At 60.2% G+C, this 56,265-nt stretch carries 54 protein-coding genes, 3 tRNA genes and 1 pseudogene (1 of these 58 only partly in view); 30 read left to right on the plus strand and 28 right to left on the minus strand.

All coding sequences use genetic code 11. The features are described 5' to 3' along the window. The 5 genes from ACQRBT_RS05245 to rluD all read right to left on the minus strand — a co-directional run bounded on the left by ACQRBT_RS05245 (position 1) and on the right by rluD (position 4,845). A tRNA-Pro gene (locus ACQRBT_RS05245) sits at positions 1-77 on the minus strand. 9 nt (positions 78-86) lie between these two features. After that, positions 87-162 (minus strand) — tRNA-Asn (locus tag ACQRBT_RS05250). 303 nt (positions 163-465) lie between these two features. Further along, positions 466-3,030, minus strand: coding sequence for an ATP-dependent chaperone ClpB (gene clpB, locus ACQRBT_RS05255; RefSeq protein WP_060754863.1), 2,565 nt, complete (start codon positions 3,028-3,030; stop codon positions 466-468). Positions 3,031-3,160: 130 nt separating this feature from the next. Beyond that, a complete protein-coding gene (gene pgeF / locus ACQRBT_RS05260; RefSeq protein ID WP_412046995.1) occupies positions 3,161-3,886 on the minus strand; it encodes a peptidoglycan editing factor PgeF in 726 nt (241 codons plus the stop codon). After that, positions 3,883-4,845: a 23S rRNA pseudouridine(1911/1915/1917) synthase RluD gene (rluD, locus tag ACQRBT_RS05265; RefSeq protein WP_090366858.1), complete on the minus strand. Its 963-nt coding sequence runs from the start codon at positions 4,843-4,845 to the stop codon at positions 3,883-3,885. Before rluD ends, pgeF begins: the two co-directional genes overlap by 4 nt. A 149-nt stretch (positions 4,846-4,994) precedes the next feature. Here rluD and ACQRBT_RS05270 point away from each other — a divergent pair, with 149 nt between their 5' ends. Next, a complete protein-coding gene (locus tag ACQRBT_RS05270; protein WP_090366860.1) occupies positions 4,995-6,020 on the plus strand; it encodes an outer membrane protein assembly factor BamD in 1,026 nt (341 codons plus the stop codon). A 126-nt stretch (positions 6,021-6,146) separates the two neighbouring features. Further along, positions 6,147-6,380 carry a PP0621 family protein gene (locus ACQRBT_RS05275; protein ID WP_060754859.1) on the plus strand — a complete coding sequence of 78 codons (234 nt, stop codon included), beginning with the start codon at positions 6,147-6,149 and terminating at the stop codon, positions 6,378-6,380. Here the strand turns inward: ACQRBT_RS05275 and thiO are convergent. The 5 genes from thiO to pilV form a co-directional block, all read right to left on the minus strand. After that, the gene (gene thiO / locus ACQRBT_RS05280; protein ID WP_412046994.1) at positions 6,367-7,476 is read right to left on the minus strand and encodes a glycine oxidase ThiO; all 1,110 of its coding nucleotides are present in this window, start codon (positions 7,474-7,476) and stop codon (positions 6,367-6,369) included. The two genes, ACQRBT_RS05275 and thiO, sit on opposite strands and share 14 nt — an antisense overlap. A gap of 62 nt (positions 7,477-7,538) precedes the next feature. Then, a complete protein-coding gene (locus ACQRBT_RS05285; protein ID WP_412046993.1) occupies positions 7,539-7,940 on the minus strand; it encodes a type IV pilin protein in 402 nt (133 codons plus the stop codon). A 12-nt stretch (positions 7,941-7,952) separates the two neighbouring features. Further along, positions 7,953-8,483 carry a pilus assembly PilX family protein gene (locus ACQRBT_RS05290; protein WP_412047024.1) on the minus strand — a complete coding sequence of 177 codons (531 nt, stop codon included), beginning with the start codon at positions 8,481-8,483 and terminating at the stop codon, positions 7,953-7,955. Between the two features lie 7 nt (positions 8,484-8,490). After that, the gene (locus tag ACQRBT_RS05295) at positions 8,491-9,198 is read right to left on the minus strand and encodes a PilW family protein (RefSeq protein ID WP_412046992.1); all 708 of its coding nucleotides are present in this window, start codon (positions 9,196-9,198) and stop codon (positions 8,491-8,493) included. Continuing rightward, on the minus strand, positions 9,195-9,680 hold the full coding sequence (gene pilV, locus ACQRBT_RS05300) for a type IV pilus modification protein PilV (protein ID WP_411985245.1): 486 nt from the start codon (positions 9,678-9,680) through the stop codon (positions 9,195-9,197). Before pilV ends, ACQRBT_RS05295 begins: the two co-directional genes overlap by 4 nt. A gap of 203 nt (positions 9,681-9,883) precedes the next feature. Between pilV and ACQRBT_RS05305 the strand changes: the two are divergent. Next, positions 9,884-10,463, plus strand: a pseudogene (locus ACQRBT_RS05305) (GspH/FimT family pseudopilin). On the opposite strand, the gene ispH reads toward ACQRBT_RS05305, so the two are convergent. The 6 genes from ispH to murJ all read right to left on the minus strand — a co-directional run bounded on the left by ispH (position 10,417) and on the right by murJ (position 17,932). After that, positions 10,417-11,364 carry a 4-hydroxy-3-methylbut-2-enyl diphosphate reductase gene (gene ispH / locus ACQRBT_RS05310; RefSeq protein ID WP_060754852.1) on the minus strand — a complete coding sequence of 316 codons (948 nt, stop codon included), beginning with the start codon at positions 11,362-11,364 and terminating at the stop codon, positions 10,417-10,419. The pseudogene ACQRBT_RS05305 and the gene ispH sit on opposite strands and share 47 nt — an antisense overlap. A gap of 178 nt (positions 11,365-11,542) precedes the next feature. Continuing rightward, positions 11,543-11,980, minus strand: coding sequence for an FKBP-type peptidyl-prolyl cis-trans isomerase (gene fkpB, locus ACQRBT_RS05315; RefSeq protein ID WP_412047023.1), 438 nt, complete (start codon positions 11,978-11,980; stop codon positions 11,543-11,545). Positions 11,981-11,987: 7 nt separating this feature from the next. Continuing rightward, entirely contained in the window at positions 11,988-12,497 is a 510-nt protein-coding gene (gene lspA / locus ACQRBT_RS05320; protein WP_060754850.1) for a signal peptidase II, read from the minus strand. Next, positions 12,490-15,321, minus strand: a complete 2,832-nt coding sequence (gene ileS, locus ACQRBT_RS05325; protein WP_412046991.1) for an isoleucine--tRNA ligase — start codon at positions 15,319-15,321, stop codon at positions 12,490-12,492. The genes lspA and ileS overlap by 8 nt, the downstream gene beginning before the upstream one ends. Before the next feature lie 14 nt (positions 15,322-15,335). Further along, positions 15,336-16,274: a bifunctional riboflavin kinase/FAD synthetase gene (gene ribF / locus ACQRBT_RS05330; RefSeq protein WP_060754848.1), complete on the minus strand. Its 939-nt coding sequence runs from the start codon at positions 16,272-16,274 to the stop codon at positions 15,336-15,338. A gap of 119 nt (positions 16,275-16,393) precedes the next feature. Beyond that, positions 16,394-17,932, minus strand: a complete 1,539-nt coding sequence (gene murJ, locus ACQRBT_RS05335) for a murein biosynthesis integral membrane protein MurJ (protein ID WP_090366879.1) — start codon at positions 17,930-17,932, stop codon at positions 16,394-16,396. 253 nt (positions 17,933-18,185) lie between these two features. Between murJ and rpsT the strand changes: the two genes are divergently transcribed. Beyond that, complete coding sequence (rpsT, locus tag ACQRBT_RS05340; RefSeq protein ID WP_060754846.1) at positions 18,186-18,464, plus strand: 30S ribosomal protein S20; 279 nt, start codon at positions 18,186-18,188, stop codon at positions 18,462-18,464. A 181-nt stretch (positions 18,465-18,645) separates the two neighbouring features. Here the strand turns inward: rpsT and ACQRBT_RS05345 are convergent, their stop codons facing one another. After that, entirely contained in the window at positions 18,646-19,131 is a 486-nt protein-coding gene (locus tag ACQRBT_RS05345; RefSeq protein WP_060754845.1) for an FKBP-type peptidyl-prolyl cis-trans isomerase, read from the minus strand. Between the two features lie 14 nt (positions 19,132-19,145). On the opposite strand from ACQRBT_RS05345, the gene ACQRBT_RS05350 reads away from it, so the two are divergent. The 3 genes from ACQRBT_RS05350 to ACQRBT_RS05360 are packed head-to-tail and all read left to right on the plus strand — an operon-like array spanning position 19,146 to position 22,499. Further along, positions 19,146-19,439, plus strand: coding sequence for a DUF3565 domain-containing protein (locus ACQRBT_RS05350; RefSeq protein ID WP_081087021.1), 294 nt, complete (start codon positions 19,146-19,148; stop codon positions 19,437-19,439). A 60-nt stretch (positions 19,440-19,499) separates the two neighbouring features. Then, a complete protein-coding gene (gene pta / locus ACQRBT_RS05355) occupies positions 19,500-21,599 on the plus strand; it encodes a phosphate acetyltransferase (protein WP_060754844.1) in 2,100 nt (699 codons plus the stop codon). Beyond that, on the plus strand, positions 21,600-22,499 hold the full coding sequence (locus ACQRBT_RS05360; protein WP_412046990.1) for an acyltransferase: 900 nt from the start codon (positions 21,600-21,602) through the stop codon (positions 22,497-22,499). Between the two features lie 100 nt (positions 22,500-22,599). Here the strand turns inward: ACQRBT_RS05360 and cysN are convergent, their stop codons facing one another. From cysN to ACQRBT_RS05375, 3 genes are all read right to left on the minus strand, one after another. Beyond that, complete coding sequence (gene cysN, locus ACQRBT_RS05365) at positions 22,600-24,498, minus strand: sulfate adenylyltransferase subunit CysN (RefSeq protein WP_412046989.1); 1,899 nt, start codon at positions 24,496-24,498, stop codon at positions 22,600-22,602. Between the two features lie 9 nt (positions 24,499-24,507). Further along, positions 24,508-25,425, minus strand: a complete 918-nt coding sequence (gene cysD, locus ACQRBT_RS05370) for a sulfate adenylyltransferase subunit CysD (RefSeq protein ID WP_060754841.1) — start codon at positions 25,423-25,425, stop codon at positions 24,508-24,510. A 226-nt stretch (positions 25,426-25,651) separates the two neighbouring features. Further along, positions 25,652-26,410, minus strand: coding sequence for a Nif3-like dinuclear metal center hexameric protein (locus tag ACQRBT_RS05375; protein WP_412046988.1), 759 nt, complete (start codon positions 26,408-26,410; stop codon positions 25,652-25,654). 103 nt (positions 26,411-26,513) lie between these two features. Between ACQRBT_RS05375 and algW the strand changes: the two genes are divergently transcribed. The 3 genes from algW (at position 26,514) to ACQRBT_RS05390 (ending at position 30,607) form a co-directional block, all read left to right on the plus strand. After that, entirely contained in the window at positions 26,514-27,668 is a 1,155-nt protein-coding gene (gene algW, locus ACQRBT_RS05380; RefSeq protein ID WP_104995472.1) for a Do family serine endopeptidase AlgW, read from the plus strand. A gap of 110 nt (positions 27,669-27,778) precedes the next feature. Continuing rightward, the gene (locus ACQRBT_RS05385) at positions 27,779-29,875 is read left to right on the plus strand and encodes a TonB-dependent siderophore receptor (RefSeq protein WP_412046987.1); all 2,097 of its coding nucleotides are present in this window, start codon (positions 27,779-27,781) and stop codon (positions 29,873-29,875) included. A 12-nt stretch (positions 29,876-29,887) separates the two neighbouring features. Beyond that, positions 29,888-30,607 (plus strand): DUF4198 domain-containing protein, encoded by a 720-nt coding sequence (locus tag ACQRBT_RS05390; protein WP_161548306.1) that lies wholly within the window; start codon positions 29,888-29,890, stop codon positions 30,605-30,607. Positions 30,608-30,613: 6 nt separating this feature from the next. Here the strand turns inward: ACQRBT_RS05390 and hemH are convergent, their stop codons facing one another. Both hemH and ACQRBT_RS05400 read right to left on the minus strand, forming a co-directional pair. Continuing rightward, positions 30,614-31,636, minus strand: a complete 1,023-nt coding sequence (gene hemH / locus ACQRBT_RS05395; RefSeq protein ID WP_412046986.1) for a ferrochelatase — start codon at positions 31,634-31,636, stop codon at positions 30,614-30,616. 14 nt (positions 31,637-31,650) lie between these two features. After that, positions 31,651-32,550, minus strand: a complete 900-nt coding sequence (locus ACQRBT_RS05400; RefSeq protein WP_060754835.1) for a TIGR01777 family oxidoreductase — start codon at positions 32,548-32,550, stop codon at positions 31,651-31,653. Positions 32,551-32,776: 226 nt separating this feature from the next. Here ACQRBT_RS05400 and ACQRBT_RS05405 point away from each other — a divergent pair, with 226 nt between their 5' ends. From ACQRBT_RS05405 to ACQRBT_RS05455, 11 genes are all read left to right on the plus strand, one after another. Further along, positions 32,777-33,763: an NAD(P)/FAD-dependent oxidoreductase gene (locus ACQRBT_RS05405; RefSeq protein WP_060754834.1), complete on the plus strand. Its 987-nt coding sequence runs from the start codon at positions 32,777-32,779 to the stop codon at positions 33,761-33,763. A 112-nt stretch (positions 33,764-33,875) separates the two neighbouring features. Continuing rightward, positions 33,876-34,835 carry a YbgA family protein gene (locus ACQRBT_RS05410; RefSeq protein ID WP_412046985.1) on the plus strand — a complete coding sequence of 320 codons (960 nt, stop codon included), beginning with the start codon at positions 33,876-33,878 and terminating at the stop codon, positions 34,833-34,835. Between the two features lie 5 nt (positions 34,836-34,840). After that, positions 34,841-35,770 carry a MerR family transcriptional regulator gene (locus ACQRBT_RS05415; protein ID WP_060754832.1) on the plus strand — a complete coding sequence of 310 codons (930 nt, stop codon included), beginning with the start codon at positions 34,841-34,843 and terminating at the stop codon, positions 35,768-35,770. Further along, entirely contained in the window at positions 35,771-37,213 is a 1,443-nt protein-coding gene (phrB, locus tag ACQRBT_RS05420) for a deoxyribodipyrimidine photo-lyase (RefSeq protein ID WP_412046984.1), read from the plus strand. Continuing rightward, on the plus strand, positions 37,206-37,628 hold the full coding sequence (locus ACQRBT_RS05425) for a nuclear transport factor 2 family protein (RefSeq protein ID WP_412046983.1): 423 nt from the start codon (positions 37,206-37,208) through the stop codon (positions 37,626-37,628). Before phrB ends, ACQRBT_RS05425 begins: the two co-directional genes overlap by 8 nt. Beyond that, the gene (locus ACQRBT_RS05430; protein ID WP_060754829.1) at positions 37,625-38,407 is read left to right on the plus strand and encodes an SDR family NAD(P)-dependent oxidoreductase; all 783 of its coding nucleotides are present in this window, start codon (positions 37,625-37,627) and stop codon (positions 38,405-38,407) included. The genes ACQRBT_RS05425 and ACQRBT_RS05430 overlap by 4 nt, the downstream gene beginning before the upstream one ends. After that, positions 38,404-39,651: an NAD(P)/FAD-dependent oxidoreductase gene (locus tag ACQRBT_RS05435; protein ID WP_412046982.1), complete on the plus strand. Its 1,248-nt coding sequence runs from the start codon at positions 38,404-38,406 to the stop codon at positions 39,649-39,651. Before ACQRBT_RS05430 ends, ACQRBT_RS05435 begins: the two co-directional genes overlap by 4 nt. After that, positions 39,648-40,457 (plus strand): DUF1365 domain-containing protein, encoded by an 810-nt coding sequence (locus tag ACQRBT_RS05440; protein WP_412046981.1) that lies wholly within the window; start codon positions 39,648-39,650, stop codon positions 40,455-40,457. The genes ACQRBT_RS05435 and ACQRBT_RS05440 overlap by 4 nt, the downstream gene beginning before the upstream one ends. Beyond that, entirely contained in the window at positions 40,444-41,715 is a 1,272-nt protein-coding gene (locus ACQRBT_RS05445; protein WP_090366905.1) for an SAM-dependent methyltransferase, read from the plus strand. The genes ACQRBT_RS05440 and ACQRBT_RS05445 overlap by 14 nt, the downstream gene beginning before the upstream one ends. Then, positions 41,708-42,199 carry a DUF2878 domain-containing protein gene (locus tag ACQRBT_RS05450; RefSeq protein ID WP_060754825.1) on the plus strand — a complete coding sequence of 164 codons (492 nt, stop codon included), beginning with the start codon at positions 41,708-41,710 and terminating at the stop codon, positions 42,197-42,199. The genes ACQRBT_RS05445 and ACQRBT_RS05450 overlap by 8 nt, the downstream gene beginning before the upstream one ends. Positions 42,200-42,253: 54 nt before the next feature. Next, entirely contained in the window at positions 42,254-42,559 is a 306-nt protein-coding gene (locus ACQRBT_RS05455; protein ID WP_060754824.1) for a YkgJ family cysteine cluster protein, read from the plus strand. Positions 42,560-42,809: 250 nt separating this feature from the next. On the opposite strand, the gene ACQRBT_RS05460 is transcribed toward ACQRBT_RS05455, so the two are convergent. From ACQRBT_RS05460 to hemA, 6 genes are all read right to left on the minus strand, one after another. Next, positions 42,810-43,328, minus strand: a complete 519-nt coding sequence (locus tag ACQRBT_RS05460) for an acyloxyacyl hydrolase (RefSeq protein ID WP_060754823.1) — start codon at positions 43,326-43,328, stop codon at positions 42,810-42,812. Between the two features lie 113 nt (positions 43,329-43,441). Beyond that, on the minus strand, positions 43,442-44,236 hold the full coding sequence (gene murI, locus ACQRBT_RS05465; protein ID WP_090366911.1) for a glutamate racemase: 795 nt from the start codon (positions 44,234-44,236) through the stop codon (positions 43,442-43,444). Further along, the gene (locus tag ACQRBT_RS05470) at positions 44,229-44,984 is read right to left on the minus strand and encodes a molybdopterin-synthase adenylyltransferase MoeB (RefSeq protein WP_104995459.1); all 756 of its coding nucleotides are present in this window, start codon (positions 44,982-44,984) and stop codon (positions 44,229-44,231) included. Before ACQRBT_RS05470 ends, murI begins: the two co-directional genes overlap by 8 nt. Then, on the minus strand, positions 44,978-45,808 hold the full coding sequence (gene prmC / locus ACQRBT_RS05475) for a peptide chain release factor N(5)-glutamine methyltransferase (protein WP_412046980.1): 831 nt from the start codon (positions 45,806-45,808) through the stop codon (positions 44,978-44,980). Before prmC ends, ACQRBT_RS05470 begins: the two co-directional genes overlap by 7 nt. Continuing rightward, positions 45,809-46,891: a peptide chain release factor 1 gene (gene prfA / locus ACQRBT_RS05480; RefSeq protein ID WP_060754819.1), complete on the minus strand. Its 1,083-nt coding sequence runs from the start codon at positions 46,889-46,891 to the stop codon at positions 45,809-45,811. Next, entirely contained in the window at positions 46,888-48,177 is a 1,290-nt protein-coding gene (hemA, locus tag ACQRBT_RS05485; RefSeq protein WP_060754818.1) for a glutamyl-tRNA reductase, read from the minus strand. The genes prfA and hemA overlap by 4 nt, the downstream gene beginning before the upstream one ends. Before the next feature lie 182 nt (positions 48,178-48,359). Here hemA and ACQRBT_RS05490 point away from each other — a divergent pair, with 182 nt between their 5' ends. The 9 genes from ACQRBT_RS05490 to ACQRBT_RS05530 all read left to right on the plus strand — a co-directional run. Beyond that, on the plus strand, positions 48,360-50,084 hold the full coding sequence (locus ACQRBT_RS05490) for a tetratricopeptide repeat protein (RefSeq protein ID WP_090366918.1): 1,725 nt from the start codon (positions 48,360-48,362) through the stop codon (positions 50,082-50,084). Between the two features lie 4 nt (positions 50,085-50,088). After that, positions 50,089-50,706, plus strand: a complete 618-nt coding sequence (gene lolB / locus ACQRBT_RS05495) for a lipoprotein insertase outer membrane protein LolB (RefSeq protein ID WP_104995457.1) — start codon at positions 50,089-50,091, stop codon at positions 50,704-50,706. Positions 50,707-50,755: 49 nt separating this feature from the next. Beyond that, positions 50,756-51,559, plus strand: coding sequence for a 4-(cytidine 5'-diphospho)-2-C-methyl-D-erythritol kinase (gene ispE, locus ACQRBT_RS05500; protein ID WP_412047022.1), 804 nt, complete (start codon positions 50,756-50,758; stop codon positions 51,557-51,559). Positions 51,560-51,596: 37 nt separating this feature from the next. Then, positions 51,597-51,671, plus strand: a tRNA-Gln gene (locus ACQRBT_RS05505). Between the two features lie 46 nt (positions 51,672-51,717). Continuing rightward, positions 51,718-52,659, plus strand: a complete 942-nt coding sequence (locus ACQRBT_RS05510; RefSeq protein WP_003171603.1) for a ribose-phosphate pyrophosphokinase — start codon at positions 51,718-51,720, stop codon at positions 52,657-52,659. 137 nt (positions 52,660-52,796) lie between these two features. Beyond that, positions 52,797-53,393: a 50S ribosomal protein L25/general stress protein Ctc gene (locus tag ACQRBT_RS05515; RefSeq protein ID WP_060754814.1), complete on the plus strand. Its 597-nt coding sequence runs from the start codon at positions 52,797-52,799 to the stop codon at positions 53,391-53,393. 166 nt (positions 53,394-53,559) lie between these two features. Beyond that, positions 53,560-54,144, plus strand: a complete 585-nt coding sequence (pth, locus tag ACQRBT_RS05520; protein WP_003171596.1) for an aminoacyl-tRNA hydrolase — start codon at positions 53,560-53,562, stop codon at positions 54,142-54,144. 22 nt (positions 54,145-54,166) lie between these two features. Further along, positions 54,167-55,267: a redox-regulated ATPase YchF gene (gene ychF, locus ACQRBT_RS05525; protein WP_060754813.1), complete on the plus strand. Its 1,101-nt coding sequence runs from the start codon at positions 54,167-54,169 to the stop codon at positions 55,265-55,267. Positions 55,268-55,593: 326 nt separating this feature from the next. Beyond that, positions 55,594-56,265 carry the 5' portion of a sigma 54-interacting transcriptional regulator gene (locus ACQRBT_RS05530; protein WP_412046979.1) on the plus strand. 243 nt of this gene lie beyond the right edge of the window, so the window shows 672 of its 915 coding nt (coding positions 1-672); its start codon is at positions 55,594-55,596; its stop codon lies beyond the right edge, outside the window.

Consider the following 56,265-nt stretch of genomic DNA (forward strand, 5'->3'; position numbering starts at 1 on the left):
TGGTCGGGGTAGGGGGATTCGAACTCCCGACATCCTGCTCCCAAAGCAGGCGCGCTACCGGACTGCGCTATACCCCGATTTTGAAATGGCTCCGTGACCAGGACTCGAACCTGGGACCCAATGATTAACAGTCATTTGCTCTACCGACTGAGCTATCACGGAACTGCGTATTTCAAATTTACAACTTTTACTGCGATGTAACCTTCTCTTCGATCTGTCCGTATCGCTACGTTCATGTCTCTGAGGCGCGCTATTCTACAATCTTAAAAACCCCTGTCAACCCTTTAAATTGCTTTTAAGACAATGATTTGCGCTTCTTTCTGATTTCTTCTTGGGGAGAAGAAACCCTTGGGCTGACGTTGTTGCGGGGCGCACTTTACAAGCCTTTGCCTTACAGTTCAACGCCCTATCGAAAAAAAAGGCTCCGCAATGCGGAGCCTTCTCTTATTAACGTACTCGCCAAGCTTAATGGAAGACGATTTCGTCGTTCTCCACCGTGGCCTCGACGCTGGTCCCCGGCATAAAGCGGCCCGACAGGATCAACTGAGCCAGCGGGTTTTCGATCCAGCGCTGAATCGCACGCTTCAACGGCCGTGCGCCATACACCGGGTCGTAACCCACCGCGATCAGTTTGTCCAAGGCCTCGCCGCTCAGATTCAGGCCCAGCTCGCGCTCGGCCAGGCGACCCCGCAGGCGACCCAACTGGATCTCGGTGATGCCCGCGATCTGATCCCGCGCCAGAGGCTCGAAGATCACCACCTCGTCTACCCGGTTGATAAATTCCGGACGGAAGTGGCTGGTCAACGCATCCATGACCGCAGCACGCTGCGCCTCACGATCACCCACCAACTCCTGGATCTGTGCCGAGCCCAGGTTGGAGGTCATCACGACCACCGTATTGCGGAAGTCCACGGTACGTCCGTGGCTGTCCGTCAGGCGGCCGTCTTCCAGCACTTGCAGCAGGATGTTGAACACATCCGGGTGCGCCTTCTCGACCTCATCCAGCAGGATCACCGAGTAAGGCTTGCGCCGCACGGCCTCGGTCAGGTAACCGCCCTCCTCATAGCCCACGTAGCCTGGTGGGGCGCCGATCAAGCGAGCCACCGAGTGTTTCTCCATGAATTCGGACATATCGATCCGGACCATGGCTTCTTCCGTATCAAAGAGGAACTCGGCCAACGCCTTGCACAACTCCGTCTTACCCACGCCAGTCGGACCGAGGAACATGAATGAGCCGCTCGGACGGTTCGGGTCGGACAACCCTGCCCGGGACCGCCGTACGGCGTTGGCCACCGCGACCACCGCTTCTTCCTGGCCGATGACGCGCTGATGCAACAGACTTTCCATTTTCAGCAGCTTGTCACGTTCGCCTTCCAGCATCTTCGACACGGGAATGCCGGTCCACTTGGAGACCACTTCGGCGATTTCTTCCTCGGTCACCTTGCTGCGCAACAGCTGGTTCTCGCTGTGGCCGTGCTGGTCAACCATCTGCAGGCTGCGCTCCAGGTCCGGGATCACCCCGTACTGCAATTCGGCCATGCGGTTCAGGTCACCTTTGCGACGCGCAGCTTCCAACTCCTGCCGCGATTGCTCGATCTTTTGCTGGATCTGGGCAGAACCCTGTACTTCGGCTTTTTCCGAGGTCCAGATTTCTTCAAGGTCCGAATACTCACGTTCCAGGCGGACGATTTCTTCCTGGAGTTTTTCCAGGCGTTTCTTCGCCGCGTCATCCTCTTCCTTCTTCAGGGCCTGGGACTCAACTTTCAGTTGAATCAGGCGCCGATCCAGACGGTCGAGCACTTCCGGCTTGGAGTCGATCTCCATACGGATGCGGCTGGCGGCCTCGTCGATCAAGTCGATGGCCTTGTCCGGCAACTGACGATCGGTGATGTAGCGATGGCTCAATTTGGCCGCCGCAATGATTGCACCGTCAGTGATCGCCACCTTATGGTGGACCTCATAGCGCTCTTTCAGGCCACGCAGGATCGCGATGGTGTCCTCTTCGCTCGGTTCTTCCACCAGCACTTTCTGGAAGCGACGCTCGAGGGCCGCGTCCTTTTCAATGTACTGGCGGTACTCGTTGAGAGTGGTCGCGCCAACGCAGTGCAACTCACCCCGGGCCAAAGCCGGCTTGAGCATGTTGCCGGCGTCCATCGAGCCTTCGCCTTTACCGGCGCCGACCATGGTGTGCAGCTCATCGATAAATAGAATGATCTGCCCTTCCTGCTTCGACAGTTCGGTGAGCAGGGCTTTCAGACGCTCTTCGAACTCGCCTCGGAACTTGGCGCCGGCGATCAACGCGCCCATATCCAGGGACAACAGACGCTTGCCCTTCAGGCCGTCCGGCACTTCACCGTTAATGATGCGTTGGGCCAGGCCCTCGGCGATCGCGGTTTTACCCACACCGGGTTCACCGATCAGCACCGGGTTGTTCTTGGTGCGACGCTGCAGGACCTGGATGGTGCGACGAATCTCATCGTCACGACCGATCACCGGGTCAAGCTTGCCTTCCTCGGCACGCTTGGTCAGGTCGACGGTGTATTTGTCCAGGGCCTGGCGCGACTCCTCGTGGTTGGGGTCGTTCACCGCGTCGCCGCCACGCAGGTTGTTGATGGCATTTTCCAGGGCTTTCTTGCTCACGCCCTGGCCGAGCAACAACTTGCCGAGCTTGCTGTTCTCATCCATGGCCGCGAGCAGCACCAACTCGCTGGAGATGAACTGGTCACCTTTCTGTTGAGCCAGACGGTCAGCCTGGTTAAGCAGGCGCGCCAGGTCCTGCGACATATTGACGTCGCCGGTGGGATTCTGGATTTTCGGCAGTTGGTCGAGCTCTTTGCTCAACTCCTTGCGCAGGCTGTTGACGTCAAAACCGACCTGCATCAGCAAGGGTTTGATAGAACCACCTTGCTGCTCCAGGAGCGCCTGCATCAAGTGCGCAGGCTCAATGGCCGGGTGGTCAAGGCCCACCGCCAACGATTGGGAATCAGATAAAGCCAACTGCAATTTGCTGGTTAAACGATCAATACGCATTAGTCACCTTCCTTTTGAGCAGGCCGGAGCTATAAACACATCCTGAATGAAGAAACCTGCCAGATACCCAGTAGATGGGGTGAATTCTGGAAGATTCAAGCTACGAACAGTTGACGTAAGTCAGGAGAGTCTAGCGCTCAAGCCAGATAAGGGAGGCAAATCGACCGGTGCGTGGGCTGCGGCGATAGGAGAAGAAGCGTGGGTCGGTCACCGTGCAGAAACCGCCACCATAGACAGCGGTAACGCCCTGTAGGGCCAGGCGCAGGCGCGCCAGCTCATAGATGTCGGCCATGTACTTGCCAGGATTGCGGCTGGGTACAAAAGCCTGGGCGGTCATCGGCAGCTGCTGCATGAAGGCTTCACGCACTTCCGGGCCGACCTCGAAAGCTTGCGGACCAATGGCAGGGCCGAGCCAGACCAGGACGTCGGCAGGCTCGGTATCCAGGCTTTCGAACGCCGCCTCCAACACCCCTGCCGCCAACCCGTGCCAACCGGCATGGGCAGCCGCGACGCGAGTGCCTGCACGGTTGCAGAACAACGCCGGCAGGCAGTCAGCAGTCATTGAGGTGCAGGCAATGCCTGGAGTACTGGTCCAACTGCCATCAGCTTCGGCAACGCGGCCGGGATCGGCCTCGACCACGCTCACGCCGTGGACCTGGCGCAGCCAGGCCGGCTGAATCTTGAAGGTCTCGGAGAGACGACGACGGTTTTCAAGGACGGCCTCCAGGCTGTCCTCGACATGATCGCCCAGGTTGAAGCTGTCGAACGGCGCCAGGCTGACGCCGCCCGCACGGGTGGTGACGCAGGCTTTCACCTGAGCCGGCGCGGGCCAGTCAGGAATCAGCCAGTCACTCATCCGATAAACGCCTCGCGATCCTGCTTGAGCAGCGACAACAACCACACCAGGTCGTCTGGCAGAGGCGATTCCCAACTCATGCGCTTACCGCTCGTCGGATGATCCAGCTCCAGGAAGCGGGCATGCAGCGCCTGGCGCGGGAAGTTTTTCAACGATTCAACCATGGTTGCACTGGCCGCCGGCGGAATGCGGAAGCGGCCACCGTAGGCAGGATCTCCGACCAACGGGAAGTTGATGTGCGCCATATGCACGCGAATCTGGTGAGTACGACCGGTTTCCAGCTTGACCCGCACGTGTGTGTGGGAGCGAAAACGCTCCAGTACGCGGTAATGGCTCACGGCCTGCTTGCCGCCTTCCATCACCGCCATACGCTGGCGCTGCTGGCCGTGGCGACCGATTGGGGCGTTGATCTTGCCACCCGCCACCACGACGCCGATCACGATGCACTCGTAGATCCGGCTGACGCTGCGGCTCTGCAACTGGGTGACCAACTGCGTCTGCGCCTGAATGGTCTTGGCCACCACCATCAAGCCGGTGGTGTCCTTGTCCAGACGGTGCACGATGCCGCAGCGCGGGACATTGATGATGTCCGGGACGTGATGCAACAGGGCGTTGAGCAAAGTGCCATCAGCGTGCCCGGCAGCCGGGTGAACCACCAGCCCTGCGGGTTTGTTGATGACCAGGATGTCGTCGTCTTCATAGACGATGTCCAGCTCGATGTCCTGGGCAACCCATTCTCCCTGGGCTTCCTGCTCGGCAGTCAGCTCAAGAATCGCACCGCCATGAACTATGTCTCGCGGGCGGATAACCGCTCCATCCACAGTCAGGCGGCCGTCTTTGATCCAGGCGGAAAGGCGCGAGCGCGAGTGCTCAGCGAATAATTGTGCGGCGACTTGATCGAGGCGTTGGCCACCCATTTCGGACGGCACCTCTGCGCGAAGTTCAATTTTATCGGACATGCTCAGACTAGGCGTGGCACAGCCTTTGGTTTCGGCTGCGCGCTTGTGGTTAAATACGGCGTCTTTTGCCCCGAGGCTTTCAACGGGGCGCTCATCATAACAGGACGGCCCCGCCCAAGACAGCGGCCGTCATAGGGACGCAAGCCGCCATGCAAGTGAAACACCTGCTGCTGATCGCCATCCTCGCCATGACTGCTGCTTGCTCGTCAACAAAGGACGTCGTCGACGAAAACCTGAGCGAAGTCGAGCTTTACCAGCAAGCTCAGAAAGACTTGGACAATAATAGCTACACCAGCGCCACAGCGAAGCTGAAGGCCCTGGAGTCGCGTTACCCGTTCGGGCGCTACGCCGACCAGGCCCAGCTCGAACTGATCTACGCCAACTACAAGAACTCCGAGCCGGAAGCCGCGAAGTCCGCCGCAGAGCGTTTTATCCGCTTGCACCCGCAGCACCCGAACGTGGATTACGCCTACTACATGAAGGGCCTGACCTCGTTCGACCAGGACGTCGGCCTGCTGGCGCGTTTCCTGCCGCTGGACATGACCAAGCGTGACCCGGGCGCTGCCCGCGACTCCTACAACGAGTTCGCCCAGCTGACCAGCCGCTACCCCAACAGCCGCTATGCCCCGGATGCCAAGCAACGCATGATCTACCTGCGTAACCTGCTGGCGTCCTACGAGATCCACGTAGCCCACTACTACCTGACCCGTCAGGCGTACGTGGCCGCTGCCAACCGTGGCCGCTATGTGGTGGAAAACTTCCAGGAAACCCCATCCGTGGGTGACGGTCTGGCGGTAATGACCGAGGCTTACCAGCGCCTGCACCTGGACGCCCTGGCGAGCACCAGCCTGGAAACCCTGAAGCTCAACTACCCGGATCACCCGAGCCTGAAAGACGGCCAGTTCGTGCCTCAGGTTGCCGAAGCGGATAACCGTTCATGGCTGAGCAAGTACACCTTGGGCCTGATCGAATCCCGTCCACCGCTGCCGCCGGGCGAAACCCGCGCCAACCAGGACGTGATCAAGCAGTTCCAGGACGCGAAAGACGCCATTCCTTCCGACCTCAAGCCTCATGACGAAAACGGCGATGTGATCGAAGAGCAGGCACCACAAGCCGCTGGCAGCAAGGAAGATCGTTCGTGGTTCAGCTACATGACCTTCGGTATTTTCGACTGATCGGTCCAGGCAATCAGAGAAAGGGAGCCCTATGGGCTCCCTTTTTTGTGGGTGAGCATTATTGCGCTGTGCGCCTGCTGCGTCCTTGGCTAAACTGGCGCATTCCTTGTCGAGAAGCTGCTTACCATGGTTCGTCTACTGTTCTGGATTGCCGTCATTGCTGCCGCAGTATGGTTCTGGCGCAAATTCAAAAGCCCGGCCGCCAAACAGCAACGGTCCAGTGAGCCCGATGCCACGCCGATGGTGCGTTGCGCGCACTGTGGCGTACACCTGCCGCAGGATCGCGCACTGAGCGTACGCCAAGAGTGGTACTGCACCCAGGCGCACCTGGAACAAGGTCCGAAGCCTAGCCAGCGCTGAGACGACCAGCCGGCGCATAAGGTGCCGGCTCGATGATCGGCGCACGGCCCAGCAGCAAGTCAGTGAACAACTGACAGGACGCGGGTGCGAGCACCAGGCCATTGCGGTAATGCCCACAATTGAGCCACAGCCCGTTGAAGCCGGGCACTTCGCCAATGTACGGCACACCTTCCGGCGAGCCAGGCCGCAAGCCCGCCCAATGCCCCACCACCTCAGCGCCAGCCAAGGCAGGAATCAATTCCACTGCCGAAGCCTTGAGGCTTTCCAGCGCGGTTTCGGTCGGTGTCTTGTCGAACCCCTCATGCTCCAACGTGCTGCCAATCAATATGTGGCCGTCACGGCGTGGGATCGCATAACGTCCTTTTGCCAGGACCATGCTCGACAAAAAGTCCGAGGCGCATTTGTACAAGATCATTTGGCCTTTGACCGGCTCAACAGGCAGCGCCAGACCCAACGTGCCCAGCAGCTCCCCACTCCAGGCTCCCGCCGCAAGCACGATCTGATCGCCGAGCACCCGGCCAGCCGTCGTTTCGACGCCCACTACGGTATCGCCCTCCAGGACAAAACCGGCCACTTCACACTGCTCGTGAATCGTCACACCCGGCAATGCCTGCAACGCCGCCTTCAAGGATTTGACCAGGCGAGGGTTGCGAACATTGGCCACATCAGCCATGTAAATGGCCTGGGAATAGCCGCGCCCCAGCACCGGCACGGCATCGTGCGCGGCCGACACATCCACCTTGCTCAGCGGCCGTCCCTCGCGAGCAGCCCAGGCCAAAGCCTCGGCTTCATCGTCCAGATCAAGCCAGTACAAGCCCGTGGTATGCACCTCTGGATCAACCCCGGTGGCGGCAAACAACCGCTGCGCCAGCTGTGGGTAAAAGTCCTGGGACCAATGGGCCAAAGCGGTCACTGCCGGGCTGTAGCGCCATGGGTACAACGGTGAAACGATCCCGCCCCCGGCCCACGAAGACTCTTGCCCAAGCCCCGCACGCTCCAGCAGTACCACCGACTGCCCCTGGGTGGCCAGGTTGAACGCCGTCAACAACCCGATTACTCCGCCGCCGACAATCACCACTCGCTGTTGCTCTGCCATCATTTGATCCAGCCGATATATAGGGGTTGGCGCACACAGCGCCCATTCATCCAGCACTCTCATCACTGCCCCCAGCACGTCTTGCGCGACATTTCCGGCCTGGCTCCCGGGTTGCTTCGCACGCCGGTACTGCTCAAGCTGAATTCACCGCATGCGTCGTCCGCCATGACTGAATAGACGGAGGGCGTGGCAAGCAGGGCAAAATCCTGGGCACTCAATACAGCGCTGATTCTATAGTGATCATTACCCGCACTGACGTCCCCTGCATCAATAAAAGTGCCGTTCCTGGCGTAAAAGCGTTCCAGGTACTGGGCCTGCTCGGTCAACAGTACGGCAATCTGACTGCGATAGACCTTTTTCACATGCCCGGTATATCCGGGATAAGCGACCGTGGCCAACACCGCAATGATTGCCATGGCAATCAGTAACTCGATCAGGGTAAATCCCTGGCTATCCGTGCTCATCCGTTTGCTCCTTTACTGAAGTTGCCGCCACAGGATTCGTTGAAACCGCGCCCGCCCTCCCTCGTCCACCTGGGCATACACGCTCTCCAGGACCGTGCGCGATTGGCCCCCTAGCCCGATGGCCGTCACTCGAAACAGCCGCGCCGCGGTTTGCGCCGGCAAATGCGCCAGCCCCAAGCCCTCGCCTATGGATTGAATGCCATAGAACCCCGCGTCGAAGGCAACCCAGGTAACCGCCGAGACCGGATTCGTCCCGGCCCCCATCAACGTAAACGCCTCCTCAGGTGGCGAGCATGTGATGATCGAGTGACATTCGGGCAGCCCACCGCCAACGCGCTTTACCGCCAGCTCCCCCAACCTGAGGCCGCTTTCGGCGCTTTGAAAAGATTGGTTGCGATGCCACAAGCTGCCCGCGACTTTTTGCTGGGATATCGCACCTTGCATCGATGACAAACCAACCAGTGACAACAGCAGCAGGAATACCAGGCTGATCCACAACACCATCCCTGCCTGACGCCAATGAATACCGCCACTTATCTTCATCACGGCCCTACCCCTGGCGATTTCGCAGCGCAGCCACAACGCTGTAGGTCTGGTCCCTGACACGCCCTGTCGGGTCTTGCAATGTCATGAGGATGCGCACACTGCGTATCAACGACTCGTCGGCAGGGTTGCTGTCGTAACGCACCACGCTTGTTGATGCGGGCTTGGCCGCCATGCCAAAACTGATGTCGAACGCCCGCACGTTATCCACAAGCACCGCTTTGGCCGGCGCCGCCGGGGTGCTGACTTTCAGTTGGCCGGATTCAAAGGTGTAGGTGAGCTGGCGCAGCGCAAAGCGGATCTGCCCAGGCGCCGGCGCGGGTGATGCTCCAGCATATGCCCGGGCAACCGTCTTGCAGTCGGATACCACCGTCCAATCAGGCTTGCCTCCCCCACTACCGACATCCGCAGTGACCAGGGTCAGCGACGTCGCATTCCCCGAGGTACTCCACCCCAACGGTCGCTCCAGGGCGTCGGGGGCTTCGTCGATAAATGCGCTGGCCAGACAACCAAACATGCCCGCCTGGCGAATATCCTGCGTCAGCTTGCCCAGTACAAATCGTGCATCGTCTTGCAGGACCATTGCCGCCAATTGACTGGCATGCGTCATCCGTGTGCTGATGACCACCTGGCTTGCGCCCTGCACCAACACGAGCCCAACGGCCAACGCCACCAGCATTTCCACTAGGCTGAATCCGCGCACAAGACGGCTCATTGCAACGCGCCTTGTTCATCGACCATGCGACTGGTGAGAACGAACGTCTCCCTTGCTTCCGGGCCGCCTGCGCCCCTGCCCGCCTGCCAACTGATGGTGATAGTGACCTCAGGCCCGCTGGTCGATACCGCTCCTTTGGCATCTGCGCCGGCAAAACCCAGGATATTGGCCTCGAAATCATGCAGGTCCAGATCACGCACGCTGGCGGTCGGGACATTGGCCATCGAAGGTCCAGCTCGCGACCACGAATAATCGATCCCGGGATTGGAGCGAATTCGATCAAGCATGTCGTAGGCAATGAAACTGGCCTGGCTGGTCATCCTGGCGCTCTCGGTGTACTTGAGCGCATTGAGCTGGAGGGCCGAAGCGCCCAACAAACCGACAGCCAGAATCAACACCGCCACCAACACCTCGATCAGGGTCATGCCGGTTTGGCGCCACTGGACGGCGCGAAGAAAAAACCTGTGTGTACGGATTAGCATCACCGTCGTCATCCATGTCGAGGGGCGGAAAACAGGCAAAACCTGTTGTGCGACCCAAGACTAGCGCCGGTTTTTAATCGGTGTCGCTTGCGGAACAAAGGGAAATACTTTGGACATAAAGGCCATCATCCAACCCTGGCATCCGCTGGCTATACCTGTCTCTACCCGCTGGATTACCAGCTGCGTCCACGGAGGGACGGCATATGACAGAACGAGGCTTCACCCTGATCGAGTTGCTATTGGGCCTGATGCTGAGCGGCCTGCTGGCGCATTTGGCGGTGCCCAGCTTCAAAGGATTGCTCGACGCACACCAGCAACACAGCGCAGCCGAATCACTGGCGCAGGGCCTGCGCTTCGCCCGCAGCGCAGCGCTCACACGCAATCGCGCGGTGATTGTTCATGCATTGGAGGACGATTGGAGCCTGGGCTGGCGAGTCATCGAGGATGTCAGCGGGCGCGGTCATATGGACGAAGACAACCCGATACTGTTGGAGCGACAGGACAGCGGGCGTGCAACGCTGGTCGGCAATGGGCCGGTCAAGAGCCAAGTGCGCTTCAGCGGATTGGGCGAGCCGGTATTTACGGGGGGAGGCTTCCGTGCCGGCACCGTGCACATATGCGACACGGGCCAGGCACAAAGCCTGCATCAGGTGGTGCTGGCCCCCAGCGGTCGCATCAGCCTGCGCAGTGATAAAACCGAGCAGGCGTTATGCCGGGACTGATCCAGCACCAGGGCTCAGAGCAACGAGCGAACCCGCAGTTCCTTGGGCATGGAGAACGTGATGTTCTCTTCACGGCCGGCCAACTCATCGGCGCCGGTCGCGCCCCAAGCCTGCAACTGTTGGATCACGCCCCGCACCAGCACTTCCGGAGCCGAGGCTCCCGCCGTGATACCGATACGCTCAACGCCATCGAACCAGCTGCGCTGCATGTCTTCAGCACCGTCGATCAGGTAGGCCGGTGTGGCCATGCGTTCAGCCAGCTCGCGCAGACGATTGGAGTTGGAGCTGTTCGGGCTGCCGACCACCAAAACCACGTCGCATTCGTTGGCCAATTGCTTGACCGCATCCTGACGGTTTTGCGTGGCGTAGCAGATGTCATCCTTGCGCGGACCGCCAATGGCAGGGAAACGCGCGCGCAAAGCGTCGATAACGCGGCTGGTGTCGTCCATGGACAAGGTAGTCTGGGTCACGAAAGCCAACCGATCAGGATTGTGTACCTGCAAATCGGCGACGTCCTTTTCATCTTCCACCAGGTAGATGGCACCGCCGTTGCTGGCGTCATACTGGCCCATGGTGCCTTCAACTTCCGGGTGGCCGGCATGACCGATCAGGATGCATTCACGCCCGTCGCGACTGTAGCGTGCGACTTCGATATGCACCTTGGTGACCAATGGGCAGGTGGCATCGAATACTTTCAGGCCACGGCCGGCAGCTTCGGTACGCACGGCCTGGGAAACGCCATGCGCGCTGAAAATGACGATAACGTCGTCCGGCACCTGGTCGAGCTCTTCAACAAAGATGGCACCGCGTGCGCGCAGGTCTTCGACCACGAACTTGTTGTGGACAACTTCATGGCGCACATAAATCGGCGGCCCGAAGACTTCCAGGGCGCGATTGACGATTTCGATCGCCCGGTCCACGCCGGCGCAGAAGCCACGGGGGTTGGCGAGTTTGATTTGCATGCTGTGCCTCGTGTCTTGCAGCCACTTGGGTTCAAGCTAGACGCTAACCCACCTGACAATAGAGATCAAAGGTGGGAGCGGGCTTGCTCGCGAAAGCAGTGGGCCAGATAACACATGTGTTACTGATAGACCGCTTTCGCGAGCAAGCCCGCTCCCACATTTTTAACCGCGTCGTTGATCAGATCGCTTTAACGTCGATGATTTCAACATCAAAGGTCAAGGTTTTACCGGCCAACGGGTGATTGAAATCGATGGTCACTTGCGAGTCATCGAAGGTTTTCACCACACCCGGCAGTTCGGTATTCGCCGCATCGTTGAAGATCACCAGCAAACCTTCCGACAGGTCCATGTCCTGGAACTGCGAACGCGGGATGACCTGCACGTTTTGCGGGTTGGGCTGGCCAAAGGCATTTTCCGGCAGGATCTGCAGGTTGCGCTTGTCGCCAGCCTTGAAACCGAACAGCGCGGCTTCGAAACCCGGCAGCAGGTTGCCATCACCGACTTTGAAAGTCGCGGGGGCCTTGTCGAACGTGCTGTCGACCGTGTCGCCATTTTCCAGGCGCAGTGCGAAATGCAAAGTGACTTCCGTGTTCTGGCCGATACGTTGTTCAGCCAATACCTGATCAGTCATTGACGGTCTCTCCGGTTTTCTTGCTTTTGAACATGTCCAACGCCAGCATGATCGCACCGACGGTGATGGCGCTGTCGGCAAAGTTGAACGCCGGGAAGTACCAGCGGTTCTGCCAATGCACCAGGATAAAGTCGATCACATGGCCCAAGGCAATGCGGTCGTAGAGGTTGCCCAGCGCGCCGCCCAACACAAGGGCCAGGGCGATAGCCAGCCAGGTGTCATCGCGGCCAAGACGCTTGAGCCAAACTACCAGCACCGCACTGACTACCACGGCAATCAGGGCGAACAGCCAGCGCTGCCAGCCGCCGCTATCAGCCAAAAAGCTGAAAGCGGCGCCGGTGTTGTAGGCCAGGGTCCAGCTGAAGTAGTCCGGGATCACCACGATCTGCTGGAACATCTGCAGGGAGCCTTCGAAATGAGCCTTGCTGACCTGGTCGATGACCAGCACCAGCACACTCAGCACGAGCCAGCCCAGACGTCCGAAACGACTGGTGTTAGGCATAGTGGCGAACCTCACCAGCACCCGAGATGTTGTCGACGCAACGACCACAGATTTCCGGATGCTCAGGGTTCACACCGACGTCTTCACGGCAGTGCCAGCAACGGGCGCACTTGGCGAAGGCCGACTTGACCACTTTGAGCTTGAGGCCTGGCACTTCGGTGGCGACTGCATCCGCCGGGGCCTGGGCGAATGGCGCCAGGCTCGCGGTGGAGGTAATCAGCACGAAACGCAATTCGTTGCTCAGCTTGGCCAGATCGGCAGTCAGGCCTTCTTCGGCAAACAGAGTGACTTCGGCTTGCAGGTTGCCACCGACGGCCTTGGCCGCACGCTGAACTTCCAGCTCCTTGTTCACCGCAGCCTTGACGGCCATCACGCCTTCCCAGTACTCGCGGCCCAATTCGAAATCAGCCGGCAATTCGGTCAGACCTTCGTACCAGGTGTTGAGCATCACCGATTCGTTGCGCTCGCCTGGCAGGTACTCCCACAGCTCGTCGGCGGTGAAGGCCAGGATCGGCGCGATCCAGCGCACCAGCGCCTCACTGATGTGGTACAGCGCGGTCTGCGCCGAGCGACGGGCCTTGCTGTTGGCGCCGGTGGTGTACTGGCGGTCCTTGATGATGTCGAGGTAGAAACCACCCAACTCCTGCACGCAGAAGTTGTGGATCTTCGAGTAAACGTTCCAGAAGCGATATTCGCCGTAATGCTCCTGCAACTCGCGCTGCAGCAACAGGGTACGGTCCACGGCCCAACGGTCCAGGGCGAGCATGTCCTCGGCCGGCAGGATGTCGGTGGCCGGGTTGAAACCGGTCAGGTTCGACAGCAGGAAGCGTGCGGTGTTACGGATACGGCGGTAGGCGTCGGCACTGCGCTGCAGGATCTGCTCGGACACAGCCATCTCGCCCGAATAATCGGTCGAGGCCACCCACAGACGCATGATGTCGGCACCCAGGGTGTCGTTGACCTTTTGCGGCGCAATCACGTTGCCCAGCGACTTGGACATCTTGCGGCCGTTTTCATCCACCGTGAAACCGTGGGTCAACAGCTCGCGGTACGGAGCGTGGTTATCGATGGCGCAACCGGTCAGCAAGGAAGAGTGGAACCAGCCACGGTGCTGGTCCGAACCTTCCAGGTACAGGTCGGCACGAGGACCGGTCTCGTGGCCCATCGGGTGCGAACCACGCAGCACGTGCCAGTGGGTGGTACCCGAGTCGAACCACACGTCGAGGGTATCGCTGATCTTGTCGTACAACGGTGCTTCGTCGCCCAACAGTTCGGCGGCGTCAAGCTTGAACCAGGCTTCGATGCCTTCCTGTTCAACGCGTTGGGCCACGGCTTCCATCAGTTCAACGGTGCGTGGGTGCAGCTCGCCGCTTTCCTTGTTGAGGAAGAACGGGATCGGCACGCCCCAGTTACGCTGACGCGAGATGCACCAGTCCGGGCGGTTGGCGATCATCGAGTGCAGGCGCGCCTGGCCCCAGGCCGGGATGAAGCCGGTGTCTTCGATGGCCTTGAGCGAGCGCACACGCAGGGTGTCGCCGCTGGCCGGCTCTTTGTCCATGCCGATGAACCACTGCGCGGTGGCGCGGTAGATCAGCGGGGTCTTGTGACGCCAGCAGTGCATATAGCTGTGTTTGATGGTGTCGGACTTTATCAACGCACCGACTTCGCCCAGCTTCTCGATGATTGCGTGGTCGGCCTTGAAGATGAACTGGCCGCCAAAGAACTCCAGCGATGACACATACACGCCGTTGCTTTGCACCGGGTTGATGATGTCATCGTTGGTCAGGCCGTATTTCTTGCAGATCACAAAGTCGTCCACGCCATAGGCGGGCGAGCAGTGGACCACGCCGGTACCCGAGCCCAGCTCGACGTAGTCAGCCAGGTAAACCGGCGACAGACGGTCATAGAACGGGTGGCGGAAATTGATCAACTCCAGCGCGGAACCGGTGGTGGTGGCAATCACCGAACCCTGCAGCTCGTAACGGGCCAGGCAGGCTTCAACCATTTCCTCGGCCAGCACCAGCAGGCGGTCACCAACGTCCACCAAGGCGTAGGTGAACTCCGGGTGTACGTTCAGCGCCTGGTTGGCGGGGATGGTCCACGGGGTGGTGGTCCAGATCACGATGGCCGCTGGCTTGCCCAGGCTCGCCAGGCCAAAGGCCTCGGCCAGCTTGGCGTCGTCCGCGATCGGGAAGGCTACGTCGATGGTCGAGGACTTCTTGTCTTCGTACTCGACCTCCGCCTCGGCCAGGGCCGAACCGCAGTCGAAACACCAGTTCACGGGCTTGAGCCCCTTGAACACGAAGCCACCCTTGACGATCTCGGCCAAGGCACGGATTTCACCCGCCTCGTTCTTGAAGTCCATGGTCTTGTAGGGGTTGGCCCAGTCACCCAATACACCCAGGCGGATGAATTCGGACTTCTGCCCTTCGATCTGCTCGGTGGCGTAGGCACGGCACAGTTCGCGGGTTTTATCCGCGCCCAGGTTCTTGCCGTGGGTCACTTCGACCTTGTGCTCGATCGGCAGGCCGTGGCAGTCCCAACCCGGGACATAAGGCGCGTCGAAACCCGAAAGGGTCTTCGAGCGGATGATCATGTCCTTGAGAATTTTGTTCAGCGCATGACCGATGTGAATCGTGCCGTTGGCATAAGGAGGGCCGTCGTGCAGGACGAATTTCGGACGATCCTTGCCAATTTCGCGCAACTTTCCGTACAGGCCAATACTGTCCCAGCGCTGCAGGATCTGCGGTTCGCGCTGTGGCAGGCCGGCCTTCATTGGGAAGGCGGTGTCCGGAAGGTTTAGCGTGGCTTTATAGTCGGTCATTTAAGGCTCTTCGGTTAGCGATGGGCGCTAGGTGCGGCTAGTGCACGGGCGGCGGCGACATCCGCATTGATCGCCGTTTTCAACGCCTCAAGTGAGGCGAAACGCTGCTCTTCACGCAGCTTCTGGTGGAAAACCACCGTCAAACGCCGGTCATACAGATCACCGGCAAAATCCAAAAGGTGTACTTCCAGGTGGGCCTTGCCATCACCTGCAACCGTGGGCCTGACGCCTATGTTGGCGACTCCCGGCCACGATTGGCCGTCGATGTCGACGCTCACCAGGTAAACCCCGGTCAGCGGCACACGGCGGCGTTTGAGTTGCACGTTGGCGGTCGGCGTGCCCAGTTGGCGCGCCAGCTTCTGGCCGTGCAATACCCGTCCGGCAATGCGGAACGGACGACCGAGCAGACGCTCGGCCAAGGCGAAGTCGGCAGCGGCCAGTGCATTACGCACCTGGGTGCTGCTGACGCGCAGCCCGTCCAGTTCGACGGTTTGCGCGGCTTCGACGGTAAAGCCCTGGTTGACGCCGGCCTGTTGCAGGAAATCGAAATCCCCGACACGGTCGCAACCGAAACGGAAGTCGTCGCCGACCTCCAAGTGTTGCACACCCAGGCCATCCACCAGGATACGGTCGACGAATTCGGCGGCGCTAAGGCTTTGCAAACGCTGATTGAAGGCCAGGCAGAGGACTCGGTCCACGCCCTCTTCAGCCAGCAGTTGCAGTTTGTCGCGCAAGCGGGCCAGGCGGGCCGGCGCCGTTTGCGGGGTGAAAAACTCCCGCGGCTGTGGCTCGAAAATCACCACACAGCTGGGCACACCCAACTCGACCGCTCGCTCACGCAGCCGGGCCAGGATAGCCTGGTGACCACGGTGAACACCGTCAAAGTTGCCAATAGTGGCGACGCAGCCCCGATGCTGGGGGCGCAGGTTGTGGAGACCTCGAACCAGCTGCATAACGCGCTTCTTGCTCATAAAGTGGTCGATTATAACCACACCCGGCCCCGGACGACAGGCAACAGCGCAGGCCAAGTGGGTTGATTCGATAAAACACCGGTTTTATTGAGGCAAAGTCCCTAGTTCAGGGACTTGCGATTGAAATCCCGCAGCCGGAAGCCCTGCAGCAGCAACATGCCGAAGTAAACCACAACGCCCGCGACCACCAGCAGGCCCAGGCGCAGGAAGCGTTCCAGCATATGCCCTTCATCCCAGGCGGGCATGAAGTGCATCAAACCCAAGAGCACCGCCGACATCGCGCCCACCGCAACCACCAGCTTGAGCGCAAACAGGCCCCAGCCCGGTTGCGGCTGGAACATCTGCTGCTTGCGCAATTGATAGAACAGCAGGCCGGCATTGATACAGGCGCCGGCACTGATGGCCAGGGCCAGCCCGGCGTGCGCCAGCGGGCCGATGAATGCAAGGTTGAGCAATTGCGTGACAATCAGCGTGAAGATCGCGATTTTCACCGGCGTACGGATGTTTTGCTGAGCATAGAAGCCCGGCGCCAACACTTTGATCACGATGATGCCGAGCAGACCCACCGAATAGGCAATCAATGCGCGCTGGGTCATGGAGGCGTCAAACGCGCTGAATTGGCCGTACTGGAACAACGCCACCGTCAGCGGTTCAGCCAGGATTCCCAGGGCCAGGGCACAGGGCAGCACCAGCACGAAGCACAGGCGCAGCCCCCAGTCGAGAATACGCGAGTACTCCTGGCGGTCCTTACTGGCATAGGTGCGCGACAGGGTCGGTAGCAAAATCGTGCCCAGGGCCACACCGAGCACGCCGGACGGCAACTCCATCAGGCGATCGGCGTAGTACATCCACGACACCGAACCCGACACCAGCAACGAGGCGAAGGCAGTGTTGATGATCAGGGAAATCTGGCTGACCGATACCCCCAGGATCGCCGGCAACATGTTGCGCATCACGCGCCAGACACCGGTGTCCTTCAGGTTCAAGCGCGGCAGAACGAGCATGCCGATCTTTTTCAGGTGCGGCAGTTGGTACAACAACTGCGCCAGGCCACCGGCCAGCACCGCCCAGCCCAGAGCCATCACGGGTGGATCGAAGTACGGCGTGAGGAATACTGCGAAGATAATCATGCTCACGTTGAGCAAGGTCGGCACGAACGCCGGCACCGAGAACCGGTTCCAGGTATTCAGGATGGCGCCGGCCAGGGATGACAGCGAGATCAGCAATATATAAGGAAAGGTCACCCGCAGCAGATCAGTGGTCAGCGCGAATTTTTCCGGCGTATTGGCAAAACCCGGCGCCGTGGCCCAAATCACCCAGGGTGCAGCGAGCATGCCGGCAATGGTGACCAACATCAAAACCAGCGTCAGCAGGCCCGAGACGTAGGCAATGAAGGTACGGGTTGCCTCCTCGCCCTGCTGGGTCTTGTATTCCGCCAGGATCGGCACGAAGGCCTGGGAAAATGCGCCCTCGGCGAAGATCCGGCGCAGCAGGTTGGGCAGTTTGAAGGCGATAAAGAAGGCGTCCGTGGCCATGCTGGCGCCGAAAATGCGCGCCAACAGAGTGTCACGCACAAACCCCAATACCCGGGAGATCATCGTGATAGAGCTGACCGCAGCCAACGATTTGAGCAGATTCATCGAAAGAGTTTGCGCCTATAGATAAACAGCAGGCGAACAAAGCGCCCACTTATGCGATACTGCGCGCCTGCAACAGCACAGAGCCAAAGCTCGCGAGTTTACAGGTCAAGCGCCGGAAATAAATCACCCGCCTCTTCAGATCGACCACTCAGCAGTTCGCATCAGCCGCCCTTGACAACCCAACAAGTCATCGGCATGATTCGCGGCCTATTTTGTTTGCTATTTCCTAAAAAGTCTTTCGAGGAGCTCGACGGTGGCCAACACACCTTCCGCCAAAAAACGTGCAAAACAGGCTGAGAAGCGTCGCAGCCACAACGCCAGCCTGCGTTCCATGGTTCGTACCTACATCAAGAATGTAGTTAAAGCCATCGACACCAAAGACGCTGCAAAAGCTCAAGCTGCTTACGTTCTGGCTGTGCCTGTTATCGACCGTATGGCCGATAAAGGCATCATCCACAAGAACAAAGCCGCTCGTCACAAGAGCCGCCTGAATGGCCACATCAAGGCTCTGAACGTAGCTGCTGCTGCCTAAGTGGTAACAACTGCAACGCTGGTTTACCGGCGTAACAGTTAAGAAATGCCCCGTACCGAAAGGTCCGGGGCATTTTTGTTTGTGCCTGAAAATCATAGAAACCCGCCCACCATGAAATGCAGGCAAAAAAACGCCCCGAACCAGTCGGGGCGTTTTTGCTACCAGCCGATCAATGCATCAATCAGTGGTGATGACCGCCTTCACCGTGGACGTGACCGTGAGCCACTTCTTCCTGGGAGGCGTCGCGAATGGCAACGATCTTCACTTTGAAGTTCAGGCGCTGGCCAGCCAGAGGGTGGTTACCGTCGACAGTCACGTCATCGCCATCCAGATCGCGGATAGTGACGATCTGCATTTGGCCGTCCGGTGCGGAGGCGTGGAACTGCATGCCCACTTCCAGCTCGTCGACGCCTTCGAACATGCTGCGGCTCAGGGTGCTGACCAGCTCGGCGGAGTATTCGCCGTAGGCATCTTCAGGTTCAACGGCAACGGTCAGCTCATCGCCGACGCTCTTGCCTTCCAGGGCCTTCTCCAGGCCCGGGATGATGTTGCCTGCGCCTTGCAGGTAGACCAGCGGCGCGCCGCCGGCTGAGCTGTCGATGACCTCACCAGCGTCGTTGGTCAGGGTATAGTCGATGGAGACAGCCTTGTTAGCGGCGATCGTCATGGGGGCGAGACCTTTTGCATAAGAATGAAGAACGGACAAGTCTAAACAAGGATTTGCCCGAAAGCGAACAGAACCCGGACCAACGGGACCGACCAACGGTATCCCTAATCATCGGGTTCCACCAGGATGACGATCAGCATTGGGTCGCCGAGCTCTCCTGCGGCCACACCCAGCACCTGCGCCACCAGCCACCCTGGCAGTCCCGAGGCTGGGTACTCGATACCACGCAACGCCTTGAAAAAATAGGCCAACCCTTTGCCTGCGGCTGGTGTGCGCAAGGGTCGAATAACGATAATCTTGATGCCTGATTCCCGGCAGGTGCTCAACCATAGAGCACCACCGAAGCCATGCACCTCCAGAGAATTCGCATGCAGACTTTTTTTATCGCGCCCACCGATTTTGGTGTGGGTCTGACCTCCATCAGCCTCGGGCTGGTGCGTACCCTTGAGCGAGCCGGACTGAAAGTCGGCTTCTTCAAACCGATTGCCCAGCCGCACCCTGGCGACACGGGCCCCGAGCGCTCCACCGAACTGGTGGCGCGCACCCACGGCCTGAAACCACCCCAACCCCTGGGCCTGGCCCACGTTGAGCGCATGCTTGGCGACGGCCAGCTCGATGAGCTGCTCGAGGAAATCATCACCCTGTATCAGCAAGCCGCCGTGGGCAAGGACGTGTTGATCGTCGAAGGCATGGTGCCGACCCGCAGCGCCAGCTACGCGGCGCGAGTCAACCTGCACCTGGCCAAAAGCCTCGATGCCGAGGTGATCCTCGTGTCCGCCCCGGAGAACGAAGTACTCACCGAGCTTTCCGGCCGGGTCGAATTGCAGGCGCAACTGTTCGGCGGCCCGAAAGATCCGAAGGTACTGGGCGTGATCCTCAACAAAGTGCGCACCGACGAAAGCATGGAAGCCTTCTCGGCGCGCCTGAAAGAACATTCGCCGTTACTGCGCAGTGGGGATTTCCGCCTGCTCGGCTGCATCCCCTACCAACCCGAGCTCAACGCTCCGCGCACCCGCGACGTCGCCGACCTGATGGGCGCGCAGATCCTCAACGCCGGCGACTATGAAAGCCGGCGCATGACCAAAATCATCATCTGCGCGCGCACCATGCGCAACACTGTGGAACTGCTCAAGCCTGGCGTGCTGGTGGTGACGCCAGGTGATCGCGACGACATCATCCTCGCCGTCAGCCTCGCGGCGATCAACGGCGTGCCCCTGGCCGGGCTGCTGCTGACCAGCGACACCCTGCCCGACCCGCGCATCATGGATTTGTGCCGTGGCGCGCTCCAGGCCGGGCTGCCGGTGTTGTCGGTAAGCACCGGTTCCTACGACACGGCGAACCTGCTCAACAGCCTCAACAAGGAAATCCCGATCGACGACCGCGAGCGCGCCGAGATCATCACCGATTTCGTCGCCAGCCACCTGGATGCACGCTGGCTGCACCAACGTTGCGGTACGCCACGGGAAATGCGCCTGTCGCCGGCGGTGTTCCGTTATCAGCTGATCCAACGCGCCCAGACCGCCAACAAGCGCATCGTGTTGCCCGAGGGCAGCGAACCGCTGACCGTACAAGCAGCCGCCATCTGCCAGGCCCGCGGCATTGCGCGCTGTGTGCTGCTGGCCAAGCCTTCGGATGTGGAGGCCGTCGCCCGCGCCCAGGGTATCGAATTGCCCGAGGGCCTGGAGATTCTCGACCCGGACCTGATACGCCAGCGCTACGTCGAACCCATGGTTGCGCTACGCAAGAGCAAAAGCCTCAACGCGCCGATGGCCGAGCAGCAACTGGAAGACAACGTGGTGATCGCCACCATGATGCTCGCGCTGGATGAAGTGGACGGCCTGGTGTCCGGCGTCATTCATTCCACCGCCAATACCATCCGCCCGGCCCTGCAGCTGATTAAGACCGCGCCGGGCTGCACGCTGGTGTCGTCGGTATTCTTCATGCTGTTCCCCGAACAGGTGCTGGTGTACGGCGACTGCGTCATGAACCCGCACCCGAGCGCGGCCGAACTGGCCGAGATCGCGCTGCAAAGCGCCGACTCGGCCGCCGCGTTCGGCATCACCCCGCGCGTGGCGATGATCAGCTACTCCAGCGGTGATTCAGCCAGCGGCGAGGAGGTGGAAAAAGTCCGCGAAGCCACCCTGCTCGCCCACGAACAGCAAAGCTCGCTGCTGATCGATGGCCCGTTGCAGTACGACGCCGCCGCCAACGAAACCGTCGCTCGGCAACTGGCGCCCAATAGCCAGGTCGCCGGTAAAGCCACCGTCTTCGTGTTCCCGGACCTGAACACCGGCAACACCACGCACAAGGCCGTGCAGCGCAGCGCCGACTGTGTGAGCCTGGGGCCGATGCTCCAGGGCTTGCGCAAACCGGTGAACGACCTGCCACGCGGCGCTCAAGTCGACGACATCGTGTACACCATCGCACTGACTGCGATCCAAGCCGCCAACCGCCCCATGGATATTTAAATGCTGGATTTTCTACCTGCCGCCGTGCGCGGGGTCATTGCTTCGCTGCTGCTGGCGCTGAACACGATCCTGCTGTGTTCGTTCCTGTTTATCGTGGCCCTGTTCAAGGCGCTGCCGTTTGCCAAGCGCTTCAGTGAGTGGCTGATGAACCACACCCATGAAGCCTGGGTCACCAACAACAAAGGCTGGATGAACCTGGTGCAGCGTACTCGCTGGCACCTGTCCGGCCTTGAGGGCCTGGACTACCAACACTCCTACCTGGTGACCAGCAACCATCAGAGCTGGGTCGACATCATGGTGTTGCAATACGTGCTCAACCGGCGGATTCGCCCGTTGAAATTTTTCCTCAAGCAGGAGCTGATCTGGGTACCGGTGATTGGCCTGGCGTGGTGGGCGTTGGGCTTCCCGTTCATGAAGCGCTACACCAAGGCTTACCTGGAAAAGCACCCGGAGAAGAAAGGCAAAGACCTGGAAACCACCCGCAAGACCTGCGCGAAGTTTCGTGACAACCCCGTGGGCATCTTCAACTTTGCCGAAGGCACACGGTTTACCCCTGGCAAGCACGCGCAGCAGAATTCACCCTTTCGCTACCTGCTCAAGCCTAAAGCCGGTGGGATTGCGTTTGTGCTGGATGCGATGGGCGAGCAACTGAAGTCACTGGTCAACGTCACCATTCATTACCCGGCCGGGAGCCCGGGGTATTGGGACTTGCTCTGCGGAAATTTGAAGGACGTGGTGGTGCAGTTTGAAGAAGTGCAGATCCCCGCCGCGTTCATCGGCAAGAACTACGAGCAGGATGGGGAGTATCGAACCGCATTCCAGGGCTGGATCAACCAACTCTGGAAGGACAAGGATGCGCTGCTGGACAAGCTGCACACAGAGCACCCAGGCAAAAGGTAATCAAACCTGTGGCAGGGGGCTTGCTCCCGATAGCTGTGGATCAGCCACAAATGGTAATGGCTGATGTACCGCTATCGGGAGCAAGCCCCCTCCCACATTTTTAGATCGCGCCGCGCTGACGCAACAGCTCCAGCACTTGCTTGACGCTCTCTTCCAGCGACAGGGCCTGGGTGTCGATCACCAGATCGGCGTTCAACGGCACGTCATACGGGAAGGATTCGCCAGGGATATTATCCCCACCGGCAGCGTACAAACCTTGCGGATCACGCTCGGCGCACACCAGCGGCGACGCTTGCACATAGACGGTCAGCAGGCGGTCGGCGCCGATCAGCGCCTTGGCCTGTTCACGGCCTTCGGCATCCGGCGCAACGAACGCGGCCAGGGTCAGCAGGCCGGCCTCGTTGAACTGGCGCGCCACGTGGGCGGCACGCCGCCAATTTTCAGTGCGACCGGCACGGTCCTGCGGCAGCCCTTTGTTTAGGTCGTGACGCAGGTTCTGGCCATCCAGCACGAACACTGCACGCCCCATGTCGAACAGCTTGCGCTCAACCGCGTAGGCCAAGGTGCTTTTGCCGGCGCCCGACAGGCCGCTGAACAACACGGTGGCCGGCTGTTGGCCGAAGCGCAACGCACGCTCTTCGGTAGAAACATGCGCCAATTTGCCGTGCTGCGCCGCACCGCCATGACCCACCGGCGGCGCGATGATCATGCCGGCAGCCACGGTGCCATTGGTCAAACGGTCGATGACGATAAACGCACCCGTGGTGCGGTTGCTGTCGTAGCCGTCCAGGGCAATGGCGGCGTCGAGGCTGACCTTGACCCGGCTAATCTCATTGAGTTGCAGCGAACTCGCCGGGCCTTCGGCCAGGGTGTTCACGTCCACGCGGTGCACGATGCTGGTGATGGAACCCGGCACATAGCTGGTGGCGCGCTTGATGTCGTATTTCTTGCCCGGCAGCATCGGCTCTTCAGCCATCCAGACCAGCATGGCGTCGAAGGCGTCGGTCACTTGCGGCACGTTGTCGGCATGTACCAGCAGGTCGCCACGGGAGATGTCGATCTCGTCTTCCATGGTCAGGGTCACGGCCTGGCCCGGGCCTGCGTGCTCCAGCTCGCCTTCGAAGGTGACGATGGATTTGACGCGGCTGCTCTTGCCCGAAGGCAGCACCACCACTTCGTCGCCCTTGTGCACAATGCCGCTGGCCAGGGTGCCGGCAAAACCACGGAAGTTCAGGTTCGGACGGTTGACGTACTGCACCGGGAAACGTAAATCGGTGTAGTTGCGGTCGTTGGCGATCTCGACGGTTTCTAGGATCTCCATCAGCGACTGGCCGGTGTACCAGGGCGAACGCTCGCTCTTGTTCACCACGTTGTCGCCCTTGAGCGCGGACATCGGCACGAATGCCAGGGTGCTCGGCTTGAAGGCGATACCCTCGGCGAACTTCAGGTAATCGGCCTTGATCTGCTCGAATACACCTTGGTCAAAGCCATTGATGTCCATCTTGTTGACGGCCACCACGATGTGTTTGATCCCCAGCAACGAGGCGATAAAGCTGTGGCGACGGGTCTGGGTCTGCACGCCGTAGCGCGCATCGATCAGAATGATCGCCAGATCACAGGTGGATGCACCGGTGGCCATGTTGCGGGTGTACTGCTCATGGCCGGGAGTGTCGGCGATGATGAATTTGCGCTTGGCGGTGGAGAAATAGCGGTAGGCAACATCGATGGTGATGCCCTGCTCACGCTCAGCCTGCAAGCCGTCGACCAGCAAGGCCAGGTCGATGTCGTCACCGGTGGTGCCGACCTTCTTCGAATCGCGGGTGATGGCTTCCAGGTGATCTTCGTAGATCATTTTGGAGTCGTGCAGCAGGCGCCCGATCAGGGTGCTCTTGCCGTCGTCGACGTTGCCGCAGGTCAGGAAGCGCAACATTTCCTTGCGCTCGTGCTGGCCCAGGTAGGCGAGGATGTCCTCGCTGATCAAATCAGATTGATGCGACATGACAGCCCCTTAGAAATAACCTTGACGTTTTTTGTCTTCCATCGAGCCGGCACCATCGTGGTCGATGACACGGCCCTGGCGCTCGGAAGTTCGCGTCAGGAGCATTTCCTGAATGATGTCCGTCAGCGTCTCGGCTTCGGACTCCACCGCGCCCGTCAACGGGTAGCAGCCAAGGGTACGGAAACGTACTTTCTTTTTGACGATTCGGGCCTTCTCTTCGTCGGAGAGGTGCTCAAGGATGCGGTCGTCGTCGATCATGATCAACGTGCCGTTCTTCTCGATCACATCGCGTTCGGCGGCGAAATACAGCGGCACGATCGGGATGCCTTCCAGGTAGATGTACTGCCAGATGTCCAGTTCGGTCCAGTTGGACAGCGGGAACACACGGATCGACTCGCCCTTGTTGACGTTGCCGTTGTAGACGTTCCACAGCTCGGGGCGCTGGTTCTTCGGGTCCCAGCGGTGTTTGCTGTCGCGGAACGAGTACACGCGCTCTTTGGCGCGGGATTTCTCTTCATCGCGACGGGCACCGCCAAAGGCTGCGTCGAAACCATGCTTGTCCAGGGCCTGCTTGAGGCCTTCGGTCTTCATGATGTCGGTGTGCTTGGCGCTACCGTGGGTGAATGGGTTGATGCCCTGCGCCACGCCATCCGGGTTGACGTGGGTGATCAGTTCCAGGCCAAGCTCTTGGACCATTTGGTCGCGGAACTTGTACATCTCCTGGAATTTCCAGCGGGTGTCGACGTGCATCACCGGGAACGGCAGCTTGCCCGGAAAGAACGCCTTGCGCGCCAGATGCAGCATCACGGCGGAGTCTTTACCGATCGAGTAGAGCATCACCGGGTTGTCGAACTCGGCGGCGACCTCGCGGATGATGTGGATGCTTTCCGCCTCCAGCTGTTTCAGATGCGTCAGTTTGTCGACCATGGTTACTCACGGAAAAACGATCTTATGGACGGCCAGCGGGCCGTGTTCGAGCGAGGCATGCTAGCACAGCACCTTCTTCTATTCAGGGCGCCAACTAGATCGAAACGATATATGAATATACCCCCAGGTTTGGCCTGTGGGAGGGGCTTGCTCCCGATAGCGGCGGCTCAGCCACCCTTCTCAGACTGACACACTGCCAGCACCGGCAAGCCCCCCGTCGAATGACTCAAATCGGGTTCGGGCAGTCAATGAACAAATGTTCCAGGGCGAACCGCCGCGCCAGGTAATCACCCAACGCCTGCACCCCGTAGCGCTCGGTGGCGTGATGGCCGGCGGCGATGAAGCTGATGTTGTTTTCCCGCGCACTGTGGAAGGTCTGCTCGGACGCTTCGCCACTCAGGTACAGGTCGACACCCGCAGCAATCGCCTGGTCGATGTAGCCCTGGCCACCGCCGGTACACCAGCCGACACGGCGGATCATTTCACTGCCTTCGATCAGCAGCGGCTCGCGGCCCATGGCGTCCTGCACACGGCGCGCGAAATCACGGGGCGACAAGGGCTCGACGAGGGAACCGACCAGACCGACGACCTTGGGGTTGCTCGGGTCCAGCGGGCCTTCGACGGTGATGTCGAGTTGGCGGGCAAGCTGCACGTTGTTGCCCACATCCGGGTGCAGGTCCAGCGGCAGATGGTAGGCCAGCAAGCTGATGTCGTGTTTGAGCAGGGTTTTCAGGCGGCGCTGCTTCATGCCGGTGATGCACGGGCTCTCACCCTTCCAGAAATACCCGTGATGCACCAGCACCAAGTCAGCCTCGGCTTCGACGGCAGCATCCAACAGGGCTTGGCTTGCGGTCACGCCACTGACGATGCGCCGCACTTGCGGGCGACCCTCCACCTGCAGGCCATTGGGGCAGTAATCGGCAATTTTTGCGCTGGCAAGGTAGCGGTCCGCTTCCTCGACGAGGGTGGTAAGGGGGACGGCCATATAAAGACTCCTAAATATCCCGTTCCGAGGCGCTCGCAGCCTCGTATAATGCGCGACATTATGGGCGCTCTCCCGCCCCCTGCAACCTGTCAGGACTTACTTGATGCTCAAGGCACTGCGTTTTTTTGGATGGCCATTGTTGGCTGGCGTGCTGATCGCGATGCTGATTATTCAGCGTTATCCCCAGTGGGTGGGCTTGCCCAGCCTTGATGTCAACCTGCAGCAGGCGCCGCAAACCAGTTCGGTGGTGCAAGGCCCGGTGACTTATGCGGACGCTGTCGTCATCGCCGCGCCTGCCGTGGTCAACCTGTACACCACCAAGGTCATCAACAAGCCGGCGCATCCGTTGTTTGAAGACCCGCAGTTCCGCCGTTACTTCGGTGACAACGACCCCAAGCAGCGCCGCATGGAGTCGAGCCTGGGTTCCGGGGTGATCATGAGCCCCGAAGGCTACATCCTTACCAATAACCACGTGACCAGCGGCGCCGACCAGATCGTCGTGGCCCTGCGCGATGGCCGTGAAACCCTGGCCCGCGTGGTCGGCAGCGACCCGGAAACCGACCTCGCGGTGCTGAAGATCGATTTGAAGAGCCTGCCCTCGATCACCATCGGCCGCTCGGAAGGGCTGCGCGTGGGTGATGTGGCATTGGCCATCGGCAACCCGTTCGGCGTTGGCCAGACGGTAACCATGGGCATCATCAGCGCTACCGGGCGCAACCAGTTGGGGCTCAACAGCTACGAAGATTTCATCCAGACCGACGCGGCGATCAACCCGGGCAACTCCGGCGGCGCGCTGGTGGATGCCAATGGCAACCTGACCGGCATCAATACCGCGATTTTCTCCAAGTCCGGCGGCTCCCAAGGCATCGGTTTTGCGATCCCGGTAAAACTGGCGATGGAGGTGATGAAGTCGATCATCGAACACGGCCAGGTGATTCGCGGCTGGCTGGGGATCGAAGTCCAGCCGTTGACCAAGGAACTGGCCGAATCCTTTGGCCTGACCGGTCGCCCCGGCATTGTCGTGGCGGGGATCTTCCGCGACGGCCCGGCCCAGAAAGCCGGCCTGCAATTGGGCGATGTGATCCTGAGTATCGATGGCGAGCCGGCCGGTGATGGTCGCAAATCGATGAACCAGGTGGCACGGATCAAACCGACCGAGAAGGTGACGATCCAGGTCATGCGCAACGGTAAAGAGATCAACCTGTCGGCGGAAATTGGCCTGCGCCCGCCGCCCGCGCCGATGAAGGAAGAGGGATAAGTCACATCGCAGGTGCCCGTTCGCGGGCACCTGTAAACGAATGTTTCAAAGCAATTCATTCTCATTAGGCATGTTATATTGTTTCAATATCGCTATTGGAACGCTCTACCATGTCGTCTCGAAAGTTTGTGCCCTTGGCCGGCCTGGCCCTGGGTTTGCTGCTGGACCCCGCCTACGCCGAAGACACTACCGTTGAACTGGATGCCATCAGCGTCACCACCGACGCCTATGAATCCGCCACAGGTCCGGTTGAAGGCTATCGCGCCACGCGCTCTGCCAGCGCGACCAAAACTGACACCGCGATTCGCGACATCCCCCAATCGATCAGCGTGATTCCTGCCACGGTGCTCAAGGACCTGGGCAGCCACAGCGTTGAACGCGCCCTGGAATATGCAGGCGGCGTGTCCAAGCAAAACAACTTCGGCGGCCTGACGCTCTACGAATACAGCGTGCGAGGCTTCACCACCTCCGAGTTCTACCAGGACGGTTTCAGCGCCAACCGCGGCTACCCAAGCACACCGGACACGGCCAATATCGAGCGCATTGAAGTGCTCAAGGGCCCTGCAGCCAGCCTGTATGGGCGTGGAGACCCGGGCGGCACCGTCAACATCGTCACCAAGAAACCTCAACCGGATGCCTTCACCACCCTGCAAACCAGCGCCGGCAGTTGGGACCGCTACCGTACCGCCATAGACGTCAATACGACGCTGGACAGCGAAGGCAACCTACTGTCGCGGGTCAACCTGGCGGTGGAGGACAACCACAGTTTCCGCGATCATGTGGATGCAAAGCGGGTGTTTGTCGCACCGTCCTTCAGCTTTCAACTGACGCCAGACACCCACCTGCTGGTAGAAAGTGAATTCGTACGCCACAGCTCGACATTCGATCGCGGCATCGTCGCCAACACCGGCATGTCCCGCTCCACATTTCTCGGCGAACCCAACGACGGCAATATCCGCAACCACAACAATCGGATCCAGGCCGCTATCGAACACACCCTCGACGACACTTGGCAATTGCGCCTGGCCAGCCATTACAAACAAGGCAGCCTTTGGGGCGATGCCTCGGAAAGCCGGGCACTGAACGCCGACGGCCAAACCGTCAACCGCCGTTACCGTGAGCGCTCCACCGGCTGGCACGACAGCATCACCCAACTGGAACTGCGCGGCCGGTTCGATATCGGCAGTTGGCAACACGAACTGCTGATCGGTACCGAGTACGAGGACTACCGCAAGAAGGAACGTGTCACCGCGATTGCCGGCAGCCCTTACGCCATAGACGTCTTCCACCCCGTGTATGGCCAGCCCAAACCCAACGGCACGCGCTCCGGCACAGACGTCTATGAACAAGTCAAAAGCCAGGCGCTGAACCTGCAGGATCAGATCGTCTTCACCGACCGCCTGCGCGGCATGCTTGGCGCGCGCTTGGAGCATGTGGAACAAAGCACCGAGGACTTCACGCGCAACCACGCCAAGAGCCGGCAAACCCATGACGCCCTGACCCAGCGCGCCGGCCTGCTGTACCAACTCACACCGCAAGTCGGCCTGTTTGCCAACGCCTCGACATCGTTCAAACCCAATAATGGCCTGGATGCCGGTGGCAAATCCTTCAAGCCGGAAGAAGGCGTGGGCTATGAAGTGGGTATCAAGAGCGAGCTGTTCGACGACCGCCTCAGCACCACCCTTGCCGCCTTCCATATCGACAAGGAAAACGTCCTGGCCCTGGACCCGGCCACCGACACCCAGCGCGCCATGGGCAAGGCCCGCAGCCGAGGTTTTGACCTGCAAGCCAGCGGGCAAGTGAGCGACGCCGTACGAGTCATCGGCGCCTTCGCCTACATCGACGCCGAAGTCACCCAGGGTGATAAAGCCATTCCAACCGGCAGCCGCATTCTCGGCGTGGCCAAGCGCAGCGCCAGCCTGCTGGGCGTGTACGAATTCCAGGATGGCGCGCTGCGCGGTTCGGACCTGGGCGCGGCATTCACCTATGTCGGTGACCGCTCCGGGGAAGCGGGCAGCCACTTCGAATTGCCGGCCTATCACACCGTCGACCTGCTGGCCCATTACAAGGCCAGCGAGCAGGTGACCGTGGGCCTGAACCTCAACAACCTGTTCGATGAAAAATACTACGAGCGCTCCTACAGCACCTACTGGGTCACACCCGGCGAGCCGCGCAACCTGACCCTGAGCTTGACCCTCAACCTGTAAAAGGACATCACCATGCATCCGTTCAAACCCCTCGCCCTGCTTGGCCTGCTCTTCGCCACTCAGGTATCGGCCCATGGCCTGTGGACCGAAGAACGTCGCGGCAACATCGAAGTGATCTACGGCCATGGCGCCGAGGACAACGCTTTCAAGGCCCAGAAAATCAGCGGCGCCTGGGCCTACGACGCCAGCGGCAAAATGATCCCGGTGACTGTGCAGCGCCTTGACGATCACGCACGCCTCAAGCCGCTCAAGGCACCGGCAGTATTGGCAGTGGCGCTGGATAACGGCATGTGGTCGCAAACGGCGGATAAACAGTGGATCAACAAAGGGCGTACCCAGGTGCCTGGAGCCATTGAGTCGACGCAGACCTTCAAGTACAGCCTGGCGATCTACACACCTGGCGCCAAGCTGCCCAAGCTGGACGCGCTCAAGTTGCTGATCCTGCCGGAAGCCGACCCGCTGACTGTCGGCCCGGGTCGATCATTGCCCGTGCGAGTGCTGCTCGACGGCAAGCCGGTGGCCGGGGTCAAGCTGGTGGGCGATTATCGCAACGCACCGAACACCTTGAGCACCGAAACCGATAAGGACGGACGTGCCCAGGTGCTGGTGCGCAATGAGGGCTTGAACGTGATCGCCGCGCAGGTGGTCGTGCCGCTCAAGGACAACCCCGACGTGGCAACACGTGGGTTATTCACTTCGCTGACGTTCCTCGGCGAACCTCACCACGAGTGAGGGTGTTCAGAGGTCCAACGGCGCTCTTTCGCACAACGTGTTGAGCGCCACTGCCCATTGCGGGTCGTCATTGAGGCACGGCACCAACACCAACTCCTCGCCCCCCGCTTCGCGGAATTGTTCCAATCCGCGATCGCCGATCTCTTCCAGCGTCTCGATGCAATCAGCGACAAACGCCGGGCACATCACCAGCAGCTTTTTAACCCCCTGCTGAGCCAGGGTCTCAAGGCGCGCCTCGGTGTAGGGTTCGATCCACTTCGCCCGGCCGAGCCGCGATTGAAAAGCCACCGACCACTTGCCATCGGGCAGCCCCATGCGCGCGGCAAACTCCCGCGCCACACTGAAGCACTGGCCACGGTAACAAGTCGCCCGCACTTCGGGTGACGCGTTGGCACAGCAGTCCGTGGCACCATCAAAGGCATGGCTTGGGTTGAGCTTCTTCAAGTGCCGCTCCGGCAGGCCGTGAAAACTGAACAGCAGGTGATCGTAGTCCTGCTGCAGATGCGGCTTGGCACTGGCGACCAAGGCATCGAGGTATTCGGGCTGGTCGTAGAAGGGCTGCAGGATGGCAAGGCGCACGTCGAGCTTTTTGTCCCGCGCCACACGCCGCGCCTCTTCCACCACGGTGGTTACGGTGCTGTCGGCAAACTGCGGATACAGCGGCGCCAGGGTGACGTTGCGGATACCTTGACTGGCCAGCCGGGTCAACACGCTTTCAATCGAGGGCTCGCCGTACCGCATGGCCAGCTCGACCGGGCCTTGGGTCCATTGCGCAGTCATCTGCTGCTGCAGGCGACGGCTGAGCACTACCAGCGGGGAGCCTTCTTCCCACCAGATCGAGGCATAGGCGTGGGCCGATTGCTCGGGCCGCTTGATCAGGATCAGCGATACCAGCAAACGCCGCACCGGCCACGGCAGGTCGATCACGTAGGGGTCCATCAGGAACTGATTGAGGTAGCTGCGCACATCGGCCACCGAAGTGGACGCCGGTGAGCCCAGGTTGACCAGTAACAACGCGTGATCCGTCATGCAACATCCTATCTCTAGAGGCGGCTGGACACATCTTCCAGGGCCGCGTGCAAATCAGTGAACTGAAAAGTGAAACCGGCGGCCAGTAGCCGTTCGGGGACGGCCTTCTGCCCGCCCAGCAACAACCCGGACAACTCGCCCAAACCAACCTTCAACGCCAAGGCCGGCATCGGCATGAATGCGGGGCGGTGCAGCACCTGGCCCAGCGTCTTGGCAAACTCGCGGTTACGCACCGGGTGAGGGGCGCAGGCATTATAAGGACCACTGGCGTCAGGCTTGTGCAGAAGAAAATCAATCAGGGCGATTTGATCTTTGATATGGACCCACGGCATCCACTGCCGACCATCGCCGATCGGCCCGCCCAACGCCAGCTTGAACGGCAGTAGCAGCCGCGACAAAAAGCCGCCCTCGGCTGCCAGCACCAGGCCGGTGCGCACCAGCACCACGCGCAGGCCCAATGCTTCGGCGCGCAATGCCGTTTCTTCCCAGGCGATACACAGCTGGCTGGGAAAATCATCCTGCACCGGACCGCTCGCCTCGCTCAGCTCGCGCTCGCCGCCATCGCCATACCAGCCCACCGCAGAGCCGGAAATCAACACGGCCGGTTTCTGCTCGAGACTTTCCATCCATGCCACCAGGGTTTCGGTGAGGCTGATACGGCTGCTCCACAGCAGCGTCTTGCGCTTCTTCGTCCACGGGCGATCGGCAATCGGCGCGCCGGCCAGGTTAACGACAGCGTCCACCGCGCCGATAACCTCTTGCAGGCTGCCGACACCCAGCACTTGCTCGCCACAGAGTCGGGCGACCTGCTCCGGGTCACGACTCCACACGGTCAGGCGATGGCCTTGAGCGAGCCAATAGCGGCAGAGTTGGCGACCGATCAAACCAGTACCGCCGGTCAGCAAAATATGCATAAGACGCTCCTCATGTAACGTTTGCCGCCCGCCACTGGTCTATTTTATAAGCAGGGTTCATTTGTTATCGGGCGTAGCCGTGGCCTAGAACCGCAGGGTTCCAAGCCTCTGCTTTAACCATAGGTCACGTTGTAAGAACAGTTACGCCAAAACTTATACCAAAAAACAATATTGTACAGCTATTAGTGTCGGCGTAGGCTGTACCCAACGGTAAACGAGGCCTTCCATGACTGTTCCCATCGCGATCATCGGCACCGGCATCGCCGGTCTCTCCGCCGCCCGAGCGTTACAAGACGCGGGGCACACCGTACAACTCTTCGATAAAAGCCGTGGCAGTGGCGGGCGCATGTCCAGCAAGCGCAGCGATGCCGGCTCACTGGACATGGGCGCGCAATACTTCACCGCCCGCGACCGACGTTTCGTCAACGAAGTACAGCGCTGGCAGAGCAATGGCTGGGCCGAACAGTGGAAACCACAGCTGTACAACTTCAAGTCCGGCCAGCTCAGCCCCTCCCCCGATGAACAGAGCCGCTGGGTGGGTACGCCGCGCATGAGCGCCATCACCCGCGCCTTGCTCGACGACCTGCCGGTCGAGTTTGGTTGCCGCATCACCGAGGTGTTTCAAGGCGAACACCATTGGAACCTGCTGGACGCCGACGGCGGCAATCACGGCCCGTTCAGCCACGTTGTGATCGCCACGCCGGCCCCTCAAGCAACGGCTCTGCTGGCCGCCGCGCCCAAGCTGGCGAGTGCTGCCGCCGGGGTAAAAATGGACCCAACCTGGGCCATCGCCCTCGCGTTCGACCAGCCTCTGGATACCCCCATGGAAGGCTGCTTCGTCCAAGACAGCCCTCTCGACTGGCTGGCACGCAATCGCAGCAAACCAGGGCGCGACAGCGCGCTCGACACCTGGGTACTGCACGCCACCAGCGCCTGGAGCAAAGCTCATCTGGACCTCTCCAAGGAGGCCGTGATCGAGCACTTGCACGGCGCCTTCGCTGAACTGCTGCACTGTGCCATGCCCGCGCCGTCGTTCAGCGTGGCGCACCGCTGGTTGTACGCCCGGCCGTCCAGCAGCCATGAGTTCGGCGTACTGGCCGACGCTGACCTGGGCCTGTACGTATGCGGCGACTGGTGCCTGTCGGGTCGAGTGGAAGGGGCTTGGCTCAGTGGCCAGGAAGCAGCGCGACGGCTGATCGAACATATGGCGTAGTTCACGCTTAAAAAATTGTACAAAACATTTGATTTGTACAATATTAAACCTATGATGAATGTAGTTGTACGAGCCTCCAAGGCTTGTACAGGAATTTCACAGAGGTTTGGTCATGTCCCGCACTGCAAAACCGAAGATCGCCATCAGTGCCTGCCTGCTCGGCGAGAACGTGCGCTTCAATGGCGGACACAAACAATCCCTGTTGTGCAGCCAGACCCTCGCCGACTATTTCGACTTTGTGCCGCTCTGCCCCGAAGTGGCGATCGGCATGGGCATCCCCCGCGAACCGATTCGCCTGGTAGGCGACCCGGCACAGCCGCAAGCCGTCGGTACCGTGCGCCGCGAACTGAATGTCACCCAGCCGCTGGATAATTATGGCCAGCAAATGGCTGAGCAACATACCGACCTGTGCGGCTACATCTTTATGCAGAAATCGCCGTCGTGCGGCCTGGAGCGGGTCAAGGTCTACCGCGACAATGGCACGCCCGTCGATGGCGGCGGCCGGGGCATTTATGCCAACGCGTTTTGCGCACGTCACCCCAACCTGCCGGTGGAGGAAGACGGCCGCCTGAATGACCCGGTGCTGCGAGAAAACTTCCTGACCCGCGTCTTCGTCTATGCCAGTTGGCAACAGCTATTGGCTGAGGGCCTCACCCGCCATCGCCTGCTGGCTTTCCATTCGCGCTACAAATACTTGCTGATGGCCCATAGCCCGGCGCATTACAAAAGCCTCGGTCACCTCCTGGGCAGCATGACCAAGGACATCGACTTGGAAAACCTGGCTGCCGGCTATTTCAGCGAGTTGATGACCGGCCTGAAAAAATGCGCCACCCGTGGCACCCACACTAACGTGCTGCAGCACATCAGCGGCTACCTCAAACAGGCCATCAGCGCCGAGGATAAGCAAGAAATGCAAACGGTCATCGGCCAATACCGCCACGGCATCGTGCCGCTGGTGGTGCCGCTGACCTTGCTCAAGCATCACTTTCGCCAACATCCGGACCGCTATATCGCGCAGCAGGCGTACCTGCAACCGCACCCGGAAAACCTCAGCCTGCGAAACGCGATCTGACTCATATGAAAGCTGCCCTGCTAGACGAACCCGGCGAGGACATCGCGCAAGCCCTGCAAAATGGCTGGCTGCCGATCCGTGAAGTGGCGCGCCAGACCGGTGTCAACCCGGTCACCCTGCGCGCCTGGGAACGCCGTTATGGCCTGATCGTGCCGCAGCGTACGCCCAAGGGCCACCGGCTGTTCAGCGCCGAGCATGTCCAACGTATCCACACCATTCTGACCTGGCTCAATCGCGGCGTGCCGGTCAGCCAGGTGAAATCCCTGATCGACTCAGCCCAATCTCCGCCTGACGCCGTCGAAAACGAATGGCACGCCCTGCGCCAGACACTGGTGCAGGCCATCAGCGAGCTGGCCGAGCGCCGGGTCGACGATGCGTTCAACCAGGCCATGGCGTTGTACCCGCCACGGACCTTGTGCGAGCAATTAATGCTGCCGCTGCTCAATGAACTGGAGCAAAAGTGGCAGGGCCAACTCGGCGCACAAATGGAGCGGGTGTTTTTCCTGTCATGGCTGCGCAGCAAGTTCGGCGCGCGCATCTATCACAACAATCGTCAACTGCATGGCGCCCCGTTGCTGCTGATCAACCATTCCGACTTGCCCGTGGAGCCGCACCTGTGGCTGTGCGCCTGGCTGGCCAGCAGCGCCGACTGCCCGGTGGAAGTCTTCGACTGGCCACTGCCGGCCGGCGAACTGGCGCTGGCCGTGGCTCACCTGAAACCCCGCGCCGTGGTGCTGTATTCGAGCAAATCGCTTCAGTTGGCGGCGCTGCCCAAACACTTGAGCGGCGTTGCTTGCCCTCTATTGATTGCCGGCCCCACGGTATGCATCCACCAGGCCGAACTGGTCGCGTTGAGCCGTGATACCCCGCAATTGTTCGTGGCCGAAGACCCGTTGTCGGCTCATCAGCTATTGATCCAGCGTGGAATTGTCTAAATGCATTTGATCTGGCTGCGCACCGACCTGCGCCTACACGACAACACCGCCCTGGCTGCCGCATGCCGGCGAGGCCCGACCGCGGCCATCTACGTGATCACGCCCGAACAATGGCTGGCGCACGATGATGCACCGTGCAAAGTCGACTTCTGGTTGCGCAACCTGCAGCACTTGAGCCAGACGCTGGGCACGCTGAATATTCCTTTGCTGATTCGCACAGCTGCGACCTGGGAAGAGGTACCGGGCGTGCTGAGCGCACTGTGTCGGGAGCTGTCGGTCGCGTCGGTGCATGTCAACGAGGAATACGGCATCCACGAAAGCCGCCGCGATGCCGCAGTGGCCAAGGCCCTGGAAGCCGACGGCGTGACGTTCCACAGCTACCTCGACCAACTGTTTTTCCAGCCAGGCAGCGTACTGACCAAGACCGGCACCTACTTTCAGGTATTCAGCCAGTTCCGCAAAGTCTGCTATACCCGCCTGCACAGCGCCTTGCCGCCGATCGTGCCCACGCCAGAAGCCCAGGCGCCACTCAAGCTCGACAGTGATGCGGTGCCGACCACCGTTGAAGGCTTCGAAACACCCAGTAAAAGCTTGCGTGCCCTGTGGCCGGCGGGTGAGGACGAGGCCCGCCGCCGTCTCGATGCTTTCGTCGATCAACAGATCAGCTACTACAAGGACGAACGCGACTACCCGGCCAAACCCGGCACCAGCCAGCTATCGGCGTACCTTGCCGCCGGCGTGGTGTCGCCGCGCCAATGCCTGCATGCCGCGCTGCAAACCAACCAGGGTGAATTCGAAAGCGGCGACATCGGCGCTATCACCTGGATCAACGAGCTGCTCTGGCGCGAGTTCTACAAACATATCCTCGTCGGCTACCCGCGCGTGTCGCGCCATCGCGCCTTCCGCCCCGAAACCGAAGCCGTGGCCTGGCGCCACGCGCCCAAGGAGCTGGCCGCCTGGCAGCAAGCACGCACCGGCCTGCCGATCATCGACGCCGCCATGCGCCAATTGCTGGAAACCGGCTGGATGCACAACCGCCTGCGCATGGTCGTGGCGATGTTCCTGACCAAGAACCTGTTGATCGACTGGCGTGAGGGCGAGCGCTTTTTCATGCGTCACCTGATCGACGGCGACCTGGCCGCCAACAACGGTGGCTGGCAGTGGAGCGCCTCCACCGGTACCGACTCGGCGCCGTACTTCCGGATTTTCAGCCCATTGAGCCAATCGGAAAAATTCGACGGCGAGGGTGTGTTCATCAAGCGCTGGCTGCCGGAACTGGCCGCGCTGAATAAAAAACAAGTGCACAACCCGGAGTCCGTCGGCGGCCTGTTCGGCGTGGCCGATTACCCGCGCCCGATGGTCGACCTGAAACACTCCCGCGAGCGCGCATTGGCCGCGTTCCGCAGCCTGCCGCAACGCCAGGAGGCGGCTGAACATGAGTGATTTCCTGCAACGGTTCGCCCAGGCCTTCGCCGCGTTGGACAAGCACAACCTGCACCGGCTCGACAGCCTGTACAGCCCGGACATTGTGTTCTCCGATCCGCTGCACGAAGTCCACGGGCTTCCCGCAATGCACCGTTACTTCACCCAGCTGTACAGCCATGTCAACCAGTTGCGCTTTGACTTCCAGGGGTTTGACCAAGTGGCGGAAGGCGAAGGCTACCTGCGCTGGAACATGAGTTTTCGCCACCCACGCCTGAACCACGGTGATGAAGTGAGGGTACAAGGCTGCTCACACCTGCTGTGGCACGAAAAGGTCTACCGCCATCGCGACTATTTTGATGCAGGCGCACTGCTCTATGAACACTTGCCGCTATTCGGCCGATTGATCCGTTGGCTGAAGAGGAGACTGGGATGAGCCCTACACCACCCCGCCGTTATTGGCTGACCGGCGCCAGCAGTGGCATCGGCGCCGCGCTCGCCGTGGAATTGCTCAACAGCGGTGCCCACGTGGCACTGAGCGCGCGCACCAAAGGCCCGCTGGAAGCACTCGCCCAACGTTATTCGGGGCAGGTGCTGGTAGTGGCCGGCGACCTGACCAACAGCCAGACCGTACGCGAGATCGGCGAGCGGATCGAAGCGGCCTGGGGTTCGCTGGACACGGTGATCCTCAACGCCGGCACCTGTGAATATGTCGATGCCAAACAGTTCGACTCATCGATCATCGAGTACGTGATACGCACCAACCTGCTGGCCAGCAGTTACTGCATCGAGGCCGCCTTGCCGCTCTTGCGCAAAGGGCAGAGTCCGCATCTGGTGGGGGTAGCCAGCGCGGTGACGTACCTGCCGATGCCCCGCGCCGAGGCCTATGGTGCGTCCAAGGCCGGGCTGCGCTACTTGTTCGAAGCGCTGCGCATCAGCCTGTCGCCGGAGAATATCGACGTGACGGTGATCAGCCCGGGCTTTGTCGACACGCCACTGACCGAACGCAATGATTTCCCGATGCCCTTGAGTTGGTCCGCCGACAAGGCGGCGAAGCATATCTTCGGCCAGCTTGCCAAACGGCCTTTGGAAATCGCCTTTCCCGCACTGTTCATCGCCACGTTGTGGCCGTTGTCGAAACTGCCCAACCGTGCGCAACTGATCATCGGCAAACGCATGCTGCGCAGCCCGCCACCGCAGAAGGACGACCTGTGAAGATCGCCATTATCGGCAGCGGCATCGCCGGGCTGACCAGCGCCTACCTGCTCAACCGTCGCCACGACATTACCCTGTTCGAGGCCGGCGACCGTATTGGCGGACATACCCACACCGCCAGCGTGACGGTCGAGGGCAAGCACTATGCGGTGGACACCGGTTTCATCGTGTTCAACAACTGGACCTACCCCCACTTCATTCGCCTGCTGGAGCAGCTTGGGGTGAAATTCAAACCCACTGAGATGAGCTTCTCGGTGTGCGATCAGAACACCGGTTTCGAGTACAACGGCAATAACCTCAACAGTCTCTTCGCCCAGCGCCGCAACATCCTGTCGCCAGGATTCTGGGGCATGCTGCGCGACATCCTGCGCTTCAACCATCAGGCGCCGCTGGACCTGCAACAGCAGCGCATCAGCGCCGAGATGACCCTGGGGGATTACCTGGCAGCGGGCGGCTACGGCCCACGGTTTATCCAGCACTACATCGTGCCGATGGGCGCGGCGATCTGGTCGATGTCCCTGGCGGATATGCTGGGGTTTCCCTTGCAGTTCTTTGTGCGTTTCTTCAAGAACCACGGTTTGCTGTCGGTAAACAAACGGCCGCAGTGGTGCGTGATCGAAGGTGGCTCCAGCCGTTACATAGAACCGTTGACCCAAGGCTTTCGCGAGCGGATCCGCCTCAATTGCCCTGTGCATAAGGTCGAGCGCACGCCTGAGGGCGTGGTTATCCACAGCCCTGCCGGCAGCGAGGCCTTTGACCGGGTAGTGTTGGCCTGCCACAGCGATCAAGCCCTGGCGTTGCTCGCCGACCCGAGCCAGGCCGAACAGGAGATCCTTGGCGCCCTGCCCTACGCCAACAACGATGTGGTGCTGCACACCGATACGCGCCTGTTGCCTGAGCGCAAGCTGGCCTGGGCCAGTTGGAACTACCGGCTGGCCGGCAATGCGCAGACGCAGGCGGCCGTGACCTATGACATGAACATCCTGCAAGGCATCGACAGCGAGACGACCTTCTGCGTCAGCCTCAACCAGACGCCGATGATCAACCCACTGAAGATCCTCGGGCGCTACACCTATGCCCATCCGCAATACAGCCTCGCCGCAGTGGCCGCACAAGCGCGCTGGGAAGAATTGCACGGCGCACGCCACACCTTTTATTGCGGCGCCTACTGGGCCAACGGTTTTCACGAAGACGGCGTGGTCAGCGCCCTGCGCGTGGCGCAAGCCTTTGGAGAAAGCCTGTGAACAGCGCCTTGTACAGCGGCTGGATCGCCCATCGCCGGTTTACGCCCAGAGGCCATGCCTTTCGCTACCGCATCGGCCTGCTGTACCTGGATTTGAACGAAGAAAACGAAGTACTTGGACTGTCCCCCTTGGCCGGCGCCGGCCGGCTGGCCCCCTTCGGTTTTCGTCAGCAGGATTACCTGCGTGAGTTCACTCGCCATGGCATGAGTTTGAGCGACGCCGTGCGCCAGCAAGTCGGCCAGGCGCTGGGGCGTACACCCCGAGGCGCTATCTGCCTGCTGACCCAGGCCCGCAGTTGGGGCCTGGCGTTCAACCCGGTGAGCTTTTTCTATTGCTACGAGGCCGACGGAACGCTGGCCGCCATCCTGTGTGAAGTGACCAACACCCCGTGGCGCGAACGCTACCACTACGTGCTGCCGGCCCAGGCCCTCGATGCCGGTGAGCACCAGCACTTCGCCGTAGCCAAGGCGTTTCATGTGTCGCCGTTTTTGCCCCGCGACCTGGAATATCGCATGAGTTTCAGCCCTCCCGGCGCCAGGCTGGGCGTGCATATGGCTGATTGGCAGGGCGCGCAAAAGATCTTCGACGCCACCTTGAGCCTGCAACGCCAAGCACTGGATCGCGCCAGCCTGCATCGCTACCTGTGGCGCTTTCCCTGGATGACCGCCAAGACCTGCCTGGCGATTTACTGGCAGGCGCTGCGCCTGCTGCTCAAACGCACACCGATTTTTTCCCATCAGGCCGCCGATGGCGCCTCTCGCACTGCAGTCGGGTATACCAAGGATCACCGCCATGAAATCCCCTAGCTTATCGGTCAAGCCCCACCGCATGAACGTCAACGGCATGACCGGCGCCCTGCTGCGCAAAGGCGTGCTGCGTCAACTCAGCCAACTGCGCCACGGTCAACTGGTGGTGATCGAGGACGGCGAGCGGCAGGTGTTCGGCGCACGGGAAGCGCATTTGCTTGGGGAAATCCACATCCTGGATTCGGCGGTATGGGGCCTGGTGGCGGCCAACGGCTCTATCGGTGCCGGTGAGGCGTTCATTCATGGTTACTGGAGCAGCCCGGACCTGACCGCCGTGGTGCGAGTGATGGTCAGCAACCTGGAGGTGCTCGACGCCATGGAGGGCGGCCTGGCGCGCCTCGCCCGCCCGTTCACCCAGGCGTTGCACTGGCTCAACCGCAATACCCGCAAGGGCTCGCAGAAGAATATCGCGGCCCATTACGACCTGGGCAATGACCTGTTCGAAGCATTCCTCGACCCGACCATGATGTATTCGGCAGCCCAATTCCTCACGCCCGATGACACCCTGGAACAGGCGCAACTGAACAAGCTTGCACGCATCTGCCAGAAACTGGCACTCAAGCCCACCGACCACTTGCTGGAGATCGGCACCGGCTGGGGCAGCATGGCGCTGTACGCGGCGCAGCACTACGGTTGCAAGGTCACCACCACGACGCTGTCCAAAGAGCAGTTCGCCTACACCGAGAAACGCATCGAGGCGCTGGGATTGCAGGGCCAGGTCACCCTGTTGCTGCAGGATTACCGCGACCTGAGCGGCCAGTACGACAAGCTGGTGTCCATCGAAATGATTGAAGCGGTCGGCCATCGTTTCCTGCCCACCTACTTCAAGCAATGCGCCCACCTGCTCAAGCCGCAGGGCCTGATGTTGCTGCAAGCCATCACCATCCGCGAGCAGCGTTTCGAACAGGCCAAGCGCAGCGTCGACTTTATCCAACGCTACATTTTCCCCGGTGGCGCCCTGCCGTGCGTGCAAAACATGCTGCAGATCGTCTGCCGCGACACCGACATGAACCTGCTGCACATGGAAGACTTCGGCCTGCATTACGCACGCACCCTGCGCCTGTGGCATGAGAACCTGCGCCGCGCTCACGCGCGGCTCTCCGAGCTGGGCTACGATGAGTACTTCCTGCGCTTGTGGGAGTTCTACTTGTGCTACTGCGAAGGAGGCTTCATGGAACGAACCATTGGCACCGCGCAGTTACTGCTGGCCAAACCCGCGGCGATCACTCCGCCCTTGCTCGGCCGCTTCAGTGCTTAAACCCTTGGCAAACGCCGTGCTATTCCAGTGCGGCTGGTTTGCCTGTGTGCTCGGCGGTGACAGTCGCTGGTTACTGGTGGGCGGCGCAGTGCTGGCCATCCACTTGTTATGGACCAGTTCATGGTCCCAGGAAGGCCAGGTGATTCTTGCCGTGGCCTTGCTGGGCATCGTGATCGATACCTTCCTGCGTACATTTGGGGTGTTTCATTTCAGCTTTCCAGGGCCGCTGATTCCCTTTTGGCTGATGCTGCTGTGGGCGTTGCTGGCAACCACCCTGCGGCATTGCCTGGCCTGGAGCGCTCAGCCGTGGTGGCGGGCGAGCCTGCTGGGGGCGATCGGCGGGCCGTTGTCTTATTACGCCGGCAGCCAATTGGCGGGCGTGCGTTTCGGTTACGGCACGACACTCACCCTCATCGGCCTGGCGCTGCTGTGGGCGGCGCTGTTCCCACTGCTGCACTGGATCGCACGGCAACTGGAGCAGTGACGTCTGTCAGAGCATTCATACGCACATCATGCGCTTGCCTTACACTGCGCACCTATGACCCACATCCCCCATACCCAGATCACCGAACCCGCCGTCACCTGTTCGACATGCGCAGCCTGCTGTTGCCAGCTGGAAGTCATGCTGATCACCGATACCGGTGTGCCGGAGCGCTATATCGATACCGATGAATGGGGCGGCGAAGTCATGCTGCGCCTTGACGACGGCTGGTGTGCGGCGCTGGATCGGGACACGATGATGTGCACCATTTACGACAGGCGACCGTTGATTTGCCGGGAGTTCGAGATGGGAGCGCCGGAGTGCCTGACCGAGCGTGAAGGGATTGCGACCGCGTATCGCTGATGTTGAGATGAGCGCAGAGCAGAATGCGGGAAGGGCTTGCGGTCGATTGTGTGGTGTCAGTTGCAGATGCATTGACTGAACCCGCGCTATCGGGGGCAAGCCCTGATGCCAGTCAGTTAAGGCTTAACGCGGTCATTGTGGGAGGGGGCTTGCTCCCGATGGACTGCGTAGCAGGCCCATTTTTGAGGCCGCTGCGCGGCCTATCGGGAGCAAGCCCCCTCCCACAGGGGTGTGGCAGTGCTCTGAAGAATTACAACGGCAGGGTGTAGTGCAGCGAGTAGCTTTCCACCCCGTCGTTGTTGCTGCTGATGCCAGCGTTGGAATAGTGCGTGGCACGGATACCCACTTCATGCCCACCCGCAAAGCGCAGGCCAAAGCCCAACCGGTCTTCGAACTGGAAGGACTGGCCGATGTTATTGTCCTCGACCCGCGTGCGCGAGAACAGCGCCACACCGACCCCAGCCTCGATGTAGGGTTTGACCGACTCTCCGGCAAACTCATACACAAACACTGGTGAGAACGACACGCTGCTTACACTGGCGCGCTTGTCACCGTCCCAATAGGTATAGGCGCCACTCCAGTAACCGGTCAGCCGGCCGGTATCGCTCTGCCACCAGCTTTTATCCCAGTCGGAAGTCAGGCCCAGGCGATAGGTCATCGTCGAATCACTCGTGCCCCCCACCCCGAATTCCAGGCCGGCGGCCTGGGCCGAAACAGAGTGTCCCACCACAGCGGCCACAATCGTAGCCAAAGCGAACAAACGCTTCATAAGAAACAGTCCTTTAAGAACGGAGTTAGAGTGATATGTAAGGGCTAACTCGGTATAGAAGCCTGCGTAGTGTCAGAAGTTCAGCTTCTAACCGAGGTTTTTTCACGAATTTTTCACGAGCCAAAACTACTCACAACGCCAGGATATTTCCATAGTGTCGGTAAGATATTTCTTAAATGATCGACATCACCACTGGTCCAGAACTGCGCATGTTCAGGCTTATCGGTGCCTATCAGGTCGCGCTCGCCCAATAACCGCTTGAGCTGACGTGCCACGGCGGCGCCGGTGTCGATCAGAATGATGCTCGGCGGGAGCATCTGCTCCAGCAACGGCTTGAGGAATGGGTAGTGGGTGCAGCCCAGAATAATGGTGTCGCAGCCGGCGTTGAGCAGCGGTTCGACATAACCCTGCAACATAGTGCGCAGCGCAGGGCTGACGAGGTCGCCGGTTTCAATCAACTCCACCAGCCCCGGGCAAGGCTGGGTAATCACCCGCACGTCGGTGGCGAAGCGGTCGAGCAAGGCGGCAAACTTGGCACTTTGCAAGGTACCGGTAGTGGCAAGCACACCGACGACGCCGCTGCGCGTAGCGGCAGCCGCAGGCTTGACCGCGGGCTCCATTCCCACCAGAGGCCAGTCGGGGTAGTCCTGGCGCAAGTCAGCGACGGCGGCGACAGTCGCGGTGTTGCAGGCGATCACAAACGCCTTGGCGCCGCGCTTGCGGAAAAACTCGGCGACTGTGCGGGAGCGCTCGAGAATGAACGCCGGGCTTTTCTCGCCGTAGGGAATATGCCCACAGTCCGCGACATACAGCAGCGACTCATGGGGCAACAACCGTTGAATTTCATCCAGCACCGTCAAGCCGCCGACGCCGGAGTCGAACACACCGATAGGCGCGCCCTTATCCACGCTGAGTCCCGCACACGCTGCAGCCCGGGTCGCGCTTGACCCGCAGTTCGCGAAACCGTGTGGTCAAGGCATCGACCAGCAACAAGCGGCCCACCAACGGTTCACCAAAACCGGCGAGCAGCTTCAACGCCTCCAGCGCTTGCAGGCTACCGACCAGCCCCACCAGAGGCCCGACGACGCCGGCCTCGCTGCAAGTCAGTTCGGTATCGCTGCCGTGCCCATATAAACAGTGGTAGCACGGGCTGTCGGCGCGACGCGGATCGAACACCGACAACTGCCCCTCAAGCCGAATCGCCGCGCCGCTGATCAATGGCTTGGCAGCGGCGACGCAGGCTGCGTTAACGGCCTCACGGGTGGAGAAGTTGTCGCTGCAATCGAGCACCACATCCACATTCGCCACCGCCGCCGCCAGGGAATCGGCATCCAGCGCCACACGGTGGGCAAGCAAGGTGATATCAGGGTTGATGGCCGTCAGGCGGCGCATGGCTGAATCGACCTTGGTCTGCCCAACGCTGTCGGTGTCGTGGATGATCTGGCGTTGCAGGTTGGTCAGGTCGACCGTGTCGAAATCCGCCAGGTGCAATTGGCCCACGCCCGCAGCAGCCAGGTACAACGCGACCGGCGCGCCCAGCCCGCCGAGGCCGATGATCAGTGCCCGGCCGTTTTTCAGGCGCAACTGACCTTCGATGTCGACATGCTGCAACAGAATCTGTCGGCTGTAGCGCAACAGCTCCTGGTCGGTCAGCATGGCCGGCGCCCCAGGGTGATGCGTTCGTGCTCGCCAAGGTCGATGCGGCTGTGCACCTGTTCGAACCCCTGGCTCAGCAACAGATCACGCACGGCGGCCGCCTGGTCGTAACCATGCTCGAGCAACAGCCAACCACCGGCATTCAGATGAGCAGGCGCCGCTTGGCTGATCAACCGCAAATCATCCAGGCCATCGTGGCCCGCCACCAGTGCGCTGGCCGGCTCAAAACGCACATCGCCGGCCACCAGATGCGGATCGTTGTCGGCGATATACGGCGGGTTGCTGATGATCAGATCAAAGCGCTCGCCTAGCAGGGCGCTGAACCAATGGCTGTTCAACACCCTGGCGTTCTTCAGGTGCAGGCGCTGGCGATTGCGCTCGGCCAGGGCCACGGCTTCCAATACCCGGTCGACGGCGGTGACTTGCCAGGCCGGCCGCTCGCTGGCCAGGGCCAGGGCAATGGCGCCGCTGCCGGTGCCCAGGTCGAGGACCTTGGCGGGCGTTGCGGGCAACAGTTCCAGGGCGGCTTCCACCAGCAGTTCGGTTTCAGGACGCGGGATCAGCGTGTGGGGCGCGACCTCCAGGTCCAGCTTCCAGAAGCCCTGCTGGCCGAGGATATACGCCACCGGCTCGCCGCTGCGGCGGCGCTGCAGGTAACCGGCGAAGGTCAGCGCGTCTTCACTGCTGACGATTTTCTCCGGCCAGGTGTGCAGGTAACTGCGCGATTTGCCCAGGGCAGCCGCCAGCAAGAGTTCCACATCCAGGCGCGCAGTGGGCGAGTCGGGCAGGTCGGCGGCGCGCAGCAGGCTGGCGATGATGGTCATTTATTCACCGATCGCCGCTAATTGATCAGCCTGGTACTCAGCGAGCAACGGCTCGATCACCGCTTCAACGCCGCCGGCAAGAATTTCGTCGAGGGAATAAAGGGTCAGGTTGACGCGGTGGTCGGTGACCCGGCCCTGGGCAAAGTTGTAGGTACGAATGCGTTCGGAACGGTCACCCGACCCGACCAGCAATTTACGCTCGCTGGCAATCGCGTTGGCGGCAGCGCTGGTCTGCTGGTCGTTGAGTTTGGCCGACAGCCAGGACATGGCTCGCGCACGGTTCTTGTGCTGGGAACGCTCTTCCTGGCACTCCACCACGATCCCCGACGGCAAGTGGGTGATCCGGATCGCCGAGTCGGTCTTGTTCACATGCTGGCCGCCGGCACCCGACGAACGGTAGGTGTCAATGCGCAAGTCCGCCGGGTTGATCTCGATGGCTTCCTGCTCGTCCGGCTCGGGCAACACCGCCACGGTACACGCCGAGGTGTGGATGCGGCCCTGGGACTCAGTCGCAGGAACCCGCTGTACACGGTGCGCGCCGGACTCGAACTTGAGCTTGCCGTAGACGTTGTCGCCTTCAACCCGGGCGATGACTTCTTTATAGCCACCGTGTTCGCCCTCGTTCTCGGACAGGATCTCCACGCGCCAGCCACGACGTTCGGCATAACGCGAGTACATGCGAAACAGGTCGCCGGAGAAGATCGCCGCCTCGTCACCACCGGTGCCGGCGCGAATTTCGAGAAACACGTTGCGGCCATCGTTCGGATCTTTGGGCAGCAACATGCGTTGCAGGTCGCCTTCCAGCTCGGCCAGCTTTTCCTTGGCCTCGCGGACTTCTTCCACGGCCATTTCACGCATGTCCGGGTCGCTGTCCTTGAGCAGCGCCTGGGCGCCTTCGAGGTCGGCCTGCACCTTCAGCAAGTTCTTATAGGTGGCGACCACCGGCTCGACTTCGGCGTATTCCTTGGAATAGGCGCGGAATTTGGTCTGATCGGAGATGACCTCACCATCGCCGAGCAAGGCGGTCAGTTCTTCGAAACGGTCCTGGAGCACATCCAGTTTATTGAGCAGTGACGCTTTCATTGCGGTTTTTTATCCGAAGAGCTATCTGACGCGCCCTCACCGAGGGCAAAGAGTTCCTGGGCCATGGCCAGCGCATCGAGGCGGCCTTCGGCGGTAAGCTTTTTCAACTGCACACTGGGCGCATGCAGCAATTTGTTGGTCAGGCCACGGGCCAGTTGCATCAACACCTCTTCGGCACTGCTGCCGTTGGCCAGCAACCGCTGGGCCTTGGCCAACTCCTCGTCGCGCAGGCGTTCGCTCTGCTGACGATACGCCTTGAGTACATCCACCGCTGCCAGTTCACGCAGGCGCACCATGAAATCTTCGGCGCCGACGCTGACCATTTCCTCTGCGGCCTGAGCAGCGCCCTGGCGGCTCTTGAGGTTTTCGGCGACCACTTCATGCAAGTCGTCGACGCTATAGAGGTAAACGTCGTCCAACTCGCCGACTTCGGGTTCGATATCGCGGGGAACAGCGATATCGACCATGAAGATTGGCTTGTGCTTGCGCAGCTTCAATGCGCTTTCCACCGCGCCCTTGCCCAGGATCGGCAACTGGCTGGCGGTTGAGCTGATCACGATATCGCTGCGCACCAGTTCGGCCGGAATGTCCGAGAGCAGAACGGCATGCGCACCGAACTGCTCGGCCAGGATGCTCGCGCGCTCAAGCGTACGGTTGGCCACCACGATACGTTTCACGCCCAGGTCGTGCAGGTGCCGGGCGACGAGCGTGATGGTCTCACCGGCGCCGATCAGCAGCGCCTGGCTGCGCTGCAGGTCACTGAAAATCTGCTTGGCCAGGCTGACGGCGGCAAACGCCACGGATACCGGGTTTTCGCCGATGGCCGTGTCGGTGCGCACTTGCTTGGCCGAATTGAACGTGGCCTGGAACAGGCGGCCCAGCAGCGGCCCCACGGTGCCGGCCTCGCGGGCCACGGCATAGGCGGACTTCATCTGGCCGAGGATTTGCGGTTCGCCCAACACCAGCGAGTCGAGCCCTGCGGCGACGCGCATCATGTGACGAACTGCCGCATCTTCTTCGTGCACATAGGCGCTGGCGCGCAGGTCGTCGAGGCTTAAATGGTGGTAATCGGCCAGCCAGCGCAGTACCCCATCCGCTGAAAGATGCTCCTGCTCTATATAAAGCTCGCTGCGATTGCAGGTCGAAAGGATTGCAGCTTCGCGGCTGTCGGTGAGCCGGCAGAGCTGCTGCAAGGCCTCAACCAACTGCTCTGGCGTAAACGCCACGCGCTCGCGCACGTCTACGGTAGCAGTCTTGTGGTTAATACCGAGTGCGAGGAAGGCCATTCAATATCGCTGATGATGTCGGGAAGCCGACAATTGTCCTACTTCGAATGATTCAGAACAACCACCGTAGGCTATTGTCCTAATGCCTTGTGTCTATAAAGGCATCCACTGAGACTCGGTTATGTTTGGCCGAAGGCTTGTGTCATGATGATCCGACCGCAGGTTAGTCGTCCTCTTCCTATATGAATAGATCCTCCGCGTTGCTCCTTGCTTTTGTCTTCCTCAGCGGCTGCCAGGCCATGGCACCCGTATCGCCGGACGGTACGCCACCGGTGGAAGACAGCACTCCCGCCCCTGAAAAACCCAAGGTTTACTCCTCGTTCAGTGAAGAGACGGTCTACAGCCTGCTGACGGCGGAACTGGCCGGCCAGCGAAATCGTTTCGATATTGCGCTGGATAACTATGTGACCCAGGCGATCAACACCCAGGACCCCGGCATTTCCGAGCGGGCGTTTCGCATCGCCGAATACCTGGGCGCTGACCAGGCTGCGCTGGACAGCTCGCTGATCTGGGCAAAAAACGCCCCGGACGACCTGGAAGCCCAGCGGGCCGCGGCGGTTCAACTGGCACGCGCCGGGCGCTATGACGACTCCATGGTTTATATGGAGAAAGTCCTGCAAGGCAAGGGTGACACCCATTTCGACTTCCTCGCGCTGTCGGCCGCCGATACCGACCAGGACACGCGCAATGGCCTGATGAAGGGTTTCGACCGCCTGCTGCAAAAGCATCCGAAGAACAGCCAGCTGATTTTCGGCAAGGCGTTGCTGCTGCAACAGGATGACGAAGCCGACGCAGCCTTGAAACTGCTGGAACAGAACCCGCCGGAAGAGGGCGAGATCGCTCCGATCCTGCTGCGCGCACGCCTGCTGCAGAACCTCAATCGTGGCAAGGAAGCGATTCCACTGCTGGAAAAAAGCATCAAGAAATACCCGGACGACAAGCGCCTGCGCCTGACCTACGCGCGAATGCTGGTCGAGCAGGACCGCATGGAGGACGCCAAAGTCCAGTTCGCCAACCTGGTCCAGCAGTACCCGGACGATGACGAGCTGCGCTATTCCCTGGCGCTGGTGTGCCTGGAAGCCAAGGCCTGGGACGAAGCCAAGGGTTACCTAGAGGAACTGATTGCGCGGGAAAGCCACGTCGATTCGGCGCACCTGAACCTTGGCCGTATTGCCGAAGAGCGCAATGATCCCCAGGCCGCCCTGCTGGAATACGCCCAGGTCGGCCCAGGTAACGACTACCTGCCCGCCCAGTTGCGCCAGGCCGACATCCTGATGAGCAACGGCCGTACCGATGAAGCGGAAAAACGCCTGGCCGCGGCCCGCGATGCCGAACCGGACTACGCGATCCAGCTGTACTTGATCCAGGCCGAAACCTTGTCCGCCAACAAGCAGGGCGAGCGCGCCTGGAAATTGCTGCAACAAGCCTTGCTGCAATACCCCGATGATCTGAACCTGCTGTATACCCGCGCCATGCAGGCGGAAAAACGCAACGACCTGGCGCAGATGGAAAAAGACCTGCGCCTGATCATCAAGCGCGACCCCGAGAACGCCATGGCACTTAACGCCTTGGGTTACACCTTGTCTGATCGCACCACGCGCTACGACGAAGCCAAGGCGCTGATCGAGCAAGCGCACAAGATCAACCCAGAAGACCCGGCCGTACTCGACAGCCTGGGCTGGGTGAATTACCGCCTGGGTAACCTGGACGAAGCGGAACGCCTGCTGCGCCAGGCACTGGAACGCTTCCCCGACCAGGAAGTCGCCGCCCACCTGGGTGAAGTGTTGTGGGCCAATGGCAAGCAGCGCGAAGCGCGACAAATCTGGGAAAAATTCCTCAAGGAACAACCCGAAAGCCCTATCCTGCGCGGCACCATCAAGCGCCTGACCGGATCCGAGACCCTTTAAGCTTATGTTCTTGCGCCACATTGTAGTGTTCAGTCTTATTGCCCTGCTCGCCGGTTGCGCGGGTGTCGGTAGCCGCGAATCCGTTGAAGGCCAGGGCAACCCAGGGCAATGGAAACAGCACAAAAACCAGCTCAGCAGCATTGATGGCTGGCAGATCGAGGGCAAGGTCGGAGTGCGCGCGCCGAAAGATTCGGGCAGCGGCACGCTGTTCTGGCTGCAACGCCAGGACTACTACGATATTCGCCTGTCCGGCCCGCTCGGTCGCGGCGCAGCTCGCCTGACCGGTCGGCCCGGCCAGGTGAGCCTTGAAGTGGCCAACCAGGGGCGCTATGAAGCGGCATCGCCGGAGGCGCTGCTGGAAGAACAGATTGGCTGGAAACTGCCCGTGTCGCACCTTGTATGGTGGGTGCGCGGCTTGCCCGCACCGGACAGCAAGAGCCGTTTGAGCCTCAATGGCGACAGCCGCCTCGCGTCACTGGAGCAGGATGGCTGGCAGGTCGAGTACCTCAGCTATGTAGAACAGGGCGGCTACTGGCTGCCGGAGCGTATCAAGCTGCATGGCACAGACCTGGACGTCACCCTGGTGATCAAGGACTGGCAACCGCGCAAGCTGGGGCAATAACGTGACCGTAGATAAGTTGACCCTACCCTCGCCTGCCAAACTCAATCTGATGCTGCACATTCTCGGTCGCCGTGAAGACGGCTATCACGAATTGCAGACACTGTTTCAATTTCTCGACTACGGCGATGAACTCACCTTCGCCGTGCGCGACGATGGTGTGATCCGCTTGCACACCGAATTCGAAGGTGTGCCCCACGACAGCAACCTGATTGTGAAAGCGGCCAAAAAACTTCAGGAACAATCCGGTTGCTCACTGGGCATCGACATATGGATCGATAAAATTCTGCCCATGGGCGGCGGAATCGGTGGTGGCAGCTCGAACGCCGCGACCACACTGCTGGGTCTGAATCACTTGTGGCAACTGGGCTGGGACCTTGATCGCCTGGCCGCGCTGGGCCTGACGCTAGGCGCCGACGTCCCGATTTTCGTGCACGGACGGGCCGCTTTTGCTGAGGGCGTGGGGGAGAAACTCACGCCGGAATACCCCGAAGAGCCGTGGTACGTCGTGCTTGTTCCGCAAGTATCTGTAAGTACAGCAGAAATTTTTTCAGATCCGTTGTTGACACGTAACTCTTCTCCCATTAAAGTGCGCCCCGTTCCCAAGGGAAACAGTCGAAATGACTGCTTACCGGTTGTAGCAAGGCGTTATCCAGAGGTACGTAACGCTTTGAATTTGTTAGGTAATTTTACCGAAGCAAAATTAACCGGAACTGGAAGTTGTGTGTTTGGGGGCTTCCCAAACAAAGCTGAAGCTGATAAAGTCTCGGCCCTTCTTACAGAGACCCTTACAGGGTTTGTAGCAAAGGGAAGCAACGTTTCGATGTTGCATCGCAAGCTGCAAAGTCTGCTCTAAAAGGAACCGAGTGTTAGGCACTCGTTGCAACAGATACAGGGGCGTCGCCAAGCGGTAAGGCAGCAGGTTTTGATCCTGCCATGCGTTGGTTCGAATCCAGCCGCCCCTGCCATTTTCTAATACTCATCCAGGTTACCCTCAGCCTCTAGGTACTGCGCGTGTCCAAGATGATGGTCTTTACGGGGAACGCTAACCCCGATCTGGCTCGACGTGTCGTACGTCAGCTGCATATCCCTCTCGGTGACATCTCTGTCGGCAAGTTTTCCGACGGCGAAATTACAGCCGAGATCAATGAAAACGTTCGCGGTAAAGACGTCTTCATTATTCAGCCGACCTGCGCTCCGACCAACGATAACCTGATGGAACTCGTCGTGATGGCTGATGCCTTCCGCCGCTCCTCAGCGACTCGAATCACAGCTGTAATCCCTTACTTTGGTTATGCTCGTCAGGATCGCCGTCCGCGTTCCGCACGTGTGGCTATCAGCGCGAAAGTCGTTGCTGACATGCTGACCGTGGTAGGCATCGACCGTGTTCTCACGGTTGACCTGCACGCTGACCAAATCCAGGGGTTCTTCGATATTCCGGTAGATAACATCTACGGCTCCCCAGTATTAGTGGATGACATCGAAGATCAGCGCTTTGAAAACCTGATGATCGTGTCCCCGGACATTGGTGGCGTCGTGCGTGCACGGGCTGTTGCCAAATCCCTGGGCGTGGACCTCGGGATCATCGACAAACGCCGTGAAAAAGCCAATCACTCTGAAGTGATGCATATCATCGGTGATGTCGAAGGGCGTACCTGTATTCTGGTTGATGACATGGTCGACACCGCCGGCACCCTGTGCCACGCGGCGAAAGCCTTGAAAGAGCACGGTGCGGCTAAAGTCTTCGCCTACTGCACACACCCTGTGCTGTCGGGCCGAGCGATCGAGAACATCGAGAATTCCGTGCTGGACGAACTGGTGGTGACCAACACCATCCCGTTGTCCGCCGCCGCTCAAGCCTGTGCGCGTATCCGCCAACTGGATATCGCACCGGTCGTTGCCGAGGCGGTTCGCCGCATCAGCAATGAAGAATCGATCAGCGCGATGTTCCGTTAAGGGTTAAACCTTAGGAACACCTCACTGACGAAAAGCGCCCCGCCCCGGCATCCTGTCGGGGCGGGGCTTTTTTGCCCATATCGAGTACGGCGCTGGTCGCAAACGCCCCTCGATAATGGCTATTTTGGAGATACAAAATGACTGACTTTACTCTGAACGCCCAAGCGCGTACTGACCTGGGGAAAGGTGCGAGCCGCCGCCTGCGTCACGCTGCCAACATCCCTGCTGTTGTTTACGGTGGCAACAAGCCTGCTGAATCCGTAACCATCCTGGCCAAAGAAATCGCCAAGCTGTTCGAAAACGAAGCTGCCTACAGCCACGTGATCGAGCTGAACGTCGATGGCGCCAAGCAGAACGTCATCGTTAAAGCGATGCAGCGTCACCCGTCCAAGCAATTCATCATGCACGCTGACTTCGTTCGCGTTGTTGCCGGCCAGAAACTGACCGCGATCGTGCCTGTGCACTTTGTTGGTGAAGAAGCTCCGGTCAAGAAAGGCGGCGAGATCTCGCACGTTCTGAACGAAATCGAAGTGACCTGCTTGCCGAAAGACCTGCCTGAGTTCATCGAAGTCGACCTGTCGGCTCTGGAAATCGGCGCCATCGTTCACCTGTCCGACATCAAGGCGCCAAAAGGCGTTGAGTTCGTTGCACTGGCTCACGGTGATGACAAAGCTGTTGCCAACGTTCACGCTCCACGCGTTGCTCCAGAAGCTGAAGAAGGCGCTGCAGAGTAATTACTCTGTATTGCCGGAGTTTGAGGAAACATCGCGGACCGAGACGTAGCGAGAAAGCGGGCGATAACGCGGCGTTTACTCTTGAGTAAATGATGTAATGTCGTCCACTTTCGCCGCACTCAGGTCTGGCGATCTTATCCACAACTCCAAAGGAAGGGCCCCTGTCGTGACTGCCATTAAACTGATCGTTGGCCTGGGAAATCCAGGCGCCGAATACGAACAGACCCGGCATAACGCAGGGGCCCTTTTTGTTGAGCGTATCGCCCACGCACAAGGTGTGAACCTTGCGGCCGATCGCAAATATTTTGGCCTGACCGGACGCTTCTCGCATCAAGGTCAGGATGTTCGTCTGCTGATTCCCACCACCTACATGAACCGCAGCGGCCAGGCCGTCGCGGCGCTTGCGGGCTTCTTTCGGATCAAACCCGAAGAAATCCTGGTGGCCCATGACGAACTGGACCTGCCTCCCGGTGTCGCCAAGCTCAAGCTGGGCGGCGGGCATGGTGGGCATAATGGTCTGCGCGACATCATTGCGCAGTTGGGTAATCAGAATAATTTCTACCGCTTGCGGCTCGGCATTGGCCACCCAGGCGTCGCCAGTATGGTTTCAAATTTCGTCCTGGGTCGTGCGCCACGCGCCGAACAGGAAAAACTCGATGCCAGCATCGACTTTGCCCTCGGCGTGCTGCCGGATATCTTCGCCGGTGAATGGAACCGTGCGATGAAAAACCTGCACAGCCAGAAGGCCTGACTCTTACCGAGGGGAAAACACCATGGGATTCAATTGCGGCATCGTCGGCCTGCCCAACGTCGGCAAATCCACCCTGTTCAACGCCCTGACCAAGTCCGGTATTGCGGCGGAGAACTTCCCCTTCTGCACCATCGAGCCCAACAGCGGCATCGTGCCGATGCCGGACCCTCGCCTGGACGCACTGGCGGCTATCGTCAATCCGAAGCGCATCCTGCCGACCACCATGGAATTCGTCGACATCGCCGGCCTGGTGGCCGGTGCCTCGAAAGGTGAGGGCCTGGGCAACAAGTTCCTGGCCAACATCCGTGAAACCGATGCTATCGCCCATGTGGTCCGCTGCTTCGAAGACGAGAACGTGATTCACGTCTCCAACAGCGTCGACCCGAAACGCGACATCGAGATCATCGATCTGGAACTGATCTTCGCTGACCTAGACAGCTGCGAGAAACAACTGCAGAAAGTCGCACGCAACGCCAAAGGCGGTGACAAGGACGCCGTGGTCCAGAAGGGCCTGCTGGAGCAACTGATCGCTCACTTCACCGAAGGCAAGCCGGCACGCAGCCTGATGAAGAACATGGGCGCGGATGAGAAGGCCGTGATCAAAGGCTTCCACCTGCTGACCACCAAGCCTGTGATGTACATCGCCAACGTCGCCGAAGATGGCTTCGAGAACAACCCGCTGCTCGACGTGGTCAAGGCCATCGCCGAGGAAGAAGGCGCAGTGGTTGTGCCTGTGTGCAACAAGATCGAAGCGGAAATCGCCGAGCTTGAAGACGGCGAAGAGAAAGACATGTTCCTTGAGGCCCTGGGCCTGGAAGAGCCGGGTCTGAACCGCGTGATTCGTGCCGGTTACGAAATGCTCAACCTGCAGACCTACTTCACGGCCGGTGTTGAAGAAGTCCGTGCCTGGACCGTCAAGGTCGGTGCCACCGCGCCACAGGCTGCGGGTGTGATCCACACCGACTTTGAAAAAGGCTTCATCCGCGCCGAGGTGATCGCCTACAACGACTTTATCCAGTACAAGGGTGAAGCCGGTGCCAAGGAAGCCGGTAAGTGGCGCCTGGAAGGCAAGGAATACATCGTCAAGGATGGCGACGTGATGCACTTCCGTTTTAACGTGTAAGCATTACCGCAAGACTTCGCTACAACATCAAGCCGATGCAATGCATCGGCTTTTTTGTGGGCGTTGGATTTAAAACCACAAACAAGCTGTTACTTCCCTCCACTCATCACCACTTTAAGATTATTCTTACTTGCTGTGCGGCGTTAAAAACAAAAAAAGCACTTGCACAACTTAACCGCTCACTCAATCCAACTTTTCCCACTCTACTTCCTGCGATTATCCATTGAAGAACTCATGACATTCTTCGCAATTTAAGCTCTACTGAGTGGCCTTTATCATTTGCGCCACCCACAGTGAATTAAACGTGAGAGTAGAGCATCCACACTATGTCGACCGTCTTTCAAGAAGAACACGAAACAGACCATCCACTCACTGAAAGTTCCGATATCGAGCATACAATCAATAGCACTGCAACACTCAATGTTGACATTCTGTTATTAGGAGAAACGGGGACTGGCAAAGACACACTGGCCCAACGCGTTCATCGTTTATCCGGGCGTCGAGGAAACTTCGTCGCCGTGAACTGCGCGGCGATTCCGGAAAGCCTGGCGGAAAGCCAATTGTTCGGTGTGAACAGCGGCGCTTATACCGGCGCGGTGCAGTCACGTGCCGGGTTTATTGAAGCCGCGCATTTAGGCACGTTGTATCTGGATGAAATCGATAGCATGCCTCTCGCGCTGCAAGCCAAGCTATTACGTGCACTGGAGTCTCGCGGAGTGGAACGCCTGGGGTCGACCCGTTTCATCCCGGTAGACATGCGTGTGATCGCCTCTGCCCAGCAATCGCTGCATGACATGGTTGAACAAGGTACCTTCAGGCGCGATCTGTTCTTCCGGCTCAATGTTGTCAGCATCCGCCTCGCACCGCTGCGTACTCGCCAGGAGCAAATCATTCCGTTGTTCTTGAGCATGGTTCAACAGGAAGCCGAGCACTTCAAATGCGCCGCACCGACGCCTTCCCCTACGTTGTTCCAACAATTGCTGTGTCACGGCTGGCTC

Origin of the sequence: Pseudomonas sp. R19M (assembly GCF_050312585.1) — a bacterium.
Taxonomy (GTDB): Bacteria; Pseudomonadota; Gammaproteobacteria; order Pseudomonadales; family Pseudomonadaceae; genus Aquipseudomonas; species Aquipseudomonas palleroniana.

What these genes read in the sequence shown, in the direction of transcription:
- ileS (WP_412046991.1), bottom strand. Translation starts at nt 15,321, where the DNA reads ATGACCGACTATAAAGCCACGCTAAACCTTCCGGACACCGCCTTCCCA.
- ACQRBT_RS05470 (WP_104995459.1), bottom strand. Translation starts at nt 44,984, where the DNA reads ATGCTGACCGACCAGGAGCTGTTGCGCTACAGCCGACAGATTCTGTTG.
- ACQRBT_RS05375 (WP_412046988.1), bottom strand. Translation starts at nt 26,410, where the DNA reads ATGGCCGTCCCCCTTACCACCCTCGTCGAGGAAGCGGACCGCTACCTT.
- ACQRBT_RS05400 (WP_060754835.1), bottom strand. Translation starts at nt 32,550, where the DNA reads ATGCATATTTTGCTGACCGGCGGTACTGGTTTGATCGGTCGCCAACTC.
- prmC (WP_412046980.1), bottom strand. Translation starts at nt 45,808, where the DNA reads ATGACCATCATCGCCAGCCTGCTGCGCGCCGCCGACCTGCCCGACTCG.
- ACQRBT_RS05405 (WP_060754834.1), top strand. Translation starts at nt 32,777, where the DNA reads ATGACTGTTCCCATCGCGATCATCGGCACCGGCATCGCCGGTCTCTCC.
- ACQRBT_RS05430 (WP_060754829.1), top strand. Translation starts at nt 37,625, where the DNA reads ATGAGCCCTACACCACCCCGCCGTTATTGGCTGACCGGCGCCAGCAGT.
- ACQRBT_RS05415 (WP_060754832.1), top strand. Translation starts at nt 34,841, where the DNA reads ATGAAAGCTGCCCTGCTAGACGAACCCGGCGAGGACATCGCGCAAGCC.
- ACQRBT_RS05390 (WP_161548306.1), top strand. Translation starts at nt 29,888, where the DNA reads ATGCATCCGTTCAAACCCCTCGCCCTGCTTGGCCTGCTCTTCGCCACT.
- ACQRBT_RS05460 (WP_060754823.1), bottom strand. Translation starts at nt 43,328, where the DNA reads ATGAAGCGTTTGTTCGCTTTGGCTACGATTGTGGCCGCTGTGGTGGGA.
- ribF (WP_060754848.1), bottom strand. Translation starts at nt 16,274, where the DNA reads ATGCAGCTGGTTCGAGGTCTCCACAACCTGCGCCCCCAGCATCGGGGC.
- ychF (WP_060754813.1), top strand. Translation starts at nt 54,167, where the DNA reads ATGGGATTCAATTGCGGCATCGTCGGCCTGCCCAACGTCGGCAAATCC.
- ACQRBT_RS05385 (WP_412046987.1), top strand. Translation starts at nt 27,779, where the DNA reads ATGTCGTCTCGAAAGTTTGTGCCCTTGGCCGGCCTGGCCCTGGGTTTG.
- rluD (WP_090366858.1), bottom strand. Translation starts at nt 4,845, where the DNA reads ATGTCCGATAAAATTGAACTTCGCGCAGAGGTGCCGTCCGAAATGGGT.
- cysD (WP_060754841.1), bottom strand. Translation starts at nt 25,425, where the DNA reads ATGGTCGACAAACTGACGCATCTGAAACAGCTGGAGGCGGAAAGCATC.
- murJ (WP_090366879.1), bottom strand. Translation starts at nt 17,932, where the DNA reads ATGAATCTGCTCAAATCGTTGGCTGCGGTCAGCTCTATCACGATGATC.
- ACQRBT_RS05295 (WP_412046992.1), bottom strand. Translation starts at nt 9,198, where the DNA reads ATGAGCCGTCTTGTGCGCGGATTCAGCCTAGTGGAAATGCTGGTGGCG.
- ACQRBT_RS05285 (WP_412046993.1), bottom strand. Translation starts at nt 7,940, where the DNA reads ATGAGCACGGATAGCCAGGGATTTACCCTGATCGAGTTACTGATTGCC.
- ACQRBT_RS05270 (WP_090366860.1), top strand. Translation starts at nt 4,995, where the DNA reads ATGCAAGTGAAACACCTGCTGCTGATCGCCATCCTCGCCATGACTGCT.
- ACQRBT_RS05515 (WP_060754814.1), top strand. Translation starts at nt 52,797, where the DNA reads ATGACTGACTTTACTCTGAACGCCCAAGCGCGTACTGACCTGGGGAAA.
- algW (WP_104995472.1), top strand. Translation starts at nt 26,514, where the DNA reads ATGCTCAAGGCACTGCGTTTTTTTGGATGGCCATTGTTGGCTGGCGTG.
- prfA (WP_060754819.1), bottom strand. Translation starts at nt 46,891, where the DNA reads ATGAAAGCGTCACTGCTCAATAAACTGGATGTGCTCCAGGACCGTTTC.
- ispE (WP_412047022.1), top strand. Translation starts at nt 50,756, where the DNA reads ATGCTGCACATTCTCGGTCGCCGTGAAGACGGCTATCACGAATTGCAG.
- phrB (WP_412046984.1), top strand. Translation starts at nt 35,771, where the DNA reads ATGCATTTGATCTGGCTGCGCACCGACCTGCGCCTACACGACAACACC.
- ACQRBT_RS05345 (WP_060754845.1), bottom strand. Translation starts at nt 19,131, where the DNA reads ATGACGATCGCCGCTAACAAGGCTGTCTCCATCGACTATACCCTGACC.
- pilV (WP_411985245.1), bottom strand. Translation starts at nt 9,680, where the DNA reads ATGCTAATCCGTACACACAGGTTTTTTCTTCGCGCCGTCCAGTGGCGC.
- hemH (WP_412046986.1), bottom strand. Translation starts at nt 31,636, where the DNA reads ATGACGGATCACGCGTTGTTACTGGTCAACCTGGGCTCACCGGCGTCC.
- ACQRBT_RS05425 (WP_412046983.1), top strand. Translation starts at nt 37,206, where the DNA reads ATGAGTGATTTCCTGCAACGGTTCGCCCAGGCCTTCGCCGCGTTGGAC.
- cysN (WP_412046989.1), bottom strand. Translation starts at nt 24,498, where the DNA reads ATGTCGCATCAATCTGATTTGATCAGCGAGGACATCCTCGCCTACCTG.
- pta (WP_060754844.1), top strand. Translation starts at nt 19,500, where the DNA reads ATGCAGACTTTTTTTATCGCGCCCACCGATTTTGGTGTGGGTCTGACC.
- ACQRBT_RS05490 (WP_090366918.1), top strand. Translation starts at nt 48,360, where the DNA reads ATGAATAGATCCTCCGCGTTGCTCCTTGCTTTTGTCTTCCTCAGCGGC.
- lspA (WP_060754850.1), bottom strand. Translation starts at nt 12,497, where the DNA reads ATGCCTAACACCAGTCGTTTCGGACGTCTGGGCTGGCTCGTGCTGAGT.
- ispH (WP_060754852.1), bottom strand. Translation starts at nt 11,364, where the DNA reads ATGCAAATCAAACTCGCCAACCCCCGTGGCTTCTGCGCCGGCGTGGAC.
- hemA (WP_060754818.1), bottom strand. Translation starts at nt 48,177, where the DNA reads ATGGCCTTCCTCGCACTCGGTATTAACCACAAGACTGCTACCGTAGAC.
- ACQRBT_RS05410 (WP_412046985.1), top strand. Translation starts at nt 33,876, where the DNA reads ATGTCCCGCACTGCAAAACCGAAGATCGCCATCAGTGCCTGCCTGCTC.
- ACQRBT_RS05290 (WP_412047024.1), bottom strand. Translation starts at nt 8,483, where the DNA reads ATGAAGATAAGTGGCGGTATTCATTGGCGTCAGGCAGGGATGGTGTTG.
- lolB (WP_104995457.1), top strand. Translation starts at nt 50,089, where the DNA reads ATGTTCTTGCGCCACATTGTAGTGTTCAGTCTTATTGCCCTGCTCGCC.
- ACQRBT_RS05275 (WP_060754859.1), top strand. Translation starts at nt 6,147, where the DNA reads ATGGTTCGTCTACTGTTCTGGATTGCCGTCATTGCTGCCGCAGTATGG.
- thiO (WP_412046994.1), bottom strand. Translation starts at nt 7,476, where the DNA reads ATGGCAGAGCAACAGCGAGTGGTGATTGTCGGCGGCGGAGTAATCGGG.
- ACQRBT_RS05445 (WP_090366905.1), top strand. Translation starts at nt 40,444, where the DNA reads ATGAAATCCCCTAGCTTATCGGTCAAGCCCCACCGCATGAACGTCAAC.
- ACQRBT_RS05455 (WP_060754824.1), top strand. Translation starts at nt 42,254, where the DNA reads ATGACCCACATCCCCCATACCCAGATCACCGAACCCGCCGTCACCTGT.
- ACQRBT_RS05360 (WP_412046990.1), top strand. Translation starts at nt 21,600, where the DNA reads ATGCTGGATTTTCTACCTGCCGCCGTGCGCGGGGTCATTGCTTCGCTG.
- pgeF (WP_412046995.1), bottom strand. Translation starts at nt 3,886, where the DNA reads ATGAGTGACTGGCTGATTCCTGACTGGCCCGCGCCGGCTCAGGTGAAA.
- clpB (WP_060754863.1), bottom strand. Translation starts at nt 3,030, where the DNA reads ATGCGTATTGATCGTTTAACCAGCAAATTGCAGTTGGCTTTATCTGAT.